This is a genomic window from Geosporobacter ferrireducens (assembly GCF_001750685.1).
Classification (GTDB): Bacteria; Bacillota; Clostridia; order Peptostreptococcales; family Thermotaleaceae; genus Geosporobacter; species Geosporobacter ferrireducens.
The window spans coordinates 4,670,033-4,727,703 of the sequence record NZ_CP017269.1 but is presented as its reverse complement, the minus strand read 5'-3'; the positions used below and the strand labels follow the sequence as shown (position 1 = coordinate 4,727,703).

Sequence of the window (57,671 nt, the reverse complement as noted above, 5' to 3'; positions counted from 1 at the left end):
GCTAAAGGAATATACTTGTATCATTTGTCCGACAGGATGTGAGATTACAGCGGAAATTAGAGACGGAAAAATTCTTTCCATAGAAGGCGCTGCCTGCAAACGGGGACGTGAATATGTAAACCAGGAACTGACCAATCCTCACCGCAATATTGCCTCCTCGATCCTATTGGAAGGCGGCGAATTGCCTTTGGTAAGTGTGCGGCTTTCCAAGCCTATTCCTAAAGAAAGAATTTTCGATGTAATGGAAGTTATCAAAAAAACACGTTTAACCGCACCGGTTTCCGTGGGACAAGTAGTGGTTACAAACGTACTTGGCCTGGACAGCGATGTGATCGTAACAAAGAACGTTGCTGCAAGATAAATGCCTTATTTTCTGCTGCTATGCCCCTGTGATCCGTATAACTATAAAATTTTAATGGCATGATATAGAGACAGGATGAATCACAACTGAAGGAGGCATATAAACCATGCAGCAAAACCAACAAGCCCAACAGGCAGCCCAGCAGGCACAGCAGTCTATCCAGCAAGCATTGCAGGCAATTCAACAAGCAACACAGGTAGCAAATCCTCAAGCTGTTCAACAGGCGCAACAACATTTACAGCAGGCTGTACAACAGCTAACGCAAGCTCAAACCAGCGCTCAGCCAGCTCAAAAACAACAATTTCAACTGGTTCACCAACAACTGCAGCAAGCCATGCAGCAGCTACAACAAGCGCAGCAACTGGAGAACTAATAATAAGGCACCTGCGGGATTGATTCTCCAATAGGTGCCTTATTCACAATTTCATTATTCAATTATAAGGTGCTTAAACGGTGGCGTCATTAGATAGCACTGATTTTACGGCCTCTTCAATTTCTTGATATCCTGTACAACGGCAAATATTTGATTCTAAACAGTCCTTTATCTGCGTATCATCGGCATTTGGATATTTTTTAGTTAAGGAGCTGCCATTCATAATAAAACCAGGGGTACAATAGCCACATTGGAAGGCAGACTTTTTAATGAATTCCGTTTGAAGCGGTAGGTTTTCAAGCCCTTCCACTGTAGTAATTTTCTTGCCCACAGCCTCTACAGCGAGCATCAAACATGATTTCATTGATTCACCATCTACATCAATGGTACAAGCGCCACAATCCCCATTTAAACAACCGGGTTTAGCCCCTGTTAATCCCAACTCCTCACGAAGAACATATAATAAGGTATCTGCATGACGTACATAGGCTGATCGCTCTTCACCATTTACATTTAAGGTAATTTCTGATTTATACATTTTCGACTCCCTCCATCGTATCTAGAACATCTAGCAATGTATTCTTCAACACAAACCTTCGATAATCTGCAGAACCCTGAACATCATCTATAACAGGTGCAGGAATATGCTGCATTGCCTCTTCAATTCTTTCTTCTCTGGACAATTGTTGATTATTTAAGCTTTCTTCCATTTTTTCATTGCGAAAGGGGTACGCGCATAAACCACTAAAGGCAAACCGGATCTGTTCATTTTTTTTCAGGGCTGCAGTTGTAATCAGTGGATAGCCAACATCCCAGTTTCTTCGCTTTTTGATACAAAGAAAGGGCAATTGAACCGCCTTATCTTCTGTAATGACTTGAACAAGCAGTTCTCCCCTTTGCAGTTTTAGGATCTGATCAAACAGCTCATTTATCGATAGCTGTCTTATACCGGAAGGACCCGTAACGATGATTTGACTATCTGTTAATAGAAGCGGCAAGATCGTTTCCCTGTATATAATATTTGCGCAAATATTCCCGCCTAATGTTATTTTATTCCGTGCTGTATGGTCCGCAATTTCGACTATTGCTTTGCTTAAAAATGGAAAATATTGTGTTTCCCGAATCTTCGTTAATGCTTGTGCCGCCCCTAAAGTAAGCTTATTGACTTCTTTTTTTAGCACAAGACATTCAGGGATCCCTTTAATATCAATGACAGCACCTGTTTTAATTCTATTTACTCTTCCTAAAGTAATAACTTCTGTGCCACCTGAAAAATAGACTGGTTCCTTCCCCTGTTGATCCAATGATTGAAACAATGATACAGCTTCCTCAACAGAGGATGGTTTATAATACTCAAAATCATATGTAATCAACTTTGACCCGCACCTTTCTTTTCTCTCCAAATTAATTCAGGTGTAAGAGGGAGTTTCTTTAACTCTATTCCAGCTGCGGTTGACAAGCTATTTGCCAATGCCGCAGGCATACCTAGCAACCCATGCTCTCCAACGCCGCGGGCCCCATACGGACCGTCGATATGAGGTGTTTCAACAAAGTGAACAATATATTCCGGATGATCACCATACCGGAAAGAAATATAGGAACGCAGGCGAGGATTAAGCACTTTTCCCTCCGCACTAAATATAAAGGTTTCACTGCTTCCGAAATTTAACCCCATGTCCATGGCCCCCATCACCTGGCCTTGCGCTAATTTCATATTTAGTACTTTCCCCACATCAATAACTGAGTAGGCCTTAAGTACTTTATAGGTATAATCCCTTGTATCGAACTCTATTTCTACGCCTTGGACACCCACTGTATACTCCGGGCCAGGCCTGCCTACACCCGTCTCATGATCAATATGTGTTAAGTGCCTTAACGAATATTGACCTCTCCCAATTACCTGTCCGCCAATTGAATAGCCACTTGGGTATTTGTATCCAAAACAAATATCTTTAACTTTTATAAAAATATCCGGTTCATCACGCACATACACCATTTCATTTCCTACCTCCAGGTCATCAGGCGAACACATTAATATCCGGGAAGCAATATCCTTTAATTGCATCATTGCGTCATCCACCGCTTTCAATAATGCCCTGCCAGCCATCAGTGTACCTCTACTGGCTACAGTTTTCCAATGCTCGGGTGTTGTTTGCGTATTGACTTCCATCTTAACATGTATTTTATTGATATCCATTTTTAGTTTTTCTGCCAGCAACTGGGTGAGTATGGTCTTCGTGCCCATACCAATTTCAACAACACCAGACTCAATGTTTACGCTTCCATCTCTGTTAAAAAATAATATAATCCCTGAGCCAGCCTGGCTATCGATTGTTGAAGTCTTCCAAATACAGCTAATTCCCTTTGCGCGAACTTTCCGGTCACTTATCCGAATGACTTGTCCTTCATTCCAGTTCATTAGTTGTTTCAGATTTTCAATGCAATCAGGTAAATTTCCCACTGTACTTTTATTAAGGAGAATTTGAGTAGGCGTTGTATGTCCAGGTAAAACTGCATTTTTCATCCGAAGCGCAAGGGGATCCATTTCTAATTTCTTCGCCAGCATATCCATTGCTCTTTCAAAAACGAATAAAAGTTCCGAATGACCAAAGCCTCTGTAAGCCGTTACATATGGATGATTTGTATAGACACACAGGGAATCGCACGAAATATTCTCAATGTGGTAAGGTCCGGTACAAGTGACTGCAGCTGCCCGGCTTATCGTCGTCCCCTTGTCGGAATACGCCCCCGAATCAAACATATATAAAACTTCTGCTGCAGTTAACTTCCCGTCTTTTGTTGATCCCAGCTTAATACACGCATCCAGGCCTATATGTACTGGAGATGTAATCATATCTTCTTCTCTGGTATTTAACAGCTTTACCGGTCTTCCTCCAACAGCAAGTGTTGCCATATATGCGATCAATTCTAATTGAACGGCTACTTTTCCGCCGTATCCGCCTCCAACCAGGGGCGTATTGACTATGATCTTTCCTTCTTCAAGGTTAAAGTAATTATTCATTAATTTTTTGATGATATATGGAGACTGCGTAGCAGATGTAAACACAACACAGCCGTCTGGACGGATTTCTGCTATGACACATCTTGTTTCCATGGCAATATGGTCAGATTGGGAAAAGGAAAAATCGGCCTCTATCGTTACCTCACTCTGCTTCCAGCCTTCTTCCATATTTCCCTTTCGGATTTTCGTACGATCAGCAATATTCGTATTGGCCTCCGGGTAAACATGCTCTATTCTTTCATATGCAGCTAAATTTTCATGGACTAAAGCAGCGCCCGCAAGGAGGGCATCTTTTGGAGAATTCACGACGGGCAGCGGTTCGTATGTAATTTCTATCAACTCAGCAGCCCGTTTCGCCTGAAGAGCGGTATCTGCCACTACAGCAGCTACCGGTTCCCCGTGATAACGTACTTTATCATAGGCAATTGGCGGCCGGTCCTTAATCTCCTCCCCTGTTAACGGAAGCGGCTGACCAAGAATAATCCCCCGGACCCCAGGCATTTCCAGTGCTTTTGTGGTATCAATTGCTTTTATTCTTGCATGTGCATAAGAACTTACAACCAACTTTATATGTAACATGTCTTTACTTGAATAATCATCTGTATATTTAGCTGCGCCTGTTACCTTTTCCAATCCGTCTTTCCGGTAAATACTTTTTCCAATACTCCAACTCATGAAATTTGAACCACCTTTAGAAAAATATTGAAATTTATATCCGCCTATACCCATCTATTATTCGCCTGGGCAACTGCTTTTATTCCCTATAAAGTTAGCGTGTTAACACGGAATCCCAAAGAATAACTCTTTGTATAAAAAATTTATGTTTAACGAATTATATTAGTGTGTGCTCAAAAATCAGGAAATAAAGCGTTTTCAAAACTATATAAGTTGCAATAAAGCTATTACAACTCTGTGTGAGATAGCGGAGTCATGGGGACGGTTCGTCTGGCACAGATGTTTTTTATGTGCCTGAGGAACTGTCCCCGTGGCGTAGCGGATGTAACCTATTTATTGCAACTTATATAGTCTTCCCAGATTTTTGAATAGGCACTGCTTTCAAAATGGTCTATAAGGGGTTTTTAAAATGCCAAACAATAACAATGGTATTTCACCTGAAATGTTAATTCTTATTATTACAGCCACCTTTATTGGAACATTCAGCCGAATTCTATCCATTAAACTGGATTACAGACAATATCCCAATTACCCAAACGGCTATTTAATTCACGCTGTAACGGGAGGGCTTGCCGCTGCATTAGGCGCTTTTATCATTCCGTCTTTAATGGCAAAGGAATTTACAGCCGTTACCTTCCTGGCTTTAGGAATACAACATTTCCGGGATGTGCGTAAAATAGAAAGAGAGAGTCTTTTAGATCTCGAAGGACAAGAGTATACAAGGCGCGGAGAAGCTTATATTGACGGAATTGCAAAAATATTTGAAGCACGCAACTACATCGCATTACTGGTTTCCTTTGCTACAGCCCTTACGATTCAGCTGCTTCAAAAACTGATGAATGTTCCTGCATGGGTTGAAGTTGTATGTGGTTCCATAGTGGGACTTACCTTATTTTATATGCTTAAGAGACACACAGAACGGCAAAAAGTACAAGATATTGCTGCGATAACTGAAGGTAAGATTGAAATTAAGGGTTCCGACCTATATGTGGATGATATGCTGGTTTCCAATTTGATGGGCAGAGAGGAAGCAAAAGAATGGTTTCTCAAGGATGGACTTGCTGCGGTGATTCATCCGAATCATGAGCATTACCAAATCCCTCTTCTAAATAGCGGACAGCGGCAGGCCATTTTATTTGAAGTAACACGGAGAATGGGCCAGAGGAAGATCTATAGTGTTCAAAATCCAAGCAACGGGAAAATTATCATAGCATTCGTCCCTATTATTAAAAACTTTAATTTATTAAAAGAAACCATTTCATTAACGCCTTTGCTAGAAACGGTGAAAAAAAATCCTGAATTATTAAATATAAAAAAAGGTGGTTAATAATGAAAAAAAACGAAGGTCAAAGCAATAGTATCCTGGCATATATTACAACGGATAAAAATCGCTATTTAGGTGGTGCACCCTTGACATTACTGGCAAAAGACAAGGAAGAATTAGTTGCAATATCTGATGCCATTGCAGAAGCTTTTTTAGCAGATATTCTCCAGCTTATAAATGGAGATCACTTAATTGTTAAAAAATAGCAAATCCGCTTTTAGGATATTAAGTCTGCCAATCGAAGTCTAATATGAGAATTGAAAGCATCAATGAAGTAAAAGAAAAAGCCCAAGGAATATTTCATGCCTTAAGCTTTTCATTCAAAATCAGTCTACTGCTGATTGATATCCGCTATGTTCTTGCTTTCCGGCGTGCTTCTGGTCCAGATGTATATGGAAACAATACTTGCAATGGTCAGAAGCATCAGCCTCAAAAAGATTTTATCGATAACAAATAAAACAGAAAAGCCTATGGTTATCCAAATCAAAAAGATTGCCCTTTTTTTGGCTTTTATCGGAATACCTTTACCATCAACATAGTCCTTTACATAGGGACCCAAGTATTTATTAGAAAGCACAAAATCATACAGTTTTCTGCTGCTTCTCATATAGCAGGCAAGGGAGATCAATAAAAAGGGGGTGGTTGGAAGTACCGGCAGAACAACGCCGATCATTCCTAATCCTAAGCTAATGCTTCCTATAACCATCAATAAGATTTTCATCATCCTAAACTCCAATCTTTTTACTTTTTAGAGTCGATTTCCTTCACGATTCTATCAATAAGGCCTTGCACCTCAAATCCGCCTCTTTCACTGATCATTTCCATGGTCGCTATGGAAGACATTGTTTTAAAGAGAACTGGGTTTTTCAATTTGCTAAATTTAGGGGACAAATTGAATAAGAATTCTTTTATAAAGGGATATTCTTTAACCAAATCTCCAATAACCGTTTCCTTAGAGATTCCATATTCATTTTTAATTTCCCTGTGGTTTTCCTCTTCTTTTCTAGCATCTTGTTTTTTGTCATTCCAAGACAGAAGTCTCTGGCTTCCTTCCAGGCTCCTGATTCTGGTTACATCTTGCATCATCTCCAGTACGCCTCTAAAATTGCCATCTTCGTCTCTTACTGCGTTATAAATGATATAGATAAATCTCCCACCAATTTCCAGCCAAAATTCCGCCTCATCCTGTTCTCCGGCCCGAAAGGCCCTGATAATTTCTTCAACTGTATCTACACTTTCCCTTGGATGGCAGTTTTGAACCTTTCTCCCAATCACCCCTGCACTTCTCGGGAACACTCTGTGCTTCGTATCACTATAGAATTTCACAATTTCATTTTCATCTACAAAGGATAAATCTACCTGTAGATGTTTGAAGATAAGATTAATCTGTTCAAGGGTTAACTTTCCCTGGCTCACGTCTAAGACTTCATGATTTGACGCTGTAGGAAGCATACCATGTTTTTGCAGCAGGTTTTCCAGATCTTTCAGAAGCTCATTTTTTGAGGAAATATCTATATTTTCTCCTGCTCTGTTTCCATAGGGCAGCGGTGGTTCAATCAGGCAATAACCAATCTCATCGTCCCCTTTTCTCATCTCAACAAAATCTTCATCGGAAAGTAAATCCATTGAAGTGGGATAGAGAATCTCCTCTTCTTTTACCATCATATCCTCCACCATTTCAATTACTTCATCTTGAAGGCTCAAAAATGCATCATCTTGATCCGCTTCCAGATATCCCTTCGCTTTTTTAATGATGTCTCTAATATGGTTCTCTAGTGTCCACATCACTTTTGACGGTTTGTCAAAGCCTTTGATTTCCAGTGCCGGGAACAATTGATTCTGCTTTCTGGAAAAATGAATATTGATTTCTCCTAATTGATCATACAGTTCAGCCCATTGATTCTTGATAAACTTCTTCTGCAGCAGGTCTCTCATTTGGTTGAGTATCTTCCTGATGGCCTCAACTTCGTCTAAGTAAGTCCTAATGGGGTGTCCTGAGGGGAGATTTAATTTGTTGCTCACCAGGATTCCATCGAAGATTTCCAGTATCTCATCCATTCTTTCCGCTAACACATCGTCCGTAATCCCATACTGCTGAAGATATTGTTCACATATGGCAAATTCTTGAGCCGTTACCTTTTCAAAGGATGCTTTCATTTCCATTTTTGCTGCTTCTAAAGAGATATTCCCTCTTAGATAATTCAATTTGATATTCATGATTTTTTCTATTTTGTTATCATCGAGGTTTAGATATTCTCCCATCTTAATTTTTTCAAACCCCGTCTTTGGTGTAAAGTAAACATGAAATTCTTCATCGCTTATTTTTTCTATATATCTGTCAAAACCCTTATCTTCCATCATTTTATACATGGGAAATGGCTCAAAGTCCTTGATGACATGTATTCCTTCATTTACTTTCAAATCCTGAACTGCTTTGGTAACACAATCTCTAAAGGACTCATGCTCCCCACGCCCGTCAATAGTAATGTACTTGATTTCTTTTTTCATATCCCGCTCATCCCTTCTTTCTAATTTTTTAAACAAGCTATAAGATATAGCTTGTTTAAAGCAGTAACTTTATTTCATTTAATATCATTGTCCAATTGATAATTCTTATCATATATAAAATATACCATTTTTTATAAACCTACTCTGTGACCCTAGTCACATACTAATAAAAATTTTTGGATAACCTTATCCATGAGATGGCAAAGCCTCTAAAAAATTATAAATATAAAAATATCAAAGCTGCAAAATAATATTTCATACCGCATCCGTATATATTCTTTCATCAACGTCTCAGTTGTTCATTGTTCTGCAAGTCTTCCTTACATTTGAGGGATTGTATAAGTATAACGACATTTCTGTCGCCTTCCTTACTTAAATCAACCGTCTTGCTCAGACCCTTTACTGTTACTTCAAAATCATCCATGAACTCATTGATACCGGTATCAATACCCTTTATCCTGTTTTGAGCGTTAAATATGGTTGCTATGTTCTTTTCAACTTCCTTCGCTACGCAGTTGATTGCCATAACTATTTCAGTGTTTGTCTTTGATAAATTGTCGCACTGATTGTTTACGGTATCCATGCCCATCAGTGAATCCTCCAGAAGGTTCTTTGTATGGATATTGCCGACCACTTTGAGCTGGCCACAAACAGGTTTCTGCCCGCCTGACTTCTTCATATCTATTTCATAGGTTAAATTTTTATTGTACAGAGCATCCGCATAATTGGAAATTTCATTGATGGGTTTGATAAACCGGGAATAATTTCTAACGATCACTACAACCGTTATAACAACCCCTGCGGTAAGGAACGAAAATACCAGCTTTATCGTCATAAGGGTGTCGGAAATACCTATGAACCTGCCTGAAAAGAATCCAAACAGGACAGCCATCCCCAGTACCATTATTAATGACTGTGCAATATATCCCGGCATCGAAACAAGACTCTTTTGATACACATTCTTGTTTTCCAACAATAATCACATCCCCCTTGGTTTATTCTCTGTTTTACAATATTTACAGCCTATTTTTATGCATTTTTCATACATAAAAACTCTGCCATGATATAAACATAGCAGAGTTTTTATGTTTTTCATATTATCTCATAAGATACTTTTTGACAAAAAATCAGATTTATTTTACTATTTCCACTGTTTTTGTCGATGGAAACCAATTGACATGGGCACCCAGCATTTCCGATACGTATCGCAGAGGTACCAGGGTACGGCCATTTATTATGATGGCCGGTACCTCTAATCCCGCTTCCGGTTTGGCCTCTCCTATGACCAGGCTTATTTCATTCCCCTCCAGGGTGATTTTAACGGTCTGGGTCTCCCCTTGCCAATCCACCTTTGCACCCATGCTTTCGGCAATGAATCTTACCGGCACCAGGGTACGTCCGCTTATAAGGGCAGGCGGTACATCTATGGACACCGCTTTTTCATTAACGGTGGCAGTGCTGCTGCCGATGGTGAGCTGGATATTCAGCAATTGTTTTGTTTCCTTCGCCTGCATCACAGTATACAGGCTGAATTTGTCTGTATAGAAGGTGAAGGTCCTGATGGCCGGGTCGTATTTCCCCCCCAGGCTCACCGGCACGAGGTTGCCGTATTTGTCTTTTTCCAGCCGCGTACCTGTTAGTTGGCTGATTTGCTCCGGACTCAGATGGCCCAGGTGGGACAGGTCTATGGTGACAGCTACAGGCTGACCGAATTTTTCTATTCTCGTTGTATCTTCTCCATTCTTGATCAGTGCGGTGAGATCGAATATCTGTCCGCCTATTTCAAACAGTCCGGTCCTCTGTCCCTCAGCTGTTCTTGCCAATATGCCTTCCTTTTCTTCTTCGCTTACTTCCCTGACTCCCAATTCTACTACAGTTTTGCCGGAGGTGCCGGTCAGCTGTTCACCATTTAGGAAACCATGGACAAATTCCAGCTGCACGCCTGTATTTTCTACAAAAAAGGATTGTTTGTGTTCTGCCAATCTATTAATGACGGCAGCGGATATTTCGGTGAAGTTATTGACGCTGCCCGCCATGGAAATCATTGCTTTGCCTTTGTCTATCAAAGCTTTATCCATTGACTTATCTCCAGCAGTTTCCATCACATCGGTGATAATGGATGTTTTCGGGGCAGAAACACTTCCACGGCCCCCTCCATCTCCGCCGTTAGACTGAGTTCGGGTGGTAAAGCTAAATTCATAGGTCGAGGCCAGCCTGCTGCTGTCCGTGCCCTCTATGGCTCCGTCAGGAATGATTACGGTGTAAACAGTGCTGTAGGCCAGACTAGCCTGTAGTATCAGAGTGCTGCCGCTGATGCTTTTATTTACGGAGACCTCACTCCCTTGTCCATAGGTGATACTTATATTTTCGTACTGCGGTCCAGCCTGAATGTTTTTATTGAAAACAACCGTAACGGTTTTGCCTATGGCTATGCCGGTGGCATTTCCCACCGGGTCGGTGGCAGAGATCGCCAAGGGCACCTCAGCCACGGTGATGCTATATGGGGTCAGGTACGCCTCTGTTACACCGTTCACCTCTACCTTGACCTGGTAGTCCCCAGAGGATACACTCCCGCCTATGTTAATGCTGAATGATACTGCATTACCATTGGTAGTACCGCTATTGCTTATAGCCGGATTCAGCTCTCTGCCTTGGCTGTCCACGAGGGAAGCCGTCACGGGAGTATCATCCGCCACATCACGGGTAACCACGTTCACCTGTACAGTCTGCGCTTTTCCGGCCACGTGGGTGGCGGGACTCAGTGTCACGCTATTGATGGCAGGCTGGAGTACGGTCACGATATCCACCGTAAAGATCGCTGTCTTGCCTTCATACGTCACGATTATTTCCTGGCCTGCTACTGCCCTGCTGCTGTCAAACCCGCTTATGTCATCCATGATGATGTTGAGCACTGCACTGGAACCATCGCTGTACGTACCGGTTACAACCAAACCTGTTAGGTCAAAGGCTTCCCCTACATAATAAATTGTCTTGTCCGGAGGAGCCGTTACGTCTATGCTTTCCAGTGTCACAGCTGCGGCATTTACAGTTAATGTGCCTGTACCAATACTGTCAATATATCCGGTATCCCCTGCAAATTGGGCGGTTATAGGATAGCTGCCTTCACTTTCTGTGATTGTATAACTGATTGCAGCTATTCCACCAGCATCTGTGATTGCAGCGCCTATATCGGTTCCGCCTACACTAAATGTAATGCTTTTACCTGTTAATGCTTGATCATTACAATCCGTTAGAAGTGCGGTTATAGGAATTGTCTGGCCATTATCCCCGGTTGCATCGTCAACCGTCAACCCTGTCGGGGTTTTGTTAATGGTGATTTCAGTTGAAAATTGCTGATCATCAACCGTTGCCGTGATATTAGCTATATCTGGATTGCTTGCAGTGAAATCAGATGTTGCCTGGCCATTAACCATGATGCCTGACAATGGGTCAATGTTGCCGGGAGCCTCTGAATTAGTGATATTAAATGTTATGGGTATTCCATCCGGAACATGCCCGTTTGCCGGAGCATGATAGCTACCATTCTGGTCATGCAATAAGTCTGCTGTTACTGTTGATGTCTCGTTAATATCAATAGTGGTTGGATCTGCTTTCACTGTTAAAAGCAACCATGTGGTTGGAGTCACCACAGTGCCTGATATTTTTCCAGTCGCTCCGCCGTTATCTCCCCACCAGTTATTGTTAATATTCACGGTTCCTCCTTGACGGCGTATTTGATTATTATTAGGTGTATTCCCAATAATTCTGTTGAAATAAATTTCTGCATTGCCGGAATTAATATATACGGCTCCACCATTAGTATTTGCGCTGTTCGTAATGAAGTTACTGCTTGTAACCGTTAATCTATTGGAACTGCCGGTACTGTAAATCGCTCCGCCATTACGGTTCGTACCGGTATTAGCAGTTCGGTTACTGGTAAAGCTACAGCTTCTTACCGTTAATCTACTGGAATTACCGGTACTGTAAACCGCTCCGCCGCTAGCTGTTGCACTGTTACCCGTGAAGGTGCTGTCATCCACAGTCGAATCAGCAGCATTGTAAATCGCTCCGCCGCTAGTTGTTGCGCTGTTATTGGTGAAGGTGCCGCCATCAACAATCAAAGTATCATCATTATAAATGCCTCCACCATTACGTGTCGCGCGGTTGTCGGTGAAGTCAGAATTATTTACGGTTATCGGGCCTCCATAATTATAAATAGCTCCACCATCACGATTAGCGCTGTTACTGGCAAAGTTGCAGTTGTCTATAATTAAATCTACATCTCCATAATTCCAAATAGCACCACCACCATAACCTGCATTCGTTGCTCTATTATTGGTAAAAGTACTGTTGTTAATAGTATCCGGATCACCAAAACCTCCGTTGTAAATGGCTCCGCCGCCCACCGTTGCAGCAGTATTACCTGTAAAAATACTGTCATGGACAGTTAAATTATAATCGTTGTAAATGGCTCCACCACCATAACCGGCAGTATTATTTTCGAAAGTACTGCTATGCACAGTCAAAGTACTATAATATGCATTTTTGATAGCACCAGCATATTCTGCACTGTTGCCTACGAAGCTGCAGTTATTTACCAAAGCACTATTTCCACTATAGATAGCGCCGCCCTCCACTTCTGCAGCATTGCCTGTGAAAGTACTGTCCTGGACAGTTAAAATACTCTCATGTGAATTTTCGTAGATAGCACCACCATATTCTGCATCATTATTTGTGAAACTACTGCCATGGACAGTCAAAATACCAAAGTCATTTTGGATAGCACCACCCAAAAATCCAGAACTGTTACCTGTAAAAGTACTGCCATCGACCGTTAAAGTACCTTCATCATTATAAATAGCTCCACCCCAATTTTCAGCGGTATTGCCTGCAAAAGCACTGTCATAGACAGTTAAAGTACCTCCATTAAGAATAGCCCCACCAGCATAAGAATCATCATCATAATAATAAATTTTCTGTCCCTGTCCGTTCATAAATGTCAGATTCCCTATAATAACGTTTCTGCCATATTCAATAGTGAATATTCTGCTTGATTGTTGAGCATCAATAATCGTACCTTCTTGGCTTTTTCCAACGATAGTAAGGTTTTTATCAATCGTTATATCTCTGTTATTTGTTCCGGTATAAGGCCCATCTCCATCTGCAATATATACTGTCCTGCCACTTTGAACACCGGCAACACCGTCTTTAATCGTGGTGTAGGCTCCTGACTGATGCCCGTCAATAACAGTCCCATCAGGGAAGGTGATAACTTCATCCATGTCGTCTGTCCATCCATTATAAACATATACATCCCCCTCTGAGACGGTGAACATGGATTCCAGTAAGCTAAATACCGTTGGCTGTGGATCATTTAGATCCTCTTCTCCATATACCGTCTCCGTTACAGTCGTCCCCCCCTCCTGTCGCCCATCACCGGTATCGCCCTCCGCCTCTGCGGTTATAGGCATTCCAGTCATCAGCACACCTGCCAGCATACAGACCACCATGAGCCATACCGTTATTTTATTAAAGCCTCTTTTCCTCATTTTCTAACCTCCTGTTTTAATTGTCCTGAAACATTTTAAATTCCTGCTAAAAGCTTTCTCATGGGTATTCATAAATAGTCCGGAATACTCCGCTGTGCTTCAGAATGACATGGGCTGACGCTTATCATCTTCATTTTATTCCCTTTAGCGCGAAATTCGCATTGACGATTTTGCTGTTTGTAAAAAAATCATCTCTCAATCATGTTGATAATCTCGTCAATGGTTATCTGGCACAGGTTATCCCACACAAGGGTTTTTTCATGTTCCACCTTGACCTCCTTAAACCTGTTTAAATCCGCAAGTCCGCAGAAACGGGCGGCCTGCAGCCTGGGCCTCATATCATAAATAATCTTATGCCGGTTATCAAGCTCTATCAGCAAAGTGTAGTCGTCATTTGGTTTAACGCTTACAATGTTGGACACCCTTAATCTCCCCCTCCATAAACAAATAAAAACTCCACCATAAAACGAATATAGCAGAGTTTTCCTATTTTTCATATTATCGTATGAGATACTTTTTGCAAGAAATCAAATTTAAGATAAGAATTAGTTTTTGTTCCTTATGAATCAATCTTCATAAAATACTTTAAATTTTCTAATTTCTAAAGTACAGTATAAATCATCATTATCAAATTCTTCAATTACAACGGTATAATCTCCTGCTTCCAGATATATCTTGATAAAGGAATAGATGCCGTTATAATCATCGTTATACATTATTTCATTTCCCTCTCCATCCAGTAAATAAAGCACCGTATCACTGTCTTCCTCAAAGAAAGAAGTTTCAATTTCAAAGATACCTTCATCATTTTCAGCTACTGTGAAATTAAAATAGTAAGGTTGTTCATTCCAGGCTAATTCAATATTCTCTGTATAGAATACTTCCATCTCAATCCGGGGTACTTCAAAATTGAATACAAGTTCTGCAGTCTGAGTGGACAGGATAGTTGCATATTTTACTTCATGTTGATACTCCATCTTAAATGGATCATAGTAGGAAAGCACTACCTTGTATTCCCCAGGCTTAAGATAATGGAAGGTATGGCCTCCCTCTTTCCCCGTCGTGCCATAGCTCACCAGGTTCTCATCTGTGTCAAATACGCTGAGAACTCCATAACCCACTCCGATAATTGACTCTATTTGCTTAATATTGGTTTTTACTTTTAAAGTACCGTCATCAACGGGCTGAATTTCTCCCAGCATAGCCTCCATGTCGATGACACCGTATCCCAGTTCTTCTGTAAAACCATTGCCTTGAGCGGTTTTTTCCAGCTGGTTTTTCACCTGGGCAGGGGTCAGTTCAGGATATTCCGATAACAGCAATGCTGCCGCTCCAGCCACATATGGAGATGCCATAGATGTACCATTGAGGAACTCATAGGTATGCCCGGATAAAAAATCATGGTATGTTGAGTAAATCTTAGTCCCTGGTGCTGCCACGGAAGTCCATGAACCGATACTTGAAAAATCTGCTCTTGTATTCTCAGGTGTAGAGGCTGCCACAGCAATAACTCCGTTATATGAGGTAGGATAACTTGGTACTCTTTTAGAGTCGTTGCCTGCAGCGTTTACAAACACCACCCCATTTTCCAAAGCCTTATCAATGGCATCTTTAAAAGCAAAGTTATAGCCTCTGTTCCCTATACTCATATTAATTACCACACGTTTGTCAGGATTATTTTCCGCATATTCAGCTGCATAGTATACTGCTTCAATCAAATAAGAAGTCAAAATGTTTCTATAACTATCCTGTACTCTTATAGGCATAATAGGAGAATCCCATGCTACTCCGGCAATTTCTCCGTTTCTGCCGTTATCTCCGGCAATCCCTGCCACGTGGGTACCATGACCATTAAGATCTATATTTGGTCTTCCCTCTCCTGTAGCATCATAGGGGTCAACAAAACTCTTATCACTGAACTCAGGATGATCTGTTTGTACACCGGTATCTATTATCGCTAAAATTACTTTTTCTGATCCGGTGGTTTTCTGCCAGGCTTTTTCTGCATTAATATTCTTTAATCCCCATAATTTATCCACTGCCACTTCCGGCCCCATCATAGTATTTGCAGAAACAGATTCAGCCATGGTCAGCAGTTTTTGACTATCATCTGCTTTAACAGGCTCAGGATTGTCAATCAGGTAGTCTGGCTGAGCAATAACAACATTGGGATCTTTAAGAAGCTGGAAAATAAAGCTTTTAACATCTTTACCCTGTGGTACTTTTACCATACTCCATCCGGTCTCATCCCATTCTTTAAGGCTTTCACTGCCTAAAATATCAAGGGTTTTTACCAAGCCTGCCATGTTATTGGCTTTCACCAGCACATGTTCCTTATTAAACTGACTGTTTTTAAAATCCAGAAAATCGATTTGAGATGTATTGTCAGTTCCTTGATTATCAATGGTTGTAGTAAACATGTTTTCCCCATTTGAGGAACCGGTTTGTCCATCTTTAGCATAAGAAACTGAAACAGAATATCCGTCATTATTATCTTCATGAACTGCCCTATAGTAACTTTCTATAATGTCCCATGAGTAAATACCGCCCGGTTCCAGGTACAGGTCAGAAGGCATATATTTGAATTTGTTTTCATCGTCAGATATATTATCGCTTTCATCTAAATATCGTTCCAATATTTTATAATTTGTTGCATCAAATAGCTGAATGGTATGCTCTTGATCTAAATCTATTTTCTTGTATTTTTGCTGATAATCCTCAAAGCTGCCGCCTATTGTTTGAACATGCCATGAAAACGTTGGTGAGAGCTTAACACCGGTTTCCCCGTTCTTTGGACTATCAAGTATTACATTAAAACCCGGTAAAGGAACCCCATAGCGAATGAATGCACCCTCGTCGTTTTCCCCTTTGCTGTTGTAGGGCACAACTTTATAATAGGTTTTCTTTCCAATAGCCAGGCCATAACTGGTATCCTCAAATGTATTATAGAAACTAAAAGAACTCACGTATTTTTTATCCTTTACTGTACCTATTTGTTTATAATTCACCCCGTCAAAGCTGCGGTACACCTTATAGCCATCAGCTCCCGTTGCGGAATCCCAGCTTAATCTATTACGGATAGTAACATCGTCAGGAATAGAAGTAGTATTCAGCATATTATTCTGGTCATCTTTGTCCATAGTATTAATTTGATCTACCGGTATTGAATATAAGCCCCAATTCACTCCATAGGTCTCAGTAGATAAACTTAAATAGTTAATTTTTCCTGGCGGCTCATGCTGTCCGGGATTAACATCATTTTTTACAGTTATAGGCAGAACATATAAAACCGAGTTTTCGTTATAATCATAGGCCAGTATTTTTATATAGGTTGATCCGTTTGGATAAGTGGTTGTATCAATTGATACATTTGCAGAATTCTCGTCCCACTTTCCTAAACCAAGGTCTTCATTAGGATATCGTTGTTCTCCGCCCAGGTAGACGTAATAAACATAGATGCCTGATTCAGATTGGAAGGACAAATCAAATTCAATAATTCCCGATAATGTGTCTCCGGGAGTAATTCCTTCCAGTTGTATACTTGGAGGTGTCTTTTCCCAGGAGGGGTTAAACAAATCTCTGACTGGGACTTCATAAATGTAATCCAATTGATTCCATCCATAGACGTATTCGGTGACACTGCTTCCACTGTCACCATATACGTAGCTGGATACACTTTCCTCTCCATATACATAACCGGTGACGCTCTTCCAGTATACATTCTGGATTCTGGCGGCAGCATATTCATCGATGGAAACCAATATATCTCCCGGTTTTTCGAAAATATCCACCGGGTAGCTTATGGTGGCCCCGGGAATTCCCGCACCTCCACGGTTATGGGTAACATAACCTTCTATTATTTTGGTCTTATCCTCATTCTCTATCTTAAAATACCCCTGGGAGTCTGTTTCCGGTTCCTTGGTTGTGAATTTCCATAAGGGTCCAGTAGTCTGACCGCCCTTATCATCTTTTGCTGTTATTCTCCAGTAATAGGTTGTTAGACTGTCCAGCTTGCCCGGCAGGTATGTAGCGCTATTATATCCTGTTTTCTTTTTAACTGATGGGTCCAGGTTTTCTACCAGAGCTTTGTCAGTTCCTAAATAAATATCATAGGTTAATACATCTCCATCCGGATCGCTGCAGCTCCAGCTTAAAACCGGTAACAATTTTACTTTTTCTGCTCCGTTAGCCGGTGCCGGTTTTCCAGGCTGGTTTGGATTTTTATTGGGGGTCTTATTTGACGGACTGCCTCCGCCTCCTCCGCCTCCGGTTGACGTACTATAATATTCAGTTTTATTTTGAATAATACCTGTGCCTTTCACCGCTGCTTTCGAATACAATATTAAATCTTTAACCTTGGCACCTTCGTTTATATTTAAGGTAATGCCGGAAAGATTTTTACCCACTGTCATGGTGCCAATACTGGTATCACCCTGGGTGCTGATAACTACATTGCTTCCTGCAATAAATATGCTATTAAATTCACCATTAAGTATTACTTCATTTCCTGCAGCTTCTTCTGCAACAACTATATCTACTGCTTTTCCATCCGGGCCTTTAACAGCCTTTGCCACAATTCGTACTTTTCCATCTACATTTTGAATGATGATATTTTTATACTGTCCCCCATCAATAATAATACTGTCAGGACCACCGCCCCTTACAAAGGTGTTTCCTTCCACTATTACATTGTTTAAGGTAACCGTACCCTTACCTACTTCTTCAGCAATGATTAAGTCACCATAAATCTTTTGATTCTGCAGTGTTACTCCATCGGCTTTAATGATTACGTCTGTATTCACATCTTCTATAGCATTTTCAGGTCCGTAAACACCTGCTTTATCAAATACCAGCCGATTATCTTTCCTTTCTGAACCTTTAGTAATTGACATAGCCCTATCCAGTGCTGATACAGCCTCTGCACGAGTAACCGTATTTTGAGCTTTAAAGGAACCGTCAGGATAACCTTTCATATAACCTGCTTTAGTTACTGCACCAATAACACCTCTTGACCAATCAGGAATATTTGCTGCATCGGTAAAAACAGAGCTGCCATCAGGGTCATTTTCTAATTTTTTAATTTTTGTAATAATAGCTGCCATTTCCTGTCGGCTTACAGCCGCATCAGGCTTGATCGTACCGTCTGGATAGCCTGTAATATATCCTGCTGTCAGTGCTTTTGCCACAACTCCTTCATACCAGGCATCTTTAGGTACATCTATGTAATTAAAATCTTTAGTTTCATTATACCCAAATGCTTTGTTTATCATGGTCATAAATTCTGTTCGTGAAACAGGTTTATCAGGCTTAAATGTACCATCCGGATAGCCTCTGATTAAACCTTGATCAATCCATCTCGAAATAACATCATTAGCCCAATGGGTATCAATATCTGAGTGTATTGCTGAGTAGCCTGTTAAAGGCATTGATGTTATGATAAGTATCATGCATAACATCATCAATAAAATTCTAAAGCCTTTCTTTTGTGAAACCATTTTTTGCCCCCCTTTTAAGTTTAATTTATGAGTTCATTATTTAAAACATTTTACAACTCCTTTCCTGTTTAAGTTATTTGTTTATAATAAAGAGAGTAATTTGTCCCTCTACTATTCAGTATTTATTATAAGTCTGCAGTATTGCCCGTGAAAGTACTGTTATAGACACCCCATGTCCAGTAAATTAAAACCCACAATTTCCTAGAGATAAATATAAACATAGCAGAGTTTTTATTTTTTTCATATTATCGCATGAGATACTTTTCGTTCAAAAAATTAAACAAATTCTAGCTCAATAGCTTTTTTTACAGCTGCTGCCCGTCCACTTACGCCTAATTTTCGATAGATTGATGTGATGGTTTTTCTGACAGTAACCTCTGCAATATAAAGCTGAGAGGCTATCTCCCTGTTGATTTTGCCTTCTACAATCAGCTGCAATATTTCTCTTTCACGCTCCGAAAGTAGAGTAAAAGACGATTTTTCGCTGTCTATATTTTTTAGGTTGTGACAGTAGGCTGCTGTTTTTGCCACAAGCCTGTCCAAATATTCATCCATGATTGTTTCTTTTTGCAGGGCTTTCAATATGTCCAAAACATATATACCGTATTCAGCAAAGGACAGTAGAATATTATCTCCTCTACCTATTTCCAAGGCTGGTAAAATAGCCTCTTTTGCTTTTTCCATACCGTAGAGATTGTATTTTGCGACAGCGTCTAATATATGGGTATGTACATAACCAAGAAGATTATTAAATATTGAGAAAAGTGGATACATTCCTTCGCAGAGCACCTCTAATTTTATATAGTTTTTCTCCAACAGTACTGCTTTAGCGTGAACGATATAATTAAATGCCATTCCCTGGTATAGGATATCGCTTTGCTCCATATCCCCAGATTTAAGCCATTCCGGAAAATTATGAGGCTCCTGCATGATGCCTCCTACGTACCCGCTGCACAGATCAAAGGTGCAATTGAGTACGGGATTATTATACCGGGATACCTTGGAGTTTAAGTCATTCATGATTTCCTTTGCTTTGTCAAATTCACCCTGTGCCATGGACAGTCTTGCAAGGATCAAATTTGCGCATATGATAAGACTAATCTGATCCATGGTCTCTGCTTTGTAGATAGCCTTATACCCATAAAGCTCCGCCTGCGTATAATCACCGGTTTCCAGACAGTATTCCGCCCTTACTGTATATTCAAAGCCTGTGCCTAAACCGTTTGCCGCCTCCCTAAAATAAGGAAAGATAGTATCCAAATATTCCACAGTCCACAGCATTTCACCCTTTTCCCTGTAGTAAAGATAAAGGCTGTGGGGGGACCCAAAGGTAAAAATCATATCTTTATTCATTATTGAAGAACTGCCGTCAAGCAGTTTATGAGCCTTCAATTGATGTTCATGCATTTTGCGTAAATCATTAAAACAACACAGGCTTCTTATAAGTTCAATTTCACCGGATATACGTCTTTTCAGTGCAGGAGGCGTCATATCATCCTTTTGGTAATACTGTTCTATTTCTGCCAGGAGCTTGGCACCTTCTTCCATATTCACACTGGTAAGATGAAATTCCACATAGACTAGATAGCCTATGGGATGACGGTATTTCACCTCAATCGGGATCTGTTCAAACAGCTCCATGATAGGCTGGGGGCCTCTGTCTATCACTTTGGTCATTCCAGCTTTTTCAAATTGAGCTAAAATGAGGTCGTATTCCTCCGCCTTCAAAAGAAATTTCAAACCTAAAAGCACATCACCGCTTTCAATGTACCACTCACCTGAACGCTTATATAAATTTCTACTTTCAATACCGCTGCACTGCTCTTCAAGCAGCTTTTTTAAATAATTGCTGAAAATATTGTGCATTTTATAGTTTTCTGTCCGCTCATCATAACGGATAAAGGAATTACTGTCACTTAGCTTTTGAAGAATTCCTGCCACTGCCATGTCCTTCGTCACATATACCGCCTGCTGTAACATAAAGCTTTCAAGGATAGAGAGTGACATCAGTATCTGTGCTTCTTCCTTCGTATATCGTGACATTACCGCCGTTTCAATAAGACTTTCGATACTTCTTCCCGGCTCCAATTTGCCAATTTCACAGTACCTCTGAGTAATAAGGTAAACAGCCGTTATCCAGCCTTCAGAAGTCTCGTGCACCTGCCTTGCGGTATCAAGAGAAACGTCATGGCCATAAAGCTTAAAATATTCCTTTATTTCATCCTTCGACAACTCAAACAAATCATTTTTTAACAGGTGGCAGTATCCTTTAAGCATTAGCTCGTCAATATTCATTTCAGGCCTCGTCCTTGAAAGGATGAGAACATGCAGTCCGCTTATATTGGTCCAAACAATTCTTTCAATCAGCCTGTCCAATTCCGGAGAATGAGCAAAGTGATAATCATCGATTACCAGCACCGTGTTGGTCATATACACATGGTCTTCGATTATTTTCAGTATCCTGTCTCTTTGGGATGCATCCATAGGAAACCCTAAAGCGTTAAGCTGATTTCCAAGTTCCGGCTCTGTTTTGGCAAGCTGTCTGGTAAGGGAATCCCATATATATTGGGCAGAGGTTTCATCCCTATCCACAGACAGCCACACATAGTTCGCCTTCACCTCATCAAGAAAATCTCTTACCGACGTAGTTTTACCATAACCCATGGCAGCCACCACCACCGTCAGCGGATAGTCAAATAGATTATTAAGTTGTGTGCTAATACGCTCACGCTTCAAAATCCGATGTTTCATTTGCATAAACCCACCCTCTTGATTCATCAAATTATTCCTAATTTTTTATTTTATCATTGTCAACCCGGCCAATTAAGACACTTCTTGCCCGCTTCTCCCGTATTTCCAACAGGTTATCCTTGTACTCCAGCATCATCCCATCTCCTTTTCTCAGTAGTTTATATAAAGTGCCATGTATTCGAGTGCAGAGGAAAGGGAAGCTTCCTGACATTGCACCTGAGAAGCCAGGATTTCATCTTCTGCCTGATACATCTTACGAAACTGAGAGGGCGTGCACCGGTAGTTCAATTTAAAATGTTTTATAAGGTATTTCGGATCGGAAAAACCACATTCAGCGGAAACTTCGCGTATATGTTTATTGGTACTTAAGATCATCCTTGCTGCATGTTCACACTTACTGTAATACAGTAATTCCTGAAATGTATAGCCGAATTTTTCCTTGATATCGTGAGACATGTGGTGCAAAGTGATACCGGTCACTTCCGCAAGTTCCTTGAGCCCCTGTTTTCCAGTGGGAGACTTAAGGATATGCTTGTACATTTTCCTGAGTCTTTCCGCCTGCTTTTCTTCAAAGGCTTTGATTCCAGGTCCGAAACGCAGGTAATCAAAGCTGTATATCATATGCGAAAGTATTTTTTCCAGACAGTCCTTTATATCTTTTTTATGATTTTTGCAAGGCTTCTGGTTTAATTGATATACCAGACGGGCGATATGACCTTTCAGTTCATTGTACTTTTCCGGTGCTTCTGCTTCGTGATATAAGGAACAGCAGTAGATGAAGGCATATTTATAATCCGGATTGACCCTTTCACAGAAAGCTGAATCCATTTGGATCACTAACAGCTTGCTATCTTCGCTGCTTTTATGAATACGGTGCAATTCATCAGTATTGATGATTACTATATTGTTTTTTTCTAAAAGATGGTTCTCACTACCCATACCGACAAATGCCAAGCCCTCCAGTACATATATGATTTCCAGTGCATTGTGCCAGTGGTAAGGATACCCGGCGACATTCAGAACAAATGCCCTGACCGGTATATCATCTGGAAACGCTATTGCTTCCGGACGCATTTAATCAACTCCTTTCTGCATTGTATTTATTTTATTTCCTTTCAAAGAGTAATGCATTGACAATTTTGCGGTTTTCCAAAAAAAGAAAAAAACTTTAAATTATTTTTAAAGTTTTTTATAAGCTTTTAGATATTTATTTGCCTCGGAAAGAGAATAATCATGGTACTGTACCTGGGAAGCCAAGTTTTTGTCATTTGCCCGGTGCATTTTTCGAAACTCCGAAGGAGTATATTGAAAGTTCTGCTTAAAGTGTTTGATGAGGTATTTCGGATCGGAAAATCCACATTCCATGGCAATGTCTACAATCCGTTCACCGGTACTTAAAAGCAGCTTTGCCGCATGTTCTATCCTGCTGTAATATAATAATTCCTGAAAGGTATATCCAAACTTGTTTTTAATGTCATGGGATAAATGATGCAGACTGACATCAACTTCTACTGCCAGGTCTTTAAGCCCTGGATTAACGTTATGATCATTGTTTATATGCTCTGCTATTTGTTTGAGCCTTTCCACATGTTTTTCGTCAAATGCTACCGTCCCAGGCCCCCAACGCAGAAAATCAAAGTTGTCCGTGATATAGGCGAGCGTCGTTATCAAAGTATTTTCTATATTTTTATTATAATCCGTGCGGGACTGTTCATTTAACGCCCATACTAGCTGGACAACCTGCTCCTTCAGTTTATCATACTTTTCAGGCGCCTCTGCTTCATGGTAGGCCGAACAACAGTATATAAACAAATACCTGTTATCCGTCAGGATGTTGCGGTAGAAGCTGGAATCAATTTGAATAAACAGTATTTTATTGTCCTGCTCACTTTTGATGATGCGGTGTATCTCACCTATGTTTATGACTGCTATATCATTTTCATGCAGCAGAAGGTCATCGTTACCAAGGCTGATATTAACCGTTCCCTTGAGCACCTGCACAATTTCCAGCGTGTCGTGCCAGTGATAAGGATATCGCTCCACAGACCTTACAAATGCTCTAACCGGCATTTTATTTAAAAATTCAATTTTTTCAGGGCGCATCTCTTTATCACCTGCTTTCCCATTATTATCCCCGTGTTACATCACTAAGATTCAGCATAACAATTCCTGCAATAATCATCACGATTGCAGCAATTTTAACAGGGTTCATCTGCTCTTTAAATAAAATATATCCGATAATCGCAATAGATGCCGTACCAATCCCCGACCAGACTGCATATGCCACACTGACGTTGATCTTCTTTAGTGCCAGAGTAAAAAAAGGCAGGGTCAATATGTAAAATACCACTACAAGAATTGACGGGATAAGCTTTGTAAAACCGTTAGAAATTTTCATAAGAGTGGTTCCCAAAACCTCACATCCTATGGCAAGCAGCAAATATATCCAATACAATAGCATCTTAACACCATCCAATCAGTGCAGGACATTTTTATATGATGGATTTTATTCGACAAATCATGGTGTAAAACTACTTAATAATACTAAATTATATCATAAAATCCGTAAAATAGAATGCTTCAATTATGACATCCTTTGCATTCTAAAATTAAGTAGAAGTAAGAACAGCCTCACCCATTCACCATAGTGAGGCTGTTCTACTTTATTGAAGTTTCCTCGCATTATCGTCTTTCGCTCTGCTTTTACAAGCTGCTCTTTTATATCCTTACTGCTTTTTTAATAACCCTTGAAGTATTATATCCATACTAGGAGTAGGGTCTATATCTTCTAAACTCTTTTATATCTGTTTCGTATAGCTCTGATGAATTGTACCTATATAGCCAAAACAGCGGTTTCAATATCTAAACCTTTCCTGAATTCTCCATTTTTTATGCCCTCCTTTATTATTTTCAATCTATTCCCCTTCAATCATTTCTTCCTTTTTTCTTCCAAGCTTGTTTTTAACAGCTGTTGAAAAATCATCTACTAAAGTATACACGGTCGGTATCAACACCAAAGTTAAAACCGTTGATAAGAGTAATCCTGCAATAACGACGATACCCATTGGCGCCTGCGCCTCGGCTCCTTCTCCTATCCCTATCGCTACGGGCAGCAGGCCTAAAACAGTTGTCGATGTCGTCATTAGAATCGGCCTAAGTCTTATAGGACCTGCTGTAGTAATGGCATCCTTTCGGTCTTTTCCGGAGGCTCTTAAGGTGTTAATATAGTCCACCAATACAATGGCATTATTCACAACGATCCCCGCCAGCATAACAATCCCGATCATAGCTGTAAGCCCTAATGCTTTCCCTGTTATGAGTAATCCCAGCAGTCCCCCTGCCAAGGCTGTAGGTACGGATAACATAATGGTAAAGGGATGCATCCATGATTCAAATTGTGCGGTCATTACCAGATACACCAATCCAATCGCCACCACCAATGCAAAGATCAAGGCAGCCATGGTATCGTCCATTTGCTCGCTTTAGCCTCCTATTTCATAGGTGTAACCCTGTGGCAACGGGTATTCTTTTAATGCTCCATCAATATCCCGCATAATACTTTTCAAATCTCTATTGCCAATTTGACCGGTAACGGTTACAGCTCTCTGCGGCTCGCTTCTGTCAATTTGAAAAGGGCTTCTTTCGATGGAGACATTGGCTACCTGGTTCAAAGGAATATTATCACCGGCAGCAGTTGGTATACTTATTTGCTGCAGGTTGGCCAGACTTTCCGTTATACTATCCTCTGCCTTCAGCACCACATCAATTTCATCTCCATCTAATTTATACCTTGTGGCTATGATCCCTGAGACAGCATTTCTCATACTGTTGGCTACCTGTGAAGTTGTTAATCCGTAGGTGGCAGCACTGTATTTATTAATGTGCACTTGAACCTCAGACATTCTTTCACTAAAGCTGGTGGTTATTTCTTTAGTACCTTCTACAGCTTCGATCATCCTTTTAAAATCCTGTGAAATTTTTTCGAGATCTTCCAGACTATCTCCCTTTATCCGAATGCTGATGGGAGCTCCTGCTATTCCTGCGAAACCACCTGCTGTTGATACACTGATTTCTGCTCCGGGAATGTCTTTAACCAAGCCTCTGATTTCATCCGCTACTTCCGCTGTAGTTCTATTTCGTTCTTTTTGATCAGAAAGCCTAGCCATAATACTGCCCTGGGTACCTCCTGTGAATACTGATATTATTGCTCCCATTGCTCCACCGCCGCCGACGGAGGCAACCACCGTATCAATTTCTTCTATGGAAGCAATATTCTCTTCTACCTCTAAAAGCACTTCGTCGATTTGATGGATTTCTGCCCCCCTTGGTAAGGATACACTGATATTGACCATCCCTTCATCGGATGCAGGGAAAAGCTCTACTCCTACAAGGAATATAGAGGACAGGCTTCCCAGAAATACCATCACCGCCAACAATATTGTGTTTTTTCTATGTGCCAAGCTCCAGGTTAATAGTTTTTTATAGGCCTTTTCTATGCTGCCGAAGGCCCGGTCAAAGGCATCGTAGATCCGCTTAAAGCCTTTTCTGATTCCCTTCCTTTCTTTTTCATCAGTGTTCTCTACCTTTAACAGTTGAGAAGATAGCATGGGAATCAAGGTCAGTGATACCACCAGTGAGGCCATGAGGGAAAAGACCACCGCCAAAGCCATTTCTCCAAAATAAATACTTACCATCATGTCTTCCACAAAAAGAATGGGCAGAAACACAGCGATTGTTGTCAGGGTGGAGGCAACAACCGCCTGGGCCACTTCCAATGTTCCTTTCACAGCAGCTTCTGTTCTGGAATAGCCCTCCACTCTAAATCGATAAATATTTTCCAGCACAACAATGGAGTTATCCACCAGCATCCCAACCCCTAAGGCTAATCCCCCCAGTGATATTAGATTTAATGAGATACCGCTGAAATACATGAGCCCGAAGGTGGCAATGACAGAAATAGGGATCGATGTTCCGATGATTAAGGTGGTTCGAATATTTCTTAGAAATAAATACAGTATCATAATGGCAAAAATTCCGCCTAAAATAACGTTTTGTGTTAAGTTGTTAATGGAATTGGTAATATTAAACTTCTCAGTCACACATCTATAAAAGCTTAAACAAATTATATGCTGTTCAATAAACAATTACAAGCCAGATTTGCAGCCCATAGCCAGCACTTGCAGAAAATCATTTTTTACAATAAAATTATCGCCCCTGGTGTCTTTAATATCTTTTATGCCAGCTTTAAAGATTTTCTTTTTTTATAGACATTATTCCAATATCTGCACGATTCCCTGTCCACCGTCAACAAGCACCTTATCTCCCGTCTTTAGTCTTGCAGTCGCATTTGTACATCCTACTACAGCAGGTATGCCAATCTCCCTGGCAACGATAGCAGCATGAGACAGCGGCGCTCCTATGTCGGTAATGATTGCTGCGGCTTTAGGGAAAAGCGGCGTCCAGCCTATATTGGTAGTCACCGCAACCAATATTTCTCCCGGCTGAAGTTTTTCTCCCTCTTCAGGACTTGCCAGTATGCGTACAATCCCTTCTATCCTGCCTGCAGCTCCGGCACAGCCCTTGAGGGTTTCCGAATCGGGCAATGCTGCAGCCGGCATGGTTGCATCATAGTAGTCAAGCCTTCTGTTGGAGTCCTTTGCCCATTCAACCGGGTTGAAGCGGCCCCTGATAATTGACGGAAAGGGTGGCATTGCTTTATATCTCTCGAAATTCTCTTTTCTTGCAGAAATAAACTTAACCTTCGAAGCTGTTTCAGAAAGAAGGTCTTCCACTTCATCGGCATAAAGGAAAAATATATCGTTACCTATTCCTGCAAGCTCTCCCGCTTTAAGTGCAAAAGCACGGACTACCCTGTACACCCTTACAAACTCCGAACGCCCTTCTTCTCTGCGCTGAGCCCCTTCTGCCGCTTTTGCCAATTGATTTTCAAGCCATTTTATCTTATCGGGAAAACGCTCCTTAAACCTATTCTTTGCAGCTTCATATTGGACATGCTGCTTTCTTAGGAGTTCTTCTACATCTATACTTAATTGTTTATATTCCTCTATCTGTTTTTCCAGCCAGTCTGTATCTTCCATAGGATCAGGTATGGACAATTCATACTCATGTGCTCCCCTATGTCCATATTTTGTCAGATATTCCCCACGGTTCATTTCTCCATGGATGATCTTGGAAATCCCCATAACAGGTCCGAGACTTTCAAGTCCGGACCCTCCCCTAAGATTAGAAAGAAGTGTGTTGGCATCTTCCGTTCCAACTAATTCTGTAAGCTTTTTATCCAATGCCGTAACATTCGTAAGCTTAATCGCCGCAGCTCCCGCACTTAACCATGCTCTTATAAGGTAGGGCTGAATCTCTTCCTTCCATAAAGATAGTAGTTCTTCTTTTGATCTTGCTTTTTTAATCCGTTCCCGCATATTTATACACCAACCGGGTGTATTCCTGAAAAATTGACCCAAATTCTTAGAAGCCTTTTGCGAATTCTTTGAAAAACGTATTATCAGTGGAAACATCACCTTAAGCAATTCAAAACGTGAAAATGGATGAATGGGCATTTGCATCCCTTCAGGCAGTTCTCCATATAAGTCGTAGATCATTTTCAATGCTCCTTTTGAATACTTGCCAAGTACAGACGATATCACCGATACCCTTCTGCTGATATTCATGTAGGGTCTTCCGCAGATATTCCCTGAAAATACATAGTATCCGGGAATGAAATTCAACGCTTCATCCAGCTGCTTTCCTATGCTCCAGGTAAATGGAGCGAGCACATCCGGTATGGCTTCCGCCACATTGGTATTGATCCATATTTCATCGCCCGTTAAAGAATAATTGATATCATAAGTGTCAATGTTGCCTGCTGTCAAAGTGGTTATCGGCCTTGACTGCAGCAGATAGAGTTTTCCCTTTGCCACGGCCCATTCAATATCCTGGGGATGCTCCAGCTCCTTCTCCAGCTTCGCTGCATATTGATAAAGCATTGAAGCATATTTTGCAAACTCATCAGGTCCTTCGTATCTCCCTTTAGGTCTTACCAGTTTAAAATCATAGGCATTAGCTTCTCCGGATACAAGCTGTTCGCCCAATCCGTGCACATAATTGCCTATCATGTTCTTATAGCTTCCTGTAATGGGATCAGCCGTAAACAATACTCCAGATATTTCGGACTGTACCATCAATTGGACTACCACAGCAATCTGGTGAACCTGTTCCATCCCTTGAACCGAGCTGTATGCCTTTACCCTTTCCGACACTCTTGATTCAAAAACGGTGTAGATTCCTTTCTGAATTTCTTCATCTGTTTTCAGGTTGAGAACTGTTTCAAATTCTCCTGCAAAGGAGGCTTGGGCTGAATCTTCACTGAGCGCAGAGGATCTTACTGCAAACCGTACCTCTTCATTGCGCTCTCTTATTTCATCCAAAGCGGCTTTTATCGCATTCCAGGCTTCTTTATTGAGGGTTTCCCCCTGAAAGGCTGAGGGTAAAACAACGAAGCCCTCCGGCACAGGATATCCCCTCTGGTACATTCGGCCCAACATCCCTCCTTTTCCCCCGGCAAGAGACTGGAACTCAGGTGTCAACGCGTTAAAGCTTCTTACCATGTTTTCCATACATAACACTCCTTACTCAATGCGGTTTTATATATTCCTTTAGGTCCAAGAATAATTTTCCTGCTTTCTGCTTCCCCCATACATTATCCAAATATGCCAATATGCTCATTTTCAATTCCCAAGGCTCTCACCATTATAGCTTCAAGAGAGGTTTTATACTGTTCTGATTTCGTTTTATCCTCTATATATTCACTAAAGAATACACTCTGTGGAAGGGAAGTTACTGTTCTTAACAATATGTCCGCCGTTTCACGGGGAAATTTGACTTTAAAAATCCCTTCTTCCACTCCTTGCTCTATAATTTGTGCAAGAGGTTCAACATACTTTTGAGTAATCGTAAGATTGTACTTATAGAAAGTGAAATCTGACTTCATTAGCATAGCCAGGTACTTGATTAATTCCCTTTTTGACTTTTGGGAAGCATTCTTCTTTTCCATAAACCGTTTCAGCTTTTCCAGGGCATTGAGTTCCCGGTCTTCAATGATAGGCTCAAGCTCTTGCAGCAGACTGTCTGCAAAATGATTAATACTTTCTGCCAGTACTTCATCTTTTGATTTAAAGTAATGATAAAAGCCGCCCTTTGAAAGTCCTGAGGCCTTTAAAATGTCTTCAATGCTTGTTTCCTCATAACCTTTTTCCAGAAATAATTTTTCAGCAATCCCTACGAGTTCATTTTTTTTCGTGTTATGGTTTCTTGCTGTTTTTGCCATATTCGTACCTCCACATAAATATACCGACGTCGGTTTGTTTTTACTATACACCCTTCTCTCAAATTTGTCAAGGTACTTAATAGTTAACATGTTTTTATCTTCAATCCAACCCAACGTTTCACTAAACTGCTAAGCACCCAATGGCATTTACACACTCGTATCTTGAGATAATTTTTTTTAATGGATTCATCTCCTTTTTAGCATAGATATTATTTATGGTTATCTTCTTTTATCCATAATAAAACAGCCTCCTATGATTTTTTTATTTTATCATAGAAAGCTGTTTTTTCAGACTTCTCTCATAGACTCGCAGAAAAACCAGAGTATGCTTCAACTCTATTTCTGCCATTTTGTTTTGCTTGGTATAATGCACGGTCAGAATAATCTATTAACCTTTCCGCACATCTTTCATTTATAATTTTTACCGAAGCAACACCAAAGCTAGCCGTAACATACATATAAAAATCACTTTCCGGTAAAGGTATTGCCAGATTTTCCATCGTACGCCTTATTCTCTCTGCGATTATATATGCCTGTTCCATCGTTGTTTTCGGAAGACAGAGAATAAATTCTTCTCCACCATATCGCCCAACAAAATCATCGGCTCTACACCCTTTTTTTAGGGCTGTTGAAAATTGTTGCAGTACGATGTCTCCCATCCTATGACCATGTGTATCATTGATTCTTTTAAAATGATCAATATCTACCATAATAACGGACATACAAGCATCTGTTTTCAGCATCCGGCTTGATTCCTCAAATAGCCGGTTCATGAAAGCGCCCCGGTTATATAAACCGGTAAGATAATCAGTTTGTGCAAGCTTTTCTGCTTGAGCACGGGCTTGGTCTGCATCCAGTTTTGCTTGTCTTAATTCTTCTTGTGCTTCCTTGCTCAACGTTATATCTTGAATCTGTGCAATGCCATAAAAAGGTTTTCCTAAAGAATCTTTTACTACAGAGACATTGAGAAGCACCCAGACGATATTTCCTTTTTTATGAATATATCTCTTTTCAATCTGAAAATTCTTGATTTCTCCGTTTACCAGCTGCCGTACGTTATCATCACTCAATTTTATGTCGTCAGGATGGGTGAAGTCATGATAAGTCATATTTCCAAACTCTTCAGCAGTATATCCTACCATATGGATTAATGAATTGTTGACCATAAAATAATGTCCATCCAAAGAAATAAGCGCCATTCCAGAAGCCGCATTTTCAAAAACACTTCGAAAACGCTCTTCACTTTCCCTGAAGGCTTCCTGAATTCTTTTACTCTCTGTAATATCTTGAGAAAACGCGGCAATTTTTGTAACTTTGTTTTGCGAATTAATAACAGGAAACAACCGGTGCTGTAGAATAGATCCATTCCAGACATCCTCAAAGTTTATAGGCATTTTCCCTTTTATAAGAGCGCAAATTTTATCTCGCCAGTTACTCGCTATTTCTGGAGGCATCCCATCAAAAATATGATAACCGGCCGCGGCATTGGCATTCTTGCCAAACTTTACAGCAAACGCATGGTTTGCGGTAAGTACTTTGCCTTCGATATCCATGAGGGTCATAATTTCTGTAATCCCATTGATTAAGGATTTTACAGTTTGTTCGTTTTCTATATATTTCTGCTCATTAACCTTGCTCAGTGTAATATCATAAAAACCTGCTAACGCGCCGACAATGTAATGATTATCATCCAATAGAGGGCAGCTTGAGACGGATATAAACCGCTCCTTCCCATTTGAAAACTTTACAAAGATTTCTTCATTTCTATATATCGTACCATCTATTAAGGTACGATAAAGAGGAAGTTGCTCAAAGGGAATTTCCTCTCCCTTCATATTCAATAAAGTATAGCCCATCTCTGAGGGGTCTTTCGTACCCGGCTTTATATCTCTAAAAATAGAGCAGGCCTCATGATTGGCATATATAATTTTGCCCTCTGTATTGGCTATGACAACACCCGTAGGTAAAACATCAACAAGGATCTGAACAAGCTTACTATTCAAAATATTATTTGAACTATTTATAAGATCAATAATATTTTGATATATCTTTGTCATCTTTTATGCACCTCATGGATTCAGTTTTTGTAAATAAACATCCCATTTGTCAATAATCACTCCAATTTTTATTTCTTCCTTTTACTGGACATCCTAACCCATCTTTGGGTTCATGAAGCAGCTTTGTATCCTTGGTATGTTGCTAGCAAAGAAGCCTTTCAATCATAATTCCTTCTATTTAGTAATCGAATCCTCTATTTTATGGATACTTCCTTTACTACGATATAAGTAATAAAAAGTCATCTCTTAAACACGTGTGTCCTATGTATTGGATTCGCAAGCGCGAAAAATGTCGAATTAATATTGATTATATATATTTACCTGAAAACTATCAAGTATTTTTTGACTATTTTCATTTTTATACGTTTATACAGAAAAAACTATAATTTATAAAGCTAAAAGCAGATAGGTGAATTTTGATTTCACAAAATCCCTTCTGCTTTTGATCGTCATTCTATTTTATTGTATCAGTATTTTCCTGCTGCTTTAATATAACTAAGGTTATTATGGATTTACCTTCTTCCACAGTAAAAGCAACTTGGATTTTATTTAAAAAATCACTTCAATATAGAAAATCTAAATCATCATTTTACCATCTTTCAAAACTAATAAATCATCTAAGTACAAGGTGGGGTTTATGATTACACCATCCAGATGACAATCCGCTTTATTTACACCTCCAAAGGAGGTATTTGTTCCAAAGGCAATATGTACAGTACCATATATTTTTTCATCCTCCAGGATAACGCCTGTAAGCCTTGCCGCGTGGTTCGTTCCAATTCCTAATTCCCCTAGCGTACCATTTCTTTCATTATCAAAAAGTACCTCTATTTTTTCCCGATCTTTTCCTCTTACCTCCACTAACCGGCCATCCACAATTTTCATGTATAAAGGGATCTCTAATATACCAACCCCTACCATACTTCCGTCTACCAGCATCTCCCCATGGGCGCTTCCTTCAACTGGAGCAATATAAGCCTCCCCAGAAGGCAGATTTCCTGATTCTCCCGGATTTTTGTATATTCCAGTGCTGGCAATTCCTTTTCTGCCCGCCAGTGACATTTCAAGGCTATAGCTACCCTTAATAACCTTTGCGGTTTTAGCATGAGATAAAATCTCCGTAAGTCTTAATGTAAGTTCCTCCACCTTCTTATAATCAGCCGTTATTGCTCCTTCATGAAACATCTCCTCAGTAATGCCTGGCATACTAGCCAATCTAGCTCCAGCATCGACTGCATTCATTTTGGCATTTGTATGCGTGATAGAAGTAGACGTAGGACAAAGGATTACGTCAAAAGCCTTCATCGCTTCAGCAACTGCCTCTGGTGGCTCCTCACCGCTTACCTTCCTGGGCTCCATTACCATGAGTACTGCTTCTTTGGCAAATATTTTAGCTTCTTCATATAGAGATTTGCCTATGGATGTCTTGTTATCATCGGTTAGTATTAGCACTGTTTCATCTTTTTTCACCTCTAAACAATCTTCTATCACTACCCTGTAACCTGATTTTTTACACACGATCTCCACCTCTTTATGCGTTTAGTATCTCCCCAAGAACTCTTGCAACTATCGTTCTAGCTAAAACTACCGGTTTTCCGGTTCCTTCAGATACTCTTTTCTTCATGGACTGGTTATACCCTATACAGTCCATTGCGATTATGTCAATGTCCTTATCCCTTAACTCTAATATAGCACCAGATAATTCATCTTCTTTTGTATAGGGTGATGCAGGAACTACAATCACTTCAGCCCCGGTTTGACTCCATTTTTCATGACTTTGCCGTACCTGGTCCTTATCAGGAGTAATAACAGCCAGCTTTCCTTTATAAACCAGCTGAGGTGTAATGCCATGTAGAATTTTTTGAGGATACAAGATTGGTTTTTGAGATCTAAAGATATCAGGAAAAACTCCGGTACAAATAAACAGAATTACATCTGCTCCCTCCCGCTCCAGTCTATCAATACATTCCTGAAGTCTTGGCAATATGTATTTTTCAGCAAACTTTACACTTCTTCCATCCTTAAGCTTTGAAACCAATACATAGTCATCTTCTTCAGGTTTAAACTCCAAAATTTCTTCGTAGGTAAGTCCGTCCAATGCTCCTGCTTCAATAACTTCTACATTGTTTCCCAAAAACGCTGCCATCTCCGGTATTACGTCAACCCTTGGTGATTGTCCAATCGTAATCGCTCCCAACTTTCTTTTCATATTGCCCTCCTATTTACCAAGCGTTTGGATATGATGCATCGTACCGTACTTTTTCGTTATTATTTCAAACTCCGTCTCGTCATAGAACTTGCAGTTTCCTCTACCATAGGCCTTTGCAACCTCCAAAGTAAACCTAGCTGCTAATTCCATGTCTTGTGGATGACTGGCACCGGTTGCACAGCCGGGAACAGGAACCTCTGTCGTTATAGCAACTCCCACCACAGGTGCTGAGGTAGCAGTAGAAGGCTGTAATATGCTATTGATATGATAGATGTCGTTTCCATAGGGTGTAATATCCTGGGTTGTTACAGGAAAAACCTTTGGCAGTTTGCCAGTCGTAATCTGCATGATATCCAATAAATCATCACTTGTTTTCAAAATATAGCCTTCTTTAATCGTTGGAGATATTGCGAATCCTCTAGTATTGATCACTCTATTGCCCTTTGTGGTATCAATGGATAATATCGCATCCAATTCTCCATCTACCTCTTCTCTATTTACAGTGGCCATATCAACAGGAGATCCCATAAAAGGCACTGGTTTATGGGGTTGAGTAGGCGCATTCGGACAAATATGTGTAGATACAACCACATCTCCATCCAAAAAATCCCCCTTATTTTGCATGTCCAAAAGCTTTGCCGCTACTGCTAATGCCACTACTGCTCCATCGGCATCAGAAACCATTCCAATCATTTCAGGCCGGGCACCTACCCCGCCAAGTCTGCCTAATACGCCGATGGTAGGTGCATCCATACCTTTAGACTTCCCTTTTAACCCTGGTATTCTAATTCTGATAAAATCAGTTTTGCCTCTAGCACCGGTTATATTCTTGACTTCTACATCCTTGGCTCCATAGGATTCCAAAAACTCCTTTATTTCCTGCCCGTTTGCAGTAGCCCTATCAATGTATTCATATACTTCCAGCACCTGTTTTAATAACATAAAGTTTCCTCCTATTAGATGTATTTTAAGACTTCTCTATTCACTATTGGTTCGATCTCTTTCAATAATTTATGGTCAAACATACCGCTGCCGAGCTTAAGGTTCTCCTTCTTCGTAGCTATTATCACAATTTGCTGATCCTTCTTAATCTCTGCAGTGGTCAGAGGCAGGCCTGAAGCCTTATCAAAAGACATAATTAAATCCGGAAAAGTAAAAAGCCTGTTTCTATTAACTTCAAGGGTCATATATTCATTCCAAAAGGTCATTTCGATTCCGCTTACTACAACTCTGCCTACATCAAATCCTCCATCAGTAACCAATTCAAATTCTGATACTGCTCCCTCAACAACGATTTCACCCTTTAAGAAGGCAGCAACTTCTTTTATCGCCTCACAGGGGGATATTTCAAGTCCCTCATAGAATTTTTTCCCTGTTTCTATAGCATGGCTTATTCCATGGATCGCTCCATTTTTTTTGACATATTCAGCCTCAACAACATTCCTGGCAACTGCTACCAAGCCACCGGCCCGAACAGCCGATTGTCTTATCAGTGCAGCTGTTTTAGAAATATCTCCCTTGAAAAATCCCTCTATTCTATTCCCTAACTCAGGATTTCCGCCGGCAAAGGCTTGATAGGATATAAAGTTTGGCACATTATTCAAACCCATACTTCCCATGGTTCCGGTAGGATGGGCCCTTCCATTGCATGGAGCATCTATTAAGGGAATGTTTAAAATAGCGGCTTGAATCCATCCATTAATGGTGGCAGCACCACCATTTTCATTGGTAATGATTCCTCCAAGCCTAAAACCAGTATTCTCCTGTAATATTTCAACTGCTCTTACATAATCCCTAGGTTTCACATACTTGTCAATTGCAGCCGGCGCACCAACAGCTGAAGCTGTAACAATTAATGCATCCTCTTCAATTTCATCTATATCTACCAATTCTAATTCGCCATAGTCCAGAGCGATATTACCCGAAGTCTCTCCAAGCGCCATAGAACCACCTCCACCCCCACCAAGGATGGTTCCTCCTATTAATGCATATTTTAACATCTCCTTATTTAACTTTATTCTGCCTTTCATACCATCACCTCAATATAAGCCTTTGTTATTCAGCATTTCTTCCCATACATTCATAATAAACAATCGAGCCTTCGCCAATAACGGGGTCTATAGCAGGAATTCCGCGGCAGTCTAAAGTTCTTTTACTATTTCAATAGTAGACATTCCCGTACAGGCTAAAGTTTATATTAACGCTTTTATCACTGCACTAAAGAATCCATAAAGTCCATCCCCGGCTATCAGTCCAGCATCTCTTATTTCCATAAACTTGGTACCAAATATTAAACGAACAATAACTGCTAAAACAACACCAACACCATAAATTGGATTGTTGATTAATAAGCCCGTTGCAAACAATACGCCTACCATTCTAGACGGTCCGCCAGCTATCTGCAGTAGTACTCCAGGTACCGCCCAAATTAAAAGAGTTCTTAGCAGTGAAGGGTCTGCAGAAGCTGCAACTGTAGAAGCAAATACTCTGCTGATGGGTGGAAGTAAATCTGTTGCAAAGTACATATTCATGGTTAATAAAACAACAACAATACCGATAAATCCGCCTACTGCCTCTAAAATAACTTGCTGCTTCCTTCCATATAGTTCATATTCCTTGTCTTCTCCTTCTCCTCTCAATATCCAACCAGCTTTCAGGTCATAGCCCATATCCGCAAAGCATGGACCTACAGAACTAACATAACCCGTCAACAATGCAAGAGGAATGATTGGAAATCCAAAAAATATCCCTATTGTCATAAATATTGTAGTAATTGCGAAAGCCGGGAACCAGCCTGAGTGCATAGCAGCCATGCCCACTAACAGCATCGCTGAAGTAGCAGAAAACGTAGCCCATAATAACCAAAGTACTAATTTGCCAACCCCTAGTTGAGATGTAACACCTGAAACAAGAGCTAATACAAAAGCACCCCCTAAAAATAACAGAACGCCCTGAAGTAAATTCTTTTTCGTTTTTTCGTCTGATTGCGTATAACTGATCTTTTCCGACTTTTCGTCTTTATTGCCCCTAAGTATAATTTTTATCGATTGAATCAATGCCATCATTCCGGCACCAATCATAATGCCATGGGGTATATAAGTACTGCCTAGATTCAATCCATTAAAAATTGTTGTTGAATATCCTCTAATTAGTAGACCTATCCCTAATGCAGTCATGGAAAAAATATTAGCAATAAAGACTATACCGATACCGGCAGCCGGTAATTTAAAATAGCTTGCAATACCGCCTATAATTAAACCTTGCAACAGTCTTTTGCCTTTTTCTCCGCCTTCATCGCCTGCTTTAATCGCTTGAGCTGTAGCTACCCCTGGAGGCCATGCGGCTTCAGCGGGAAAAATACTACTGTCAAATATATTCCCAACTACATTGATTGAAATGATTAAACCAATCAATGACCCTGCAGCCATAGGCAGAATAAATCCGGTTTCTCCTAGAACAAAAAAGATAGCTACCGTAAGAAAACCACAGTTAGCAGCGGAAAATCCTGCACCAGATACTGCTGTTTGCAGCAAGTTTTGTCTTTCCAGTGATCTGAACTTAAGAAAAGATTTCAGAGGTATTCTGGCAATTACCATGGCTACAATCGCCCCAATGAGGGAGGTATTCGGCGTTACTCCCACCTTTCCAATAATCTGCATACAGATTATTGCAGATAATATGGACAATACTACGCCTAGCAGAAACGTGGGAACCTCAAATGCACCCACTCTTTCTTTTAATTGTTTATCGTGTGTTGCTTTTTCCGGCATGCTATATCCTCCTTTACAATTATTTAGGGAATATTATATCAAGTCAGAATATATAGAACAATTCTACTAAAGCATAAAAATAAGGCCTATACTTTTATGACTTCCCATAAGCATAGGCCTTATTACTATTTTATTTTTATCAGATTCTTTAATTTTAACCCCATTTGCAAAGCAAATATTCCCTCTGTCTCATTTATTGAATACCCTGTAATTTCCTCTATACGGCTTAATCTATATCTTAGCGTCTCCACATGAATGAACAATTTATCAGCCGCTGTCTTTTTATTCAAATTATATCTAAAATAACACTCCATGGTCTCCATCAAATTAGTACCATGCGCTTCATCGTATTTTTCTATTTTTTTAATCGTCCTATTATAATATTCATGAATCTCATTATCATCCTTCAAAGGATAGAGTAGTTTTATTGTGTCAAGTGAACTAAAATAAATACTGTCATGGTGACTAAACAATGCAGCTAAATAGGATTCATCATACATCTTTTCTATGCTTTTAATACTGTTATAGGTATTTGATACACCCAATGACACCAGGTAAATATCCTCATAAGCTTTCAGCCCCTCCAGTATTTCAGAGATTATTTCTTCCAGATAATAGGGAATATCTATCTTTAAAAATACAAAGACTTCACTTTTCTTATCTTTAGATAAATAATTACTCGTTCCTAAAATGTTATTTAAAACACTATAAACACTGTTTTTACAGCTATCCATATCAATATTTTTTTTCACATGAATCTTGATGCATAACCCAACAATAGAACCCTCCGCATTCCAGCCAAGATCTTTTTCAACATTTTCGTAAAACTCCTCAGGGAGTTCTTTATTGTTTAACATAATTTCCACCAAAGTTTTATTAAGACCAGCTTGGCTAAAACTTCTAGCATGATTTATGTCAAGCTTCATAGTGAGAATGGATATCCCATACTCTATGGAACTTTGAGCAAGCTTATCGAGAGCAGTATTATTTACGATATACATATATGCGATTGGCCTGTTTCCACGCATTATTGGATAAACACTTATATAAGCACCATTCGCTTCCTGATTCACACAATAGTTCTTAATGTCTTTTATAACAGGTGCACTCTTCTTATTAAAAGGAGACTTATAGGATAATTTATTATAGCTTGAAGCGTCAATGATATTATAAGTAATTTGGTTTAGATATCTATCAAATAAGAATACATTGGCGTTGGATAAATTTGATAAAGAATTTATTATCCCATCAATATCCTTGTTTTCAAAGGAAAGATCCAGTAACTTTTCATAAATATTATTGAGGCTAAGAATATATTCATTCTTTCTATAAAATAGCATATCGTAGAAACTAGATATTGTTTCAGTATAAACAACATTATAGGGAATTTCTATAAGAGGTATTCCATATTTATTGGCATCTTCTATCAGTTTCACACTGATCTCTCCAAAGTATCTATCCTTTTTAACAGCAACAGCGGATACACCTCTCCTATATGCATCTAAAATCATACTCTTTTTTTTATCCTCCCTATCTTTGAAAGCATATCCAGCTGTTAGTAAAAACTCTCCGCCAGTCAGCCAGCCAATCCCCTCAGGAGTTTCTAAAATAGTTATATGCTTGCAACGGTTTTGCAGGCCCGACCTCCCGCCTAAAATCTTACATCCATTAAACGCTGCCAAATTTAACGCTTCCTCTACAGTTAAACTGTGCTGATCCTGTACGGATGTAGTTCTTCTCATTTCATTTATAATATTTGACATATAACTATTCATTGTAATCACTCCTTTTGCGTATCTTCATATAAATAGATTCTATCACATATCTGCTAAATATAATTATAGAAAAAAACAAGGTTAAAATTTGTTGTTTCAATAACAAATTTTAACCTTGTTCCGTCTATACAAGGGTGTTGGACACATTAGCCCTGCCCTCAGGTTTCACTTCCTCCAGATTTTTAATACCGTTATAAAACCAAATACCCGTTAGCAAGGCTGAGAAGAAATCTGCGAAGGGTGCCGCATGCAGCAGACCACTGATACCCCAGAATTTTGGAAATATGATCAGTGCCGGGATAAGCAGTATTATCTGTCTTGAAAGGATTAAAAACATAGAGGATTTAGGTCTGCCAATAGCTTGAAAAAAGTTCGCAGAAATAATCTGAAAACCAATAACAGGCAAGCATAAGAACCAGTGTACCAGCGCATAACTTCCAAATTCCAACAAATCCGTTTCTTGGTTGAACATTGCTATCATCTGTTCAGGGAACAATCTTGTAATAATATAACCACACAACACAATCATCGTAGCCACCTTAATCGCAAGCTTTATGGCAGTTTTTACCCTGTTATATTTTCCGGCGCCATAATTAAAGCTGATGATTGGCTGAACCCCCTGGTTTAACCCGGTTATAGGCATTAAAAGTATCGTTTGAATACTATTTATTACACCCATTCCTGATACGGCTATGTCCCCGCCGTAAATAAGTAAACTCTTATTAAGTACCATGTTTAAGAGGCTGTTGGCAAGCTGCATCGAAAATCCCGGAAGCCCCAAAGTAGTTATTTTAATTACAATATCATATTTTAGTTTCATATATTTAGGTCTGAGCTTATTTCTGCTGCGTTTACCTATGAAGTATGTTACTACCCAAGTAGCTGAAATTGCCTGTGCCAAAATGGTAGCAAGCGCTGCACCGGTCATACCCATTCTGAAAACATAAATAAATAACGGGTCCAACAATGTATTTATACCTGCACCTAAAAACATGGTCATCATTGCTATTTTAGGGTTACCGTCGGCACGTATAAAATTATTCATCCCCATACTCACTACCTGAAAAACTGCCCCAAAGAAAATCACTCTCATGTATTCCATGGAATAAGGCAGCACAGCTTCACTGGCCCCGAACAATGATAATATAGGCTTTAAAAAAATCTGCCCTAGCAGCATGAACATAAAACCTGCTATAACCAATAGAACAAAGGCATTGCCCATGACGTTTTCTGCGCTTTCCTGCTGTTTTTCGCCTAGGCGTATGGAGAATAAAGTTGCTCCACCTACACCGAATAAAATACCAATTGCCAAAAGTATGATCATAATTGGAAAAGCTATAGTGATTCCTGCTAAACCATATGAACCTAAATCGCTGCTATTCCCGATAAAAATCCTATCCACGATATTATATAAAGCATTGACCATCATCCCCACAATGGCAGGCACCGAAAATTTCACCAAGAGCTTTGATATTTTTTCTTCTCCCAATGGATTTACATATTCCATATCTCAACTACTCCATTCCTTTTTTAAAATTGGTACAGGCAACTTTATTCACCATTTTTTCAAGCACGGATAAAACCATCTCAACAGTTTCTCCATCTAAGTCCTCTGTCAGGAATTCGCTCCATGTCCAGACCCTTTCCCTTATCTCATCCTTAAAAAGCTTCGCCTTATCCGAGAGATAAACTCTATTAAATCGTTTATCCGCATCATCCTTATCCCTGATCACATAGCCCTTCTGCTCCAGTGATTTTACCGCTCGGGCTATCGCCGATTTGTCTATATATAAATAGACAGACAAATCGTCTTGGGTTATTCCATCTTTTCTATATAGATAAAGCAGTAAGGAATACTCCGCCGAGGTGATGTCAAATTCCTTTAAAATATAGTTAAAGTATATCTGTGATTGCCGGTACAAGATTGATACAAACCGTCCAATTGACTTTTCCAAAGTTCTCCCCTCCTTAGTTGACTTATCAACTATTATAAACAATTTTAGTTGATAAGTCAACTATTACTAGAATACTGCCCATAAACCAGGCTAACTTATTATAGCTCATTTTGCCACACAAAAAAACACCTTCAAAAGTGAAAGTGCTTTAAATATATAGAATTATAAGTTTTCTACAAATTGTACTCTGACTCCATTAGGATCTTTCACGAAGAAAAATTTGACATGTGGATTCGGCTGGAAAGGCCCGCTTTCTAGGTCAAGTCCTTTTTCCTTTATAAACTTGATCCTTTCATCAACTGAATTTACTTCAAACCCTATGGAAATATCGTGTCCGATATTTACCGATTCATTTCCTTCATTATGTATAAGTTCTATCTTTGTTTCTCCATCTCCTAAAAACGCAATCTCACTTCCCGGTCCTGTCATAAATCTTCTATTGATGGAAAGTCCTACAATTTCCTGGTAAAACTTTAAAGACTCTTCCATATTCCTAACAGCAATTGTACACCAGCAAAATTTCATATTATCACTCCTTATTTAGATGTGTGATTGAGAAATCTAATGAACCTGCTTTTCCTTTAATTTAAGAATACTACAATTAAAGGAAATTGCATAGTTATGAAATTTGCACAGCATTAAAATAATGGTTTTTTTATGATAAAACAAGCATTTTCAATCCTCTCCCCCTTTAAACTAACTTAACAAACTCGCAAAATCTGCTAAGGATAATCTATGAACGATTTCAAAACCATTTCCCTGCCCCCGCGGATTGACAACAACTGTTCCCATGTTTGGAATTTGACCCAAACCAATTCCATCTGGAAAACTGTGCGCAATAATAACCCGATTACTTCCCAGAGGCAGTTTGATTTCTAACCTTGACCGAAAAATATCCAATATTCTTCTTTGTTCTCCACCGGATAAATATCCACTTAACCGATAAATTTCAATCCAAAAGGGATCGATTTGGACATTTTCTCTTCCGAAGGCTAGTTGTGCTGTTTCTATAGTTCTGCAAAAAGGACTGGTTAGGATGGGATAACCAATAGGAATCCGTAAATTACGCAGAATTTCCCCATAGTAAATTGCTTGTCTTCTTCCCAATTCAGAAAGATTCCTTTGCGTAAAACAGTACTGAAAATTTAAATAGGGTTGATCTACCCCCACTGTTGCTTCTCCATGTCTAACATACAGTATATACCCACCTCCTCTAAGTAAATCCAGTAACGAACTATTCAATTTCATTTCTCCCTCCACATATATTTTCCAAGATTATTAATACTATATGATACTTACCTCGAATTGTTCATTCATTTTCACATAACCAACAAGGAGGAGACATGAAATATACTATCAAATTATGGTCAATGCCTTCGTTTATATTTGCATAATCATTACAGCTTATCTCCATATTACGATATAATATTTATGAATATCTAACCGTCCATTTCAAATCCAACACCATGCAAAACCGGCACCAATAATGTCGGGTATATCTGCTTTATTTTTGGTACAATTCAGATGAAAGGAGGTCGTAGGTATGGATACACTGAAACAGATGAATCTTGCAATGAACTATATTGAGGCAAATTTAGCCGGAGAAATTGACTTTCAAAAAGTAGCGAGGATTGCCTGTTGCTCAGAATATCATTTTAAGAGAATGTTTTCATTCCTATCCGGCTTTACGCTTGGTGAATATATTCGTCGTAGAAGACTTACATTGGCGGCTATGGAACTTCAAAACCACAATGTTAAAGTCATTGATCTTGCCTTTAAATACGGATATGATTCACCAGATTCATTCACAAGAGCATTTCAAGCATTACACGGTGTTACTCCAACGGCAGCCAGGAAGAGGGATGTTGTTTTAAAAGCATTCCCGGCAATGACTTTCCAATTGATTATTAAAGGAGGAAATGAAATGGAATATCGTATTGTGGAAAAGGAAGCTTTTCAAATTGTCGGCATTAAGAAACAAATTACACTGATTTATGAAGATGTAAATTCCCAAATGGATGATATGTGGGCCAGTCTGACTGAAAAAGATTTCGTAGAACTGAAACAGCTTTCCAACGTAGAGCCAACAGGTATATTGTGTGTATCCGCCAATTTCACGGAAGGCAGGGCAGAAGGAACACTACTGGATCAGTACATTGGTGTTGCTACTTCTAAGCCGGTCTCCGAACGATGGAAGGTTTTACCTGTTGATGCAGGTACCTGGGCAGTATTTACAGCAATCGGGGAGTTTCCTAAAGCGCTGCAGGATGTCTGGGCAAGAATTTATTCCGAATGGTTTCCTACATCCGGCTATGAGTTAACCGGCGGACCTGAAATATTGTGGAACGAGGGTAAAGATACCAGCCTTCCCAACTACAAAAGTGAAATTTGGATTCCTGTTATAAAGAAATAAACGTGTTGATAGCTTTCGAATTTAATAATTCCTGTAACAGGTTATTAAAATACCACCCTCTAAATAATGAAGGTGGTATTTCTCTTGTCAAAATAATTAATTTCTAAATATTTATAGTAGTATTTTTCTTTCTAATTACCTTCTTTTTCATCCAATTTCTAAAGTCATCAAGTAGTGTATATATAACTGGTATAAACACCAAGGTCAATAATGTAGAGAAGCTTAAGCCTCCGATAACTGTTATGGCCATTGGAGCCTGCTGTTCTGCACCCTCACCTATACCCAGTGCCAGGGGTATCAGACCAAGTACTGTAGTAAGGGTGGTCATCAGGATAGGTCTTAATCTAACTGGACCAGCTTTACAAATTGCTTCGGCCCTATCCATCCCCCTTTTCCTTAGGGTATTAATATAGTCTACCAGTACAATACCATTATTTACAACGATACCTGCCAGCATAATAACCCCTGTAAAGGCTGGTACACTAAAGGGCTTTCTTGCAACCGCCATTGCAATTGATATTCCGATAAAAGCTAGGGGCACAGTAAACATAATGATAAATGGATGTAGTAATGATTCAAATTGTGATGCCATAATTATGTATACCAGTAATACAGCCAATAACAGAGCCAGGCCAAAGGCCTTCGCCGCCTCAATCATATCTTCGTTCTCTCCGCCTAATTTCACTTGATAGCCACTTGGAATACTCATTTCATTTATTTTATTCTGGATATCAACAAATATACTACGCTGATCCCTTCCACTTATATCACCTGTAACAGTAACCTGTCTTATCTGATCACTCCTATGAATACTTGCAGGTGAATTGCCATAGGTTATGTATGCAATTTCATACAGGGGTATCTGCTGCCCCATAGGAGAAGTAATTGTTATGTAGTCCAAATCTCTTAAATCATTTCTCCATCCTTCATGGAGTCTTACCCTAACATCTATTTCTTCTCCATTTACTTTGTATCTTGTTACTGTCTGTCCCATGATTGCAGTTTGTACCGTATCAGCCAAGGAGTATGTAGATATACCATATTGGGATGCTTTTTCTCTATTAATACTAACCTGTGCTTCGGGTACAGTCTCTGCTATAGAAGATGTAACCTCCCTTGTACCTGGAATCAGGCTTATCTCCTCTACGACATTGGCTGCTAAATCTTCCAATGTATCTAAATCATCCCCTGTAATATTAATAGTTATAGGTTTTCCACCTGCACCCATGGACATCATAGAGAATTTTTCTACGCTTATTTTAGCACCGGCAATACCCTGAAGCTTAATGCGGACCTCATCAAGTAATTGATCAATTCCTTTTTCCCTATCTAATTTTGAACCAAAGGAGGCATATATTATCGCTGTACTTAGTTCACCTTCATCACCTTCTATAACAAAAATATATTCTAATTCATCAAATTCCTGAATCCTTTGACCTACTTCCGTAGCAATTTTCGATGTTTCCTCAAGGGAATATCCCTTTGGTAATTCTACCTTAGCAGTAAACATTCCCTCATCTGTATTTGGGAAAAATTCTGCACCTATAAACAATGCTGTAATTACAACGCTTAGTACAAGCAATATTAGTATCCCAAATATTACTGTTTTTCTACGTCTTAAGGACCAATTAAGGAGCTTTTCATATCTAAGCTCAACACTTTTCATGATCTTATCGAATTTTCGACCTACAATAGCCGCAGGAGTTTTCTTTTTCGATTCCACATTACGGTCAATCTTCAATATCTTTGATGCCAGCATTGGTACCAAAGTTAAGGAAATTATCAGGGAAGCCAGCAATGAATATGCAACAGTCAAGGCAAGTTCTCGAAACATTTCAATAGCTATATTATCCCTAATAAAAGCAATTGGTAAAAATACTGCTACCGTTGTTAATGTGGATGCAATTACCGCCATTGCAACCTCGCTGCTTCCTTCTCTGGCAGCCTCAATTCTACTATATCCCTCTTCGCGATACCTATATATACTTTCAAGCACCACTATGGCACTGTCTACCAGCATACCTATACCCAATGCCAGCCCACCAAGGGACATCATATTTAAGGTGATACCACTGAAATATATAAGTATAAAGGTTGTTATTATTGAGATGGGAATTGCTACACCAACAATAAAAGTTGTTCTAATATTCTTCAGGAATATAAAAAGCACAAGAATAGCAAGAATACCACCTACTATAGCATTTTTGGCTACACTACCTAAAGATTCCTTAACGAAATCTGCCTGATCGAATATTGTCTTGAACTCAACGGCATCCAGTTCTTCTATAATTTTATTCAATTCTGCATTTATACTGTTAGAGACCCTTACTGTATTGAAGCCCGACTGCTTTCTTATTTGTAATAGAACCGTTGGCTCACCATTCATATATGCATTAACATAGGCGTCCTTATAGCCCTGACTGATTTCTGCAATATCCTCCAATCTTATTATGCCTACAGCCGTTGTAATGGGTAAATTGTGGATTTCATCTATACTTTTAAACTCTCCTGTGGTTCTTATGGTATATTGGTACTTACCCTCTGTAAGCAAGCCCCCTGGAGAATTAAGATTCTCCATCCTTAAAGCCTGGGATACCTGGGTTAGTGACAAGTTATAGCCCTGTAGTTTATGGGGAATGATATTAATTTTGATTTCATCCTCTAGCCCCCCATAAATATCTACTGCCGCGACCCCCTTGATTCGCTCCAGACGATCCTTTACCTTATCTTCCGCCAATAATTTCAGACCAGCCAGGTCATCTCCATAGGACATACCCAGTTGTATTATTGGCATCATACTCATATTGTACTGAAAAATCATTGGATTGGTTACCTCATCAGGCCACATACCCCTAACCATATCTACTTTTTCTCTCATTTGTAAAGCTGCATAATCCATATTAGTTCCCTGGGTGAATTCTACCATTAGCATGGATTGACCATTTGCAGATGTTGATGATACTGTCTTAAAATTGTCTACAGTACCCATAACCTGTTCTAGGGGTTTTGTAATTATGGCTTCTATTTCCTGGGGACCTACTCCATCATAATTTGTAATAACAACTGCCATAGGAAATGCTATGTCTGGAAAAAAGTCTAAATTAAGACCCATTAAAGACACTGTACCTAGTACAATAATCATTATAACCATCATCATTACTGTGACTGGCCTTCCTATGGCTAAATGCGATAGTCTCATTATTGTACACCCCCCACAGGCTGTACCCTCTCACCATCCACAATAAAGTGTTGACCCTTTACTACAACCAAGTCACCATCCTTAAGTCCATCAATAATTTCTAAATTGTTCTTATCCCTGTATCCAACCTCTACCGTCTGCTTAATAACAGTATCGTCCACTAATACATATACATAGCTTTCGTTATTGCTTGCAAGAACTGCTTCCATTGGAATTACTAAAACCCTATCTTTTCTATCCATTATAAATGAGATTTCAGCAAACATACCAGGCTTAATCTCGTGGTTAGGGTTGTCAATTATTATCTTGACTGGATAGCCTACTCTTTGTCCGGACACAGCTGGGCTTAAGGTATCTACAACACCTTTGAATTCCTTTCCATTCAGTGCATTAATAGAAACAACCAGCTCCTGACCTATGAAAATATTGTTTATCATTCTTTCAGTTACTTCTGTTTCTACCTCTACCCTATCTATATCTACTATGATAAAGGCTGGGATCTGTTGAGAAACCATCTCACCTGCCTCAATATTCCTAAGGGTAACTATGCCTGAGATAGGGGATTTTACCTCTGAATCGTTGATCATTTGAACTATTGCTTCCCTTTGGGTTTCGATTATGGATTTAGTATCCTGGGTAAGCCTTGAATTGTCCTCTGCTATTCCCAGCAGAGTTTTGTTCTGTAATAAATAATAGTTATCCTGTGCATTTGTATACTGTAATTCTGCTAACTCAAATGCCTTTTTATATGCCTCAAGCATTTGCTGTGAAATTGCTTGAGCCATAAATAAAACCTCATTCTTTTCATAATCTTCCTTTGCACTATAATATTGAATTTCTGCCTGCCTCATGGCAGCCTCAGCCTGCATTAACTGCTGATGTAGCTGAGCATCCAGTTGAGCAAGCTGTTGATATAAATTGGTTTTATCCAAAGTAAACAATACATCATCCTTATTTACCCTGTCTCCCATTCCCTTCATTACATTTTCAACTATACCAGCCATCTTAGGTACAATTGAGACCTCTCTTAGGGGCTTTATACTTCCGAATACATTATAATTTAACTCTACATCGCCCGTTTTTACATTATAAACCTCCACTGGAGTCAATTGTACAGCTACTTGCTCCTCATTACTTCCACAACCTACAAAAACTGTTGCTGATAGTAATATCAACAAAATGATTGCTATTACTTTTTTAATTTTCAACATACTTCCCTCCATTAATTTCTTTTAAAGATGTTTTTGCTCTTTTTATATGCAGGAAGAAAATAAAAGTCTGCTAAATTATGAAATCTTATAATACCTCCTTTTTTTAGTACTATTGTATTTAAATTCTAACTACTTAGAATTATATGACAATATTTATCATTATTAAAGTTAATTTTGCTCAAAATATGGTAAATTGACCATTATTTTCTTATCTTTTGAGTAGCACAATAATACTATTGTTAGTGTTGAAAGCTGTGTTTTCAATAAGGTATATATCAGGTTTGAGGCCGCAATGATTTTCACTGCGGCCTCAAAGGAAACGAGTATTAAAACTTTTTTCTATTCCATTCCTGCTTTTAAGGCTTCACTCATAGAAACCGCATTGACTTTTTTCCTGCACAGTAGCTTCGACAACTCATATGTCAACATCACAACGATAAACCCAATCAGAAGGTATGACGGATTGATCTTCAGGGGTGGCAGCGTCATGCCAACGCTGTTTTCCAAGGATTGAACTAATACCCCTATTCCTTTAAACGTCAGGGGAATGCCAATGATATATCCAATCACAACAACGATGGTCGAGCTATTCAGAATCAATGAATTAATTTCCTTCTTACGGTAACCGAAGACCTTCATAAGGGAAATGGTACCCTTGTTCTCCTCGACGATCATCGAGGTCACCAGATAGATAACAATCATTCCGATGATAAACGCTATCGCCGCCATAACACTTATCATTGACTTGGTAGGCCCAATAGCCTCTTCAACTGCAGCTTTCTTCTCCTCCAAAGACACTACGCTGTAGGACTGGTTTTCAGGAATATCCAGCAGCACATTACTAAAAGCTCCTACATAGCTTCCTTCTGGTATTTCGAATTTCTGATTAAAATCCGCCAGAGGCATGAAGACAAATTTGCCCTCATAGGTATCAGCAATTTTATCTATCTTAATTGAAAACACTCTACTATCTGTCTTCCTGACGATGTCGACTGTGTCACCCTCATTAGCATTTAGTAGTCTGGCCATTGGCTTCGTTACAATCACCTGATTCGTACTCAATCGGGTGCTGGATTCATCTACAAGGGTAACCAGTTCAGAGTCCGGCAGGATGCCGGTAACGTAAAAATCATTTTTAGCATCAGGCTCTGGAAGGAATAACAATGCTTGGAAGGGTTCGGCCCCCGCCGGCAAGGGCTCATGTTGCGGCTTGTCGAACTTATACTCGTACTCGAAATTGTAGACACTGCCTCCTGAAAGCATGTCATCAAAACCGCTTTTGAGGACAAAACCCCAAAGCAAGAGCATTGTCGCTACGGAAACACCAAAGAGCAGGAAAGCCAGACGAGATAGACTTCTCAGCTGTTCCCTGATTTTGAATCTTGTAGCAAATCTGAATTTTTCAAGTTTGAGTCCTCTCTCCAAGAAATTGACTTTGTTCTTTTCTTTCTTGCCCCTCATCAGTTCCACGGGCGAATGCTTCAGCTCTTTTCGTATGACAAAGTAACAGCCGCAACCGAGAAAGAGTATGGGCAGGAGAAGGCTGATGGTCATACTGATCAGACTGAACTCGATTCCAGTCATCGGCATAATGAAGGCAGTAGTGAAAAACGATAACAGTGGACGTACCGGGAATATGCCAAGAATGGTCCCGATAATGCCTCCTATAATAGCTATCAGTAATGGGAATCTCAAATAATGCCGATATATTTCCTTTCTTCTATATCCTAAGGCATATAATGCACCAATGATTGTTGATTCGCGATGAATCATTCGTCCAATAACGTTGCTGATTAAAATTATGGCCAACAACAAAATCCCCGTCGGTATAGCCTTACTCACAAGTTTTTGGATTTGAACTTGCGCATCGACTATATTGACCCGCTTGTTATCTTCTATGTCTGTCCATTTTAGAATATCAATGTTGCGACTATTCAACAGCTCTCTAAATTCAAATGACTGGACACGGGAGTTTTGAACTGATTCATTAAACTTCACCGCGTAGAAACTGCTTCCTTGATTCAATGCGGCAAAATCCTCCTTGCTAATGACTGCGATACCAAAGCCTGGCAGCGGCATCATCATTTCTTCTGATTGCAGCGGATAGATATAATTCGGCAGCGCTGCAAATCCGACAATTGTAAAGGTTTTATCCAATATATTTAGTTCATCGCCGATTTTGTAGTTGTGTGTATCAGCAAAAACCGGACTGATGAGTATATCGCCGCTGCCGCTTAGTTCTTTACCGTCGAGGATTGCCGGGAGGTTAACCCTGTTATTTTGGCTGAAGATTCGCAGGGTTTTGCCTTCTGAAAGGGTATAATCCAAGGTTAACCCCTCTTCAATCATGGCGTTTGCAGCAGACTCTAGCTCCTGTAAATTTTCAATTTCTTTGCTTGTGGTGAAGGAAGCATCTTCCTGCACATATCCCTCTTGAAATTCATTTGCCAGTCGCTCAAAATTCATACCAAACTGGCTCGTATAATTGAATATAAAGCTGCTTAAAATGATTAGTATAATGGATCCTATATATTGTGCTTTATTTTCCAACAAAACACGCTTGATTCTTTTATTAATCACCATTACCATTCAATCCTTTCTGCTGGAACAATCACCTGATTCACCGCCGCTTCTACGATTTCTCCGCTTCGCACCTTAAATACTCTGTTGGCCATAGCGGCAATCGCAGCATTGTGGGTGATCATCAAAATGGTTGTACCGTATTTTTTGTTTACCTGCTGCAGAAGCTGTAGTATAGCACGAGAAGTTACAAAGTCAAGGGCACCGGTTGGCTCGTCACAAAGTAAGAGCTTTGGATTCTTGACAATCGCTCTGGCAATAGAGACCCGTTGCTGCTCACCCCCGCTTAACTCCCTGGGAAAGCGGCCTTTTTTATCCTTCATTTCCACCGCCGCTAAAACTTCGTCAATATTTAGAGGTGATTTGCTAATATTGGAAACGACTTCAATGTTTTCTCCTACTGTAAGGTTGGGAACGAGGTTATAGAACTGGAAGACGAAACCGATGTCTCCACGTCTATAATCTGTCATCTTGTCGTCCTTCAAATTGTTTATCTCGACCCCGTCAACAATGATCCTACCGCTGTCACCGCGGTCAATGCCCCCGATGATATTCATCAGCGTTGATTTTCCTGAACCGGATGGACCGAGAATAACACCGATTTCCCCCTTGTCCAGCTTCATCCCGATTCCCTTCAAAACCTCCGTTTTAACCACGCCCGTTGTATAGCTTTTCTTCAAGTTTGAAATATCAATAAACATATTATTGTTCCTCCTTTTTATAAAAACAACGTTTCATAATGTCAAAATAATCATCCCATTCTTTCAACGCTTCCATAGGGATATCTTCAAAGGAATTTACCTTATCCCTTTGCTGCTCTGCAAAGCTTAATATCGTCCAAGTAATAATATTCATGGTTTTTTGAATATCAATATCATCACGGAATTTTGAGAAATCTATATTTTTATAGCCTTTTTCCAAACCACTAGCAATGACATGCTTACCTAATTTATCTATTTCGGATTTCACTTCAGCTGCATCCTCATTCCCAACAGTCTTAAGAAAATTAAATGCTTGTGGAAATTTTTTCATGATTTTTAACTTAATTAATCCTATTTCTCTCATTCTTTTAAAAAGATCTGTTTCATTCCAATCCACTTCATCGTAAATTTCTTCAATAACCTCAACTACATAATCAAGCAGAAAAAAATACAAATCTTTCTTACTGTTAAAATAGTTGAATAATGATCCCTTTGAAATCTGGGCTTCTTTTATAATCTCGTTTGTAGAGGCCTTTTCGTAACCATTTCGTGCAAACTCTTTAAGCGCTGCATTAATAATACGTTCTCGTTTCTCTGGTTCTAAACTATAAAATTTCGGATAAATGACAACCACCTCATTTTTTTAATGATATAAACAATCCAATGACCACCTTGGTCATATATTATTATACAATAAATGACCATACTGGTCAAGGTCACTTTTTTTAAAAAAAATTTTAAAAGTAATGTGAGATAAAAAGAAAACCGCAATTTGCTTGTTACAAATTGCGGTTTTCCGTGCGCAAGCAGACCAGCTAACTGATGTCAAGAGTAAATTTAAAATAACGATTTACTGATAAGGGGCATAGGAATCAGCCCTTTTATTCTGCCGAACTTTTTAAAAGAGCTAAAGTAAAATATTCAGTTTAGCTAATACATTTCTCTAGGCTACTATCTTCACATTAGACCGATGCATTTTCACTTGCTCTTCAGGCGTGATTAAGACAAATGGATTCTCATTTTTAAGTACAGAAAATATGATCCTTACGAGTTTGTTCATCACTGCTCCTAAAGCTTGTTTTTTAGCTTTGATCTGTATCTTTTTGTGATAGTAGTCATAAATAACTTTGTTGACGTACTGCCCGTTAGGGTTTTGTCTAATGGCTACTGTGGCTGCAATATAGAGTGCCTTGCGAATAAATCTAGATCCTCCCTTTGTAAATTTATTCTTTGTCCCAATGAAGTTACCTGATTGTTTAACGGATGGGTCAATGCCACAATAGGCTACAAGCTGCTTAGAACTTTGAAACCTTGCAATGCTTCCAATCTCTCCAGCTATGATAGGAGCTAGATTTTTACCTATACCAGGAATACTACGAAGTAGCTGAATTGCAGGTATGTTGATTGCTAAAGCCTCTATCTTTTTATCTATCAAATCAAGTTGTTCATTAATATGCTTTAAATGATTTGCATAGACAATGATGATTTGTTCATAGGCAGTTAATAGAATTCCAGTCTCCTTCCCTTCCTGTGCACTCTTCAGAATGAGTTCATATTTTTTCGTAGCATAGGCCATAGATGTTCTCGAGGTAGTTCTGACGATTTGAACAATATCATCTTTGGTTCCTTCTAGAAAAGATGTTGGAGACGGATAACGAACTAATAATTCTAGGGATGTTTTACAGGAAATACTTTTAAAAACCTTTGTAAATCCGGGCATAACCTGTTCGATAGCAGCTTTTAACTGATTCATTACACTAACTCTTTGCTCTGAAAGATGATAATGGGTACGGGTTAATATCTTTAGGTTCTCAAGGTACTCATCCTGCATTTGATGTTCTTTTAAGTTCATAAAGAAGTACATCTTTGCAAGTTCCTCAGCGTCTACCTTATCTGTTTTGACTTTCCTAACCGTGGAATTTTTGATAGAATGAGATAGGAGAGGGTTAATTAAATATACCTTCAAGTTATGGCGTGTGAAGAAGTGGACGAGGCGATTTGAATAGTGACCAGTGGATTCTAAGACGATTACTGGTTTCCTATTAAAGGCTTTCTCCACTTTTTCTATTTGGTTGATGACTGAAGCTAGTCCTTCTCCTGTGTTTAAAGCCTTAAATGGTTTGAGATAAGTTTCACCTGTTGGAGAAAGCGCAGCATAGTAGCAAAAGTCTTTTGCCACATCAGCCCCTATTACTGGAAATTCTCCTTTCATATGAAATTCCTCCTTAGTATAGTTTTGAAGGATTATCCATTCCATTCCCTAGAGATTACAGCCTTGCGCGTTAAACGGGAATAAGTGATCCCAACCAGCCAAAACGTATATGCTTTTGAAATGGAATAATAGTCTGAATGTCGGGTATAGAAAATTCTTCCCTGGGACGGTTACATTTATATCCTTCAAAATGCATATACCCTTTTTGATGATTGTTCGGACTTTTAAAATCTTAAAATGAATAATCCTTCTAACTACATATTACAAGGGACGGTTCTTGACTTGCCCTATTTTCAAACCGTCCCCACTTGCCTATTTGATTATTTCAATATATGCACGATTCCCTGTCCACCGTCAACCAGAACCCGGTCCCCTGTCTTAAGTCTTCTGGTAGCGTTACCGCATCCAACAACAGCAGGAATTCCAAGCTCTCTAGCAACGATAGCTGCATGGGACAGCGGTGCGCCTACGTCAGTTATTACCGCAGCGGCTCTTGGGAAAAGGGGTGTCCATCCCACATTGGTGGTTGTGGCGACCAAGATTTCACCCGAATGAAAATTTTCTCCTTCTTCGGGCGTAGTTAGAATACGTACAATTCCTTCTACCCTGCCTGCTGCTCCGGCAAAACCTTTTAGCGTTTCAGAATCAGGTGCAATGGCAATTGGCATCGTTGAATCATAGAAGTCCATTCTTCTATTGGGATCCTTCTCCCATTCGAAAGGATTGAACCGTCCCCGGATAACGGATGGGAATGGCGGCAGCGCTTTATATTTTTCATAGTTTTCTTTTCTTGCCGGAATATACTTTATTTTCACATCTCTATCAGACAAGAGGTCTTCCACTTCATTCATGTAGAGGAAAAATACATCTTCCCCTATTCCTGTCAGTTCTCCCGCTTTCAGTGCAAAGGCCCGGATAACCCTAAATACCCTTACAAACTCTGAACGGGCTGCTTCTCTAGCACGAGCACTTTCTGATGCTTTTGCTATTTGCTTTTCAAGCCATTTTACTTTATTCGGGAAACGCTCCTGAAATCGCTTCCAAGCAGCCTCATATTGGGCATGCTGCTTTTTTAGGAGTTCTTCCACATCCGTATCCGACGCTTTAAATTCCTCAATCTGTCTTTCCAGCCAAGTATCATCCTCTGCAGGATCCGGTATGGATAACTCAAACTCATGAGGACCCCGATGACCATTCTGCTTAAGGTACTCCTCACGACTCATTTCTCCTTTGAGAACCTTGGAGATGCCCACGACCGGCCCAAGACTTGCCAGCTCTGAATCTCCCCTTAGATTGGATAAAAGGGTGTTAGCATCTTCTGTTCCCACCAGCTTTGTAAGCTTCTTTCTCAATGTTAAAGCAACGACAGCATTCGTGCCGCCAGCTAACAGCCCCCACCATGCCTTAGTGTTATAGGGCTCAAGCTCATGCCTCCATAAGGTCAGCAGTTCTTCCTTCGTATTTATTTTTTTAATTGCTTCCCTCGTCCTTCTGCACCAATCCGGTGTCTTTTGAATATGCTGCGGCATGCTTTTTGAAATTTCCCGATACTTTTTAAGGTAATATCTGACTCTCGGTAACATCGCTTTTATTACATCCATTCTTGAAAATGGATAGACTGGAATCGTCAACCCCTCTGGCATCTGACCAAATATTTCACTGAGAATTTTTAAACCTATTTTGGCATTTCCATACATTGCGATAATGGCAGATAATCTTTGGCCGATATTTGAATATATTCTTCCACAAATATTACCGGACCATAAATAATACCCTGGTATAGTACTAGATTCAATATCCAGGTCCCTTACGATACTCCATGTAAGGGGTGTAACCACATCGGGGATTGCCTCTCCCACGTTCGTATTTACCCAAATGGTATCACTAGCTAAGCTTTCGTTTATTTCATAGGTATCCAAATTTCCCGAAGTCAATGTGGTTATCGGTCTTGCCTGTAAAAGATACAATTTTCCCTTTGCCACAGCCCATTCAATATCCTGAGGACTTCCCAATTCCTTCTCAAGCTTTGCTGCATATTGATACAGGTTATCGGCATATTTCTTAAACGCATCAGGACCATCATATTTTCCCTTCGGTCTATATAATTTAAAGCCATGTGCATTGGCTTCTCCAGAAACAAGCTGTTCTCCCAATCCGTATACATAGTTGCCTATCATGCTTGAATAACTGCCTGTTATAGGATCAGCAGTAAACAATACCCCTGAAATTTCAGAAGGCACCATCAACTGAACAACTACAGCAATTTGATGAGATTGATCAATACCTTGAACAGAGCTGTATACTTTGACTCTCTCCGACTGTCTTGATCTAAAAACTGTATAAATGGCTTCCTGTATCTCTTTGTCCATTCCTACATTGAGAACTGTTTCAAATTCTCCTGCAAAGGAGGCTTGGGCTGAATCTTCGCTTAAAGCAGAAGACCTTACTGCAAACAGTGCTCCTTCGTTATTTTTTCTTATTGTATTCAAAAGGACCAGTATCTCGTTCCAGGCCTCTTTATTTAGCTTTTCCCCCTGAAAAGCAGATGGTAAAACAACAAAACCATTCGGTACAGGATACCCATTTTGATACATTCTGGCTAACATGCCGCCCTTTCCACCTGCAGAGGATAGAAGCTCAGGCGTCAACTGACTAAAACCTTTGACCATATTTGCCATATAAGTTCCCCTCCTTTACTTTTCTATTCCATAACAGATCATATTCAGAAAACTGTTTCGCTCATCAAGAAAGCTTTGGAGGTATGTTTCATCCAGAGCTTTTTCATCTGTTAATTCTCCAAAATACTTATTTTCAAAATAATCCAATGTGAGCATGATCAGCTCAAAGGCCTGCTCACGGTCTACACCTTCCCTTAGAGGAACATTTTGAAACAAACGTTTCAACATCTTGTCTTTATCGGCAATTAACTTTCCATACTTCTCTGCAATCTCCCGCTTCAATTCATTTGGTGTCGCATAAAAGGCCTCTTTCACCAACTTGTATACGTCGGAATTTTTACGATAGTAATCGAATTTGATGATACTAAATTTTTCTTTGGCTTCGAAAAAATCCTGGTGTTCCGGTACTTCGCCAAAACCCATTTCAATGCTTCCTTTTTCGAAGCATCTATCCAACACACTGAGATACAGCTCTTTCTTGCTCTTAAAATGATGAAATATCAGTGCCTTGG

At 39.7% G+C, this 57,671-nt stretch carries 40 protein-coding genes and 1 pseudogene (3 of these 41 only partly in view); 6 read left to right on the top strand and 35 right to left on the bottom strand.

All coding sequences use genetic code 11. The features are described 5' to 3' along the window. Positions 1 to 5: the end of an NAD(P)/FAD-dependent oxidoreductase gene (locus tag Gferi_RS22075; RefSeq protein ID WP_069980302.1), read on the top strand. Its footprint begins 1,237 nt before the window's first position; 5 of the gene's 1,242 nt are visible here — the last part of the coding sequence; its start codon lies beyond the left edge, outside the window; its stop codon occupies positions 3 to 5. Next, on the top strand, positions 1 to 361 hold the 3' portion of the coding sequence (locus tag Gferi_RS22070) for a DUF1667 domain-containing protein (protein WP_069980301.1). It extends 2 nt beyond the left edge of the window; 361 of the gene's 363 nt are visible here — the last part of the coding sequence; the start codon is cut by the window's left edge — 1 of its three bases falls inside, at position 1; it ends in the stop codon at positions 359 to 361. Before Gferi_RS22075 ends, Gferi_RS22070 begins: the two co-directional genes overlap by 7 nt. Positions 362 to 467: 106 nt before the next feature. After that, on the top strand, positions 468 to 734 hold the full coding sequence (locus tag Gferi_RS22065; protein WP_069980300.1) for a hypothetical protein: 267 nt from the start codon (positions 468 to 470) through the stop codon (positions 732 to 734). A 73-nt stretch (positions 735 to 807) separates the two neighbouring features. On the opposite strand, the gene Gferi_RS22060 is transcribed toward Gferi_RS22065, so the two are convergent. Genes Gferi_RS22060 through Gferi_RS22050 form a run of 3 tightly spaced genes read right to left on the bottom strand, consistent with a single transcriptional unit; the run spans position 808 to position 4,431 of the window. Beyond that, complete coding sequence (locus Gferi_RS22060; RefSeq protein ID WP_069980299.1) at positions 808 to 1,272, bottom strand: (2Fe-2S)-binding protein; 465 nt, start codon at positions 1,270 to 1,272, stop codon at positions 808 to 810. Further along, complete coding sequence (locus Gferi_RS22055) at positions 1,265 to 2,107, bottom strand: FAD binding domain-containing protein (protein ID WP_069980298.1); 843 nt, start codon at positions 2,105 to 2,107, stop codon at positions 1,265 to 1,267. Before Gferi_RS22055 ends, Gferi_RS22060 begins: the two co-directional genes overlap by 8 nt. After that, on the bottom strand, positions 2,104 to 4,431 hold the full coding sequence (locus Gferi_RS22050) for a xanthine dehydrogenase family protein molybdopterin-binding subunit (protein ID WP_069981561.1): 2,328 nt from the start codon (positions 4,429 to 4,431) through the stop codon (positions 2,104 to 2,106). The genes Gferi_RS22055 and Gferi_RS22050 overlap by 4 nt, the downstream gene beginning before the upstream one ends. 409 nt (positions 4,432 to 4,840) lie before the next feature. Here Gferi_RS22050 and Gferi_RS22045 point away from each other — a divergent pair, with 409 nt between their 5' ends. Together Gferi_RS22045 and Gferi_RS22040 are read left to right on the top strand one after the other, a co-directional pair. Continuing rightward, positions 4,841 to 5,758, top strand: a complete 918-nt coding sequence (locus Gferi_RS22045) for a YIEGIA family protein (protein ID WP_069980297.1) — start codon at positions 4,841 to 4,843, stop codon at positions 5,756 to 5,758. A 2-nt stretch (positions 5,759 to 5,760) separates the two neighbouring features. Continuing rightward, positions 5,761 to 5,961 (top strand): capping complex subunit for YIEGIA, encoded by a 201-nt coding sequence (locus Gferi_RS22040; RefSeq protein ID WP_069980296.1) that lies wholly within the window; start codon positions 5,761 to 5,763, stop codon positions 5,959 to 5,961. Between the two features lie 125 nt (positions 5,962 to 6,086). Here Gferi_RS22040 and Gferi_RS22035 read toward each other — a convergent pair whose 3' ends face one another. The 24 genes and pseudogenes from Gferi_RS22035 to Gferi_RS21915 all read right to left on the bottom strand — a co-directional run bounded on the left by Gferi_RS22035 (position 6,087) and on the right by Gferi_RS21915 (position 43,413). Then, a complete protein-coding gene (locus Gferi_RS22035) occupies positions 6,087 to 6,479 on the bottom strand; it encodes a YbaN family protein (RefSeq protein ID WP_069980295.1) in 393 nt (130 codons plus the stop codon). Between the two features lie 17 nt (positions 6,480 to 6,496). Beyond that, a complete protein-coding gene (locus Gferi_RS22030; protein WP_156782464.1) occupies positions 6,497 to 8,263 on the bottom strand; it encodes a PAS domain-containing protein in 1,767 nt (588 codons plus the stop codon). 283 nt (positions 8,264 to 8,546) lie between these two features. Continuing rightward, positions 8,547 to 9,239: a hypothetical protein gene (locus Gferi_RS22025; protein ID WP_069980294.1), complete on the bottom strand. Its 693-nt coding sequence runs from the start codon at positions 9,237 to 9,239 to the stop codon at positions 8,547 to 8,549. Between the two features lie 157 nt (positions 9,240 to 9,396). Next, positions 9,397 to 13,812 (bottom strand): stalk domain-containing protein, encoded by a 4,416-nt coding sequence (locus Gferi_RS22020; RefSeq protein ID WP_069980293.1) that lies wholly within the window; start codon positions 13,810 to 13,812, stop codon positions 9,397 to 9,399. 188 nt (positions 13,813 to 14,000) lie between these two features. Beyond that, positions 14,001 to 14,234 (bottom strand): DUF2442 domain-containing protein, encoded by a 234-nt coding sequence (locus Gferi_RS22015; RefSeq protein WP_069980292.1) that lies wholly within the window; start codon positions 14,232 to 14,234, stop codon positions 14,001 to 14,003. Between the two features lie 144 nt (positions 14,235 to 14,378). After that, entirely contained in the window at positions 14,379 to 19,307 is a 4,929-nt protein-coding gene (locus tag Gferi_RS22010; protein ID WP_069980291.1) for a DVUA0089 family protein, read from the bottom strand. 276 nt (positions 19,308 to 19,583) lie between these two features. Further along, positions 19,584 to 22,064, bottom strand: a complete 2,481-nt coding sequence (locus Gferi_RS28540) for a LuxR C-terminal-related transcriptional regulator (protein ID WP_069980290.1) — start codon at positions 22,062 to 22,064, stop codon at positions 19,584 to 19,586. A gap of 144 nt (positions 22,065 to 22,208) precedes the next feature. Beyond that, on the bottom strand, positions 22,209 to 23,132 hold the full coding sequence (locus Gferi_RS22000) for a helix-turn-helix domain-containing protein (RefSeq protein WP_069980289.1): 924 nt from the start codon (positions 23,130 to 23,132) through the stop codon (positions 22,209 to 22,211). Between the two features lie 105 nt (positions 23,133 to 23,237). Next, positions 23,238 to 24,161, bottom strand: coding sequence for an AraC family transcriptional regulator (locus tag Gferi_RS21995; RefSeq protein ID WP_069980288.1), 924 nt, complete (start codon positions 24,159 to 24,161; stop codon positions 23,238 to 23,240). Between the two features lie 25 nt (positions 24,162 to 24,186). Then, positions 24,187 to 24,519 (bottom strand): DMT family transporter, encoded by a 333-nt coding sequence (locus Gferi_RS21990; protein WP_069980287.1) that lies wholly within the window; start codon positions 24,517 to 24,519, stop codon positions 24,187 to 24,189. A gap of 454 nt (positions 24,520 to 24,973) precedes the next feature. Further along, positions 24,974 to 27,157, bottom strand: a pseudogene (locus tag Gferi_RS21980) (efflux RND transporter permease subunit). A 171-nt stretch (positions 27,158 to 27,328) separates the two neighbouring features. Further along, positions 27,329 to 29,689 (bottom strand): PEP/pyruvate-binding domain-containing protein, encoded by a 2,361-nt coding sequence (locus Gferi_RS21975; RefSeq protein WP_069980284.1) that lies wholly within the window; start codon positions 29,687 to 29,689, stop codon positions 27,329 to 27,331. 83 nt (positions 29,690 to 29,772) lie between these two features. Next, the gene (locus Gferi_RS21970) at positions 29,773 to 30,399 is read right to left on the bottom strand and encodes a TetR/AcrR family transcriptional regulator (protein ID WP_069980283.1); all 627 of its coding nucleotides are present in this window, start codon (positions 30,397 to 30,399) and stop codon (positions 29,773 to 29,775) included. A 299-nt stretch (positions 30,400 to 30,698) separates the two neighbouring features. Then, complete coding sequence (locus Gferi_RS27780; protein WP_083273706.1) at positions 30,699 to 32,456, bottom strand: sensor domain-containing diguanylate cyclase; 1,758 nt, start codon at positions 32,454 to 32,456, stop codon at positions 30,699 to 30,701. Positions 32,457 to 33,032: 576 nt separating this feature from the next. Beyond that, entirely contained in the window at positions 33,033 to 33,974 is a 942-nt protein-coding gene (locus tag Gferi_RS21960; RefSeq protein WP_236932643.1) for an aminopeptidase, read from the bottom strand. A 13-nt stretch (positions 33,975 to 33,987) separates the two neighbouring features. Then, positions 33,988 to 34,665: an AroM family protein gene (locus tag Gferi_RS21955; protein ID WP_069980281.1), complete on the bottom strand. Its 678-nt coding sequence runs from the start codon at positions 34,663 to 34,665 to the stop codon at positions 33,988 to 33,990. A gap of 9 nt (positions 34,666 to 34,674) precedes the next feature. Further along, a complete protein-coding gene (locus tag Gferi_RS21950) occupies positions 34,675 to 35,607 on the bottom strand; it encodes a DUF1177 domain-containing protein (protein WP_069980280.1) in 933 nt (310 codons plus the stop codon). A gap of 14 nt (positions 35,608 to 35,621) precedes the next feature. Then, entirely contained in the window at positions 35,622 to 36,695 is a 1,074-nt protein-coding gene (locus tag Gferi_RS21945) for a DUF917 domain-containing protein (protein ID WP_069980279.1), read from the bottom strand. Positions 36,696 to 36,857: 162 nt separating this feature from the next. Continuing rightward, the gene (locus tag Gferi_RS21940) at positions 36,858 to 38,435 is read right to left on the bottom strand and encodes an OPT/YSL family transporter (RefSeq protein ID WP_069980278.1); all 1,578 of its coding nucleotides are present in this window, start codon (positions 38,433 to 38,435) and stop codon (positions 36,858 to 36,860) included. 125 nt (positions 38,436 to 38,560) lie between these two features. Next, positions 38,561 to 40,210, bottom strand: coding sequence for a PucR family transcriptional regulator (locus tag Gferi_RS21935; protein WP_069980277.1), 1,650 nt, complete (start codon positions 40,208 to 40,210; stop codon positions 38,561 to 38,563). A 124-nt stretch (positions 40,211 to 40,334) separates the two neighbouring features. Further along, a complete protein-coding gene (locus Gferi_RS21930) occupies positions 40,335 to 41,717 on the bottom strand; it encodes an MATE family efflux transporter (protein ID WP_069980276.1) in 1,383 nt (460 codons plus the stop codon). Between the two features lie 7 nt (positions 41,718 to 41,724). After that, positions 41,725 to 42,165, bottom strand: coding sequence for a MarR family winged helix-turn-helix transcriptional regulator (locus Gferi_RS21925; protein ID WP_069980275.1), 441 nt, complete (start codon positions 42,163 to 42,165; stop codon positions 41,725 to 41,727). Positions 42,166 to 42,327: 162 nt separating this feature from the next. After that, positions 42,328 to 42,690: a VOC family protein gene (locus Gferi_RS21920; RefSeq protein ID WP_069980274.1), complete on the bottom strand. Its 363-nt coding sequence runs from the start codon at positions 42,688 to 42,690 to the stop codon at positions 42,328 to 42,330. A gap of 171 nt (positions 42,691 to 42,861) precedes the next feature. After that, positions 42,862 to 43,413: a histidine phosphatase family protein gene (locus tag Gferi_RS21915; RefSeq protein WP_330389464.1), complete on the bottom strand. Its 552-nt coding sequence runs from the start codon at positions 43,411 to 43,413 to the stop codon at positions 42,862 to 42,864. Positions 43,414 to 43,708: 295 nt separating this feature from the next. Between Gferi_RS21915 and Gferi_RS21910 the strand changes: the two genes are divergently transcribed. Then, positions 43,709 to 44,578, top strand: coding sequence for an AraC family transcriptional regulator (locus Gferi_RS21910; RefSeq protein ID WP_069980273.1), 870 nt, complete (start codon positions 43,709 to 43,711; stop codon positions 44,576 to 44,578). Between the two features lie 103 nt (positions 44,579 to 44,681). Here the strand turns inward: Gferi_RS21910 and Gferi_RS21905 are convergent, their stop codons facing one another. From Gferi_RS21905 to Gferi_RS21870, 8 genes are all read right to left on the bottom strand, one after another. Beyond that, positions 44,682 to 47,777: an efflux RND transporter permease subunit gene (locus Gferi_RS21905; RefSeq protein WP_069980272.1), complete on the bottom strand. Its 3,096-nt coding sequence runs from the start codon at positions 47,775 to 47,777 to the stop codon at positions 44,682 to 44,684. Continuing rightward, positions 47,777 to 48,988, bottom strand: coding sequence for an efflux RND transporter periplasmic adaptor subunit (locus Gferi_RS21900; RefSeq protein WP_069980271.1), 1,212 nt, complete (start codon positions 48,986 to 48,988; stop codon positions 47,777 to 47,779). The genes Gferi_RS21905 and Gferi_RS21900 overlap by 1 nt, the downstream gene beginning before the upstream one ends. Before the next feature lie 339 nt (positions 48,989 to 49,327). Beyond that, positions 49,328 to 51,571 carry an ABC transporter permease gene (locus tag Gferi_RS21895; protein ID WP_069980270.1) on the bottom strand — a complete coding sequence of 748 codons (2,244 nt, stop codon included), beginning with the start codon at positions 51,569 to 51,571 and terminating at the stop codon, positions 49,328 to 49,330. Next, on the bottom strand, positions 51,571 to 52,269 hold the full coding sequence (locus Gferi_RS21890) for an ABC transporter ATP-binding protein (protein ID WP_069980269.1): 699 nt from the start codon (positions 52,267 to 52,269) through the stop codon (positions 51,571 to 51,573). Before Gferi_RS21890 ends, Gferi_RS21895 begins: the two co-directional genes overlap by 1 nt. Before the next feature lies 1 nt (position 52,270). Continuing rightward, on the bottom strand, positions 52,271 to 52,903 hold the full coding sequence (locus Gferi_RS21885; RefSeq protein ID WP_069980268.1) for a TetR/AcrR family transcriptional regulator: 633 nt from the start codon (positions 52,901 to 52,903) through the stop codon (positions 52,271 to 52,273). Between the two features lie 309 nt (positions 52,904 to 53,212). Further along, on the bottom strand, positions 53,213 to 54,481 hold the full coding sequence (locus Gferi_RS21880) for an IS110 family RNA-guided transposase (protein ID WP_069975005.1): 1,269 nt from the start codon (positions 54,479 to 54,481) through the stop codon (positions 53,213 to 53,215). A 320-nt stretch (positions 54,482 to 54,801) separates the two neighbouring features. Beyond that, positions 54,802 to 57,159, bottom strand: a complete 2,358-nt coding sequence (locus tag Gferi_RS21875; RefSeq protein ID WP_069980267.1) for a PEP/pyruvate-binding domain-containing protein — start codon at positions 57,157 to 57,159, stop codon at positions 54,802 to 54,804. A 15-nt stretch (positions 57,160 to 57,174) separates the two neighbouring features. After that, positions 57,175 to 57,671 carry the 3' portion of a TetR/AcrR family transcriptional regulator gene (locus Gferi_RS21870; RefSeq protein WP_069980266.1) on the bottom strand. The gene runs 115 nt beyond the window's last position, so only the last 497 of its 612 coding nucleotides appear in the window; its start codon lies off the right edge, out of view — the gene reads right to left on this strand; the stop codon is at positions 57,175 to 57,177.

What these genes read in the sequence shown, in the direction of transcription:
- Gferi_RS28540 (WP_069980290.1), bottom strand. Translation starts at nt 22,064, where the DNA reads ATGCAAATGAAACATCGGATTTTGAAGCGTGAGCGTATTAGCACACAA.
- Gferi_RS21990 (WP_069980287.1), bottom strand. Translation starts at nt 24,519, where the DNA reads ATGCTATTGTATTGGATATATTTGCTGCTTGCCATAGGATGTGAGGTT.
- Gferi_RS21910 (WP_069980273.1), top strand. Translation starts at nt 43,709, where the DNA reads ATGGATACACTGAAACAGATGAATCTTGCAATGAACTATATTGAGGCA.
- Gferi_RS21905 (WP_069980272.1), bottom strand. Translation starts at nt 47,777, where the DNA reads ATGAGACTATCGCATTTAGCCATAGGAAGGCCAGTCACAGTAATGATG.
- Gferi_RS22045 (WP_069980297.1), top strand. Translation starts at nt 4,841, where the DNA reads ATGCCAAACAATAACAATGGTATTTCACCTGAAATGTTAATTCTTATT.
- Gferi_RS27780 (WP_083273706.1), bottom strand. Translation starts at nt 32,456, where the DNA reads ATGACAAAGATATATCAAAATATTATTGATCTTATAAATAGTTCAAAT.
- Gferi_RS21930 (WP_069980276.1), bottom strand. Translation starts at nt 41,717, where the DNA reads ATGGAATATGTAAATCCATTGGGAGAAGAAAAAATATCAAAGCTCTTG.
- Gferi_RS21880 (WP_069975005.1), bottom strand. Translation starts at nt 54,481, where the DNA reads ATGAAAGGAGAATTTCCAGTAATAGGGGCTGATGTGGCAAAAGACTTT.
- Gferi_RS22065 (WP_069980300.1), top strand. Translation starts at nt 468, where the DNA reads ATGCAGCAAAACCAACAAGCCCAACAGGCAGCCCAGCAGGCACAGCAG.
- Gferi_RS21900 (WP_069980271.1), bottom strand. Translation starts at nt 48,988, where the DNA reads ATGTTGAAAATTAAAAAAGTAATAGCAATCATTTTGTTGATATTACTA.
- Gferi_RS21940 (WP_069980278.1), bottom strand. Translation starts at nt 38,435, where the DNA reads ATGCCGGAAAAAGCAACACACGATAAACAATTAAAAGAAAGAGTGGGT.
- Gferi_RS21875 (WP_069980267.1), bottom strand. Translation starts at nt 57,159, where the DNA reads ATGGCAAATATGGTCAAAGGTTTTAGTCAGTTGACGCCTGAGCTTCTA.
- Gferi_RS21895 (WP_069980270.1), bottom strand. Translation starts at nt 51,571, where the DNA reads ATGGTGATTAATAAAAGAATCAAGCGTGTTTTGTTGGAAAATAAAGCA.
- Gferi_RS21945 (WP_069980279.1), bottom strand. Translation starts at nt 36,695, where the DNA reads ATGAAAGGCAGAATAAAGTTAAATAAGGAGATGTTAAAATATGCATTA.
- Gferi_RS22020 (WP_069980293.1), bottom strand. Translation starts at nt 13,812, where the DNA reads ATGAGGAAAAGAGGCTTTAATAAAATAACGGTATGGCTCATGGTGGTC.
- Gferi_RS21995 (WP_069980288.1), bottom strand. Translation starts at nt 24,161, where the DNA reads ATGCGCCCTGAAAAAATTGAATTTTTAAATAAAATGCCGGTTAGAGCA.
- Gferi_RS21920 (WP_069980274.1), bottom strand. Translation starts at nt 42,690, where the DNA reads ATGAAATTTTGCTGGTGTACAATTGCTGTTAGGAATATGGAAGAGTCT.
- Gferi_RS22035 (WP_069980295.1), bottom strand. Translation starts at nt 6,479, where the DNA reads ATGATGAAAATCTTATTGATGGTTATAGGAAGCATTAGCTTAGGATTA.
- Gferi_RS22000 (WP_069980289.1), bottom strand. Translation starts at nt 23,132, where the DNA reads ATGCGTCCGGAAGCAATAGCGTTTCCAGATGATATACCGGTCAGGGCA.
- Gferi_RS21950 (WP_069980280.1), bottom strand. Translation starts at nt 35,607, where the DNA reads ATGTTATTAAAACAGGTGCTGGAAGTATATGAATACATTGATAGGGCT.
- Gferi_RS21890 (WP_069980269.1), bottom strand. Translation starts at nt 52,269, where the DNA reads ATGTTTATTGATATTTCAAACTTGAAGAAAAGCTATACAACGGGCGTG.
- Gferi_RS21915 (WP_330389464.1), bottom strand. Translation starts at nt 43,413, where the DNA reads ATGAAATTGAATAGTTCGTTACTGGATTTACTTAGAGGAGGTGGGTAT.
- Gferi_RS22050 (WP_069981561.1), bottom strand. Translation starts at nt 4,431, where the DNA reads ATGAGTTGGAGTATTGGAAAAAGTATTTACCGGAAAGACGGATTGGAA.
- Gferi_RS21970 (WP_069980283.1), bottom strand. Translation starts at nt 30,399, where the DNA reads ATGGCAAAAACAGCAAGAAACCATAACACGAAAAAAAATGAACTCGTA.
- Gferi_RS22040 (WP_069980296.1), top strand. Translation starts at nt 5,761, where the DNA reads ATGAAAAAAAACGAAGGTCAAAGCAATAGTATCCTGGCATATATTACA.
- Gferi_RS22010 (WP_069980291.1), bottom strand. Translation starts at nt 19,307, where the DNA reads ATGGTTTCACAAAAGAAAGGCTTTAGAATTTTATTGATGATGTTATGC.
- Gferi_RS22030 (WP_156782464.1), bottom strand. Translation starts at nt 8,263, where the DNA reads ATGAAAAAAGAAATCAAGTACATTACTATTGACGGGCGTGGGGAGCAT.
- Gferi_RS21955 (WP_069980281.1), bottom strand. Translation starts at nt 34,665, where the DNA reads ATGAAAAGAAAGTTGGGAGCGATTACGATTGGACAATCACCAAGGGTT.
- Gferi_RS21935 (WP_069980277.1), bottom strand. Translation starts at nt 40,210, where the DNA reads ATGAATAGTTATATGTCAAATATTATAAATGAAATGAGAAGAACTACA.
- Gferi_RS22060 (WP_069980299.1), bottom strand. Translation starts at nt 1,272, where the DNA reads ATGTATAAATCAGAAATTACCTTAAATGTAAATGGTGAAGAGCGATCA.
- Gferi_RS21975 (WP_069980284.1), bottom strand. Translation starts at nt 29,689, where the DNA reads ATGGAAAACATGGTAAGAAGCTTTAACGCGTTGACACCTGAGTTCCAG.